Annotated in this window: 53 protein-coding genes (2 of these 53 cut by a window edge); 23 read left to right on the top strand and 30 right to left on the bottom strand. The window is 71.8% G+C overall.

Annotation, left to right across the window (positions count from 1 at the left end; translation table 11 throughout):
• Nucleotides 1–139 carry the beginning of a glycoside hydrolase family 13 protein gene (locus HUT19_RS18265; RefSeq protein WP_176181515.1) on the bottom strand. The gene continues 1,553 nt to the left of window position 1, outside the view, so 139 of the gene's 1,692 nt are visible here — the first part of the coding sequence; it begins with the start codon at nt 137–139; the stop codon falls past the left edge of the window.
• Between the two features lie 223 nt (nt 140–362).
• Nucleotides 363–1,643, bottom strand: coding sequence for an ABC transporter substrate-binding protein (locus HUT19_RS18260; protein WP_176181514.1), 1,281 nt, complete (start codon nt 1,641–1,643; stop codon nt 363–365).
• Between the two features lie 174 nt (nt 1,644–1,817).
• On the opposite strand from HUT19_RS18260, the gene HUT19_RS18255 reads away from it, so the two are divergent.
• From HUT19_RS18255 to HUT19_RS18245, 3 genes are read left to right on the top strand one after another with little or no spacing between them, the layout of a single operon-like run.
• Nucleotides 1,818–2,336 (top strand): PadR family transcriptional regulator, encoded by a 519-nt coding sequence (locus HUT19_RS18255; RefSeq protein ID WP_176181513.1) that lies wholly within the window; start codon nt 1,818–1,820, stop codon nt 2,334–2,336.
• Nucleotides 2,333–3,130 carry an ABC transporter ATP-binding protein gene (locus HUT19_RS18250; protein ID WP_176181512.1) on the top strand — a complete coding sequence of 266 codons (798 nt, stop codon included), beginning with the start codon at nt 2,333–2,335 and terminating at the stop codon, nt 3,128–3,130. Before HUT19_RS18255 ends, HUT19_RS18250 begins: the two co-directional genes overlap by 4 nt.
• 5 nt (nt 3,131–3,135) lie before the next feature.
• The gene (locus HUT19_RS18245) at nt 3,136–5,445 is read left to right on the top strand and encodes an ABC transporter permease (RefSeq protein WP_176181511.1); all 2,310 of its coding nucleotides are present in this window, start codon (nt 3,136–3,138) and stop codon (nt 5,443–5,445) included.
• A 115-nt stretch (nt 5,446–5,560) separates the two neighbouring features.
• Here HUT19_RS18245 and HUT19_RS18240 read toward each other — a convergent pair whose 3' ends face one another.
• Genes HUT19_RS18240 through HUT19_RS18230 form a run of 3 tightly spaced genes read right to left on the bottom strand, consistent with a single transcriptional unit; the run spans nt 5,561 to nt 7,616 of the window.
• Nucleotides 5,561–6,526, bottom strand: a complete 966-nt coding sequence (locus tag HUT19_RS18240) for a folate-binding protein YgfZ (protein ID WP_176181510.1) — start codon at nt 6,524–6,526, stop codon at nt 5,561–5,563.
• Between the two features lie 9 nt (nt 6,527–6,535).
• Nucleotides 6,536–7,021 carry a Fur family transcriptional regulator gene (locus tag HUT19_RS18235; protein WP_176181509.1) on the bottom strand — a complete coding sequence of 162 codons (486 nt, stop codon included), beginning with the start codon at nt 7,019–7,021 and terminating at the stop codon, nt 6,536–6,538.
• 31 nt (nt 7,022–7,052) lie between these two features.
• Nucleotides 7,053–7,616: an FABP family protein gene (locus HUT19_RS18230; RefSeq protein WP_176181508.1), complete on the bottom strand. Its 564-nt coding sequence runs from the start codon at nt 7,614–7,616 to the stop codon at nt 7,053–7,055.
• Between the two features lie 293 nt (nt 7,617–7,909).
• Between HUT19_RS18230 and HUT19_RS18225 the strand changes: the two genes are divergently transcribed.
• A complete protein-coding gene (locus HUT19_RS18225; RefSeq protein ID WP_176181507.1) occupies nt 7,910–8,272 on the top strand; it encodes a DsrE family protein in 363 nt (120 codons plus the stop codon).
• A 55-nt stretch (nt 8,273–8,327) separates the two neighbouring features.
• Here the strand turns inward: HUT19_RS18225 and HUT19_RS18220 are convergent, their stop codons facing one another.
• From HUT19_RS18220 to HUT19_RS18195, 7 genes are all read right to left on the bottom strand, one after another.
• A complete protein-coding gene (locus HUT19_RS18220) occupies nt 8,328–8,585 on the bottom strand; it encodes a DUF3099 domain-containing protein (protein ID WP_176181506.1) in 258 nt (85 codons plus the stop codon).
• Between the two features lie 161 nt (nt 8,586–8,746).
• Nucleotides 8,747–9,034, bottom strand: a complete 288-nt coding sequence (locus tag HUT19_RS18215; protein WP_176181505.1) for a DUF1416 domain-containing protein — start codon at nt 9,032–9,034, stop codon at nt 8,747–8,749.
• A gap of 34 nt (nt 9,035–9,068) precedes the next feature.
• Nucleotides 9,069–9,908, bottom strand: a complete 840-nt coding sequence (locus tag HUT19_RS18210; protein WP_176181504.1) for a sulfurtransferase — start codon at nt 9,906–9,908, stop codon at nt 9,069–9,071.
• Nucleotides 9,909–10,065: 157 nt separating this feature from the next.
• Nucleotides 10,066–10,146, bottom strand: coding sequence for a putative leader peptide (locus HUT19_RS44300; RefSeq protein WP_362448143.1), 81 nt, complete (start codon nt 10,144–10,146; stop codon nt 10,066–10,068).
• Nucleotides 10,147–10,363: 217 nt separating this feature from the next.
• Complete coding sequence (locus tag HUT19_RS18205; protein ID WP_176181503.1) at nt 10,364–11,050, bottom strand: DUF2993 domain-containing protein; 687 nt, start codon at nt 11,048–11,050, stop codon at nt 10,364–10,366.
• 79 nt (nt 11,051–11,129) lie between these two features.
• Nucleotides 11,130–12,488, bottom strand: a complete 1,359-nt coding sequence (locus HUT19_RS18200) for a hypothetical protein (RefSeq protein ID WP_176181502.1) — start codon at nt 12,486–12,488, stop codon at nt 11,130–11,132.
• Nucleotides 12,489–12,498: 10 nt separating this feature from the next.
• Nucleotides 12,499–12,774 (bottom strand): MoaD/ThiS family protein, encoded by a 276-nt coding sequence (locus tag HUT19_RS18195; protein ID WP_176181501.1) that lies wholly within the window; start codon nt 12,772–12,774, stop codon nt 12,499–12,501.
• A 120-nt stretch (nt 12,775–12,894) separates the two neighbouring features.
• Here HUT19_RS18195 and HUT19_RS18190 point away from each other — a divergent pair, with 120 nt between their 5' ends.
• Both HUT19_RS18190 and HUT19_RS18185 read left to right on the top strand, forming a co-directional pair.
• Nucleotides 12,895–14,637: an ABC transporter ATP-binding protein gene (locus tag HUT19_RS18190; RefSeq protein WP_176181500.1), complete on the top strand. Its 1,743-nt coding sequence runs from the start codon at nt 12,895–12,897 to the stop codon at nt 14,635–14,637.
• Between the two features lie 70 nt (nt 14,638–14,707).
• Nucleotides 14,708–16,687 (top strand): ABC transporter ATP-binding protein, encoded by a 1,980-nt coding sequence (locus HUT19_RS18185; RefSeq protein WP_176181499.1) that lies wholly within the window; start codon nt 14,708–14,710, stop codon nt 16,685–16,687.
• Between the two features lie 27 nt (nt 16,688–16,714).
• On the opposite strand, the gene HUT19_RS18180 is transcribed toward HUT19_RS18185, so the two are convergent.
• Nucleotides 16,715–17,605, bottom strand: coding sequence for an alpha/beta hydrolase (locus HUT19_RS18180; protein ID WP_176181498.1), 891 nt, complete (start codon nt 17,603–17,605; stop codon nt 16,715–16,717).
• 267 nt (nt 17,606–17,872) lie between these two features.
• On the opposite strand from HUT19_RS18180, the gene HUT19_RS18175 reads away from it, so the two are divergent.
• The 5 genes from HUT19_RS18175 (at nt 17,873) to HUT19_RS18155 (ending at nt 23,459) form a co-directional block, all read left to right on the top strand.
• A complete protein-coding gene (locus tag HUT19_RS18175) occupies nt 17,873–18,691 on the top strand; it encodes a response regulator transcription factor (protein WP_176181497.1) in 819 nt (272 codons plus the stop codon).
• A gap of 215 nt (nt 18,692–18,906) precedes the next feature.
• Complete coding sequence (locus HUT19_RS18170) at nt 18,907–19,926, top strand: LacI family DNA-binding transcriptional regulator (protein WP_176181496.1); 1,020 nt, start codon at nt 18,907–18,909, stop codon at nt 19,924–19,926.
• Between the two features lie 133 nt (nt 19,927–20,059).
• Entirely contained in the window at nt 20,060–21,157 is a 1,098-nt protein-coding gene (locus HUT19_RS18165) for a S1C family serine protease (protein ID WP_176181495.1), read from the top strand.
• A 119-nt stretch (nt 21,158–21,276) separates the two neighbouring features.
• The gene (locus tag HUT19_RS18160; RefSeq protein WP_176181494.1) at nt 21,277–22,017 is read left to right on the top strand and encodes a response regulator transcription factor; all 741 of its coding nucleotides are present in this window, start codon (nt 21,277–21,279) and stop codon (nt 22,015–22,017) included.
• Nucleotides 22,014–23,459, top strand: coding sequence for a HAMP domain-containing sensor histidine kinase (locus tag HUT19_RS18155; protein ID WP_254885637.1), 1,446 nt, complete (start codon nt 22,014–22,016; stop codon nt 23,457–23,459). The genes HUT19_RS18160 and HUT19_RS18155 overlap by 4 nt, the downstream gene beginning before the upstream one ends.
• Nucleotides 23,460–23,506: 47 nt before the next feature.
• Here HUT19_RS18155 and HUT19_RS18150 read toward each other — a convergent pair whose 3' ends face one another.
• Nucleotides 23,507–24,892, bottom strand: coding sequence for a DUF2993 domain-containing protein (locus HUT19_RS18150; protein WP_176181493.1), 1,386 nt, complete (start codon nt 24,890–24,892; stop codon nt 23,507–23,509).
• Between the two features lie 69 nt (nt 24,893–24,961).
• Nucleotides 24,962–25,222 (bottom strand): RNA-binding protein, encoded by a 261-nt coding sequence (locus HUT19_RS18145; protein ID WP_176181492.1) that lies wholly within the window; start codon nt 25,220–25,222, stop codon nt 24,962–24,964.
• A 527-nt stretch (nt 25,223–25,749) separates the two neighbouring features.
• Between HUT19_RS18145 and HUT19_RS18140 the strand changes: the two genes are divergently transcribed.
• On the top strand, nt 25,750–26,463 hold the full coding sequence (locus HUT19_RS18140) for a M23 family metallopeptidase (RefSeq protein WP_176181491.1): 714 nt from the start codon (nt 25,750–25,752) through the stop codon (nt 26,461–26,463).
• Here HUT19_RS18140 and HUT19_RS18135 read toward each other — a convergent pair.
• Nucleotides 26,457–27,047 carry a TetR/AcrR family transcriptional regulator gene (locus tag HUT19_RS18135; protein ID WP_176181490.1) on the bottom strand — a complete coding sequence of 197 codons (591 nt, stop codon included), beginning with the start codon at nt 27,045–27,047 and terminating at the stop codon, nt 26,457–26,459. The two genes, HUT19_RS18140 and HUT19_RS18135, sit on opposite strands and share 7 nt — an antisense overlap.
• A 254-nt stretch (nt 27,048–27,301) precedes the next feature.
• Between HUT19_RS18135 and HUT19_RS18130 the strand changes: the two genes are divergently transcribed.
• The 3 genes from HUT19_RS18130 to HUT19_RS18120 all read left to right on the top strand — a co-directional run bounded on the left by HUT19_RS18130 (nt 27,302) and on the right by HUT19_RS18120 (nt 29,955).
• Entirely contained in the window at nt 27,302–28,813 is a 1,512-nt protein-coding gene (locus tag HUT19_RS18130) for an MDR family MFS transporter (RefSeq protein WP_254886181.1), read from the top strand.
• A gap of 127 nt (nt 28,814–28,940) precedes the next feature.
• Nucleotides 28,941–29,414: a helix-turn-helix transcriptional regulator gene (locus HUT19_RS18125; RefSeq protein WP_303331913.1), complete on the top strand. Its 474-nt coding sequence runs from the start codon at nt 28,941–28,943 to the stop codon at nt 29,412–29,414.
• A gap of 82 nt (nt 29,415–29,496) precedes the next feature.
• Nucleotides 29,497–29,955 carry a VOC family protein gene (locus tag HUT19_RS18120; protein WP_176181488.1) on the top strand — a complete coding sequence of 153 codons (459 nt, stop codon included), beginning with the start codon at nt 29,497–29,499 and terminating at the stop codon, nt 29,953–29,955.
• A 37-nt stretch (nt 29,956–29,992) separates the two neighbouring features.
• On the opposite strand, the gene cseC is transcribed toward HUT19_RS18120, so the two are convergent.
• The 5 genes from cseC to HUT19_RS18095 form a co-directional block, all read right to left on the bottom strand.
• Entirely contained in the window at nt 29,993–31,291 is a 1,299-nt protein-coding gene (cseC, locus tag HUT19_RS18115) for a two-component system sensor histidine kinase CseC (protein ID WP_176181487.1), read from the bottom strand.
• A 4-nt stretch (nt 31,292–31,295) separates the two neighbouring features.
• The gene (cseB, locus tag HUT19_RS18110) at nt 31,296–32,003 is read right to left on the bottom strand and encodes a two-component system response regulator CseB (RefSeq protein ID WP_176181486.1); all 708 of its coding nucleotides are present in this window, start codon (nt 32,001–32,003) and stop codon (nt 31,296–31,298) included.
• A 9-nt stretch (nt 32,004–32,012) separates the two neighbouring features.
• Nucleotides 32,013–32,675 (bottom strand): hypothetical protein, encoded by a 663-nt coding sequence (locus tag HUT19_RS18105; protein ID WP_254885636.1) that lies wholly within the window; start codon nt 32,673–32,675, stop codon nt 32,013–32,015.
• A gap of 26 nt (nt 32,676–32,701) precedes the next feature.
• Nucleotides 32,702–33,313 carry a SigE family RNA polymerase sigma factor gene (locus HUT19_RS18100; protein ID WP_176181484.1) on the bottom strand — a complete coding sequence of 204 codons (612 nt, stop codon included), beginning with the start codon at nt 33,311–33,313 and terminating at the stop codon, nt 32,702–32,704.
• 226 nt (nt 33,314–33,539) lie between these two features.
• Nucleotides 33,540–34,463: an A/G-specific adenine glycosylase gene (locus HUT19_RS18095; RefSeq protein ID WP_254885635.1), complete on the bottom strand. Its 924-nt coding sequence runs from the start codon at nt 34,461–34,463 to the stop codon at nt 33,540–33,542.
• Between the two features lie 239 nt (nt 34,464–34,702).
• Between HUT19_RS18095 and HUT19_RS18090 the strand changes: the two genes are divergently transcribed.
• Nucleotides 34,703–35,548, top strand: coding sequence for a hypothetical protein (locus tag HUT19_RS18090; RefSeq protein WP_176181483.1), 846 nt, complete (start codon nt 34,703–34,705; stop codon nt 35,546–35,548).
• Nucleotides 35,549–35,639: 91 nt separating this feature from the next.
• Here HUT19_RS18090 and disA read toward each other — a convergent pair whose 3' ends face one another.
• Nucleotides 35,640–36,698, bottom strand: coding sequence for a DNA integrity scanning diadenylate cyclase DisA (gene disA / locus HUT19_RS18085; protein ID WP_176187005.1), 1,059 nt, complete (start codon nt 36,696–36,698; stop codon nt 35,640–35,642).
• A 245-nt stretch (nt 36,699–36,943) separates the two neighbouring features.
• The gene (gene radA, locus HUT19_RS18080; protein WP_176181482.1) at nt 36,944–38,377 is read right to left on the bottom strand and encodes a DNA repair protein RadA; all 1,434 of its coding nucleotides are present in this window, start codon (nt 38,375–38,377) and stop codon (nt 36,944–36,946) included.
• 181 nt (nt 38,378–38,558) lie between these two features.
• Here radA and HUT19_RS18075 point away from each other — a divergent pair, with 181 nt between their 5' ends.
• Nucleotides 38,559–40,370, top strand: coding sequence for a sigma-70 family RNA polymerase sigma factor (locus HUT19_RS18075; RefSeq protein ID WP_176181481.1), 1,812 nt, complete (start codon nt 38,559–38,561; stop codon nt 40,368–40,370).
• A 57-nt stretch (nt 40,371–40,427) separates the two neighbouring features.
• Here the strand turns inward: HUT19_RS18075 and HUT19_RS18070 are convergent, their stop codons facing one another.
• The gene (locus HUT19_RS18070) at nt 40,428–41,291 is read right to left on the bottom strand and encodes a hypothetical protein (RefSeq protein WP_176181480.1); all 864 of its coding nucleotides are present in this window, start codon (nt 41,289–41,291) and stop codon (nt 40,428–40,430) included.
• 83 nt (nt 41,292–41,374) lie between these two features.
• Between HUT19_RS18070 and HUT19_RS18065 the strand changes: the two genes are divergently transcribed.
• The 4 genes from HUT19_RS18065 (at nt 41,375) to ilvD (ending at nt 45,969) form a co-directional block, all read left to right on the top strand.
• Nucleotides 41,375–42,304, top strand: a complete 930-nt coding sequence (locus HUT19_RS18065; RefSeq protein ID WP_176181479.1) for a Ppx/GppA phosphatase family protein — start codon at nt 41,375–41,377, stop codon at nt 42,302–42,304.
• Nucleotides 42,305–42,466: 162 nt separating this feature from the next.
• Nucleotides 42,467–43,312, top strand: coding sequence for a sugar phosphate isomerase/epimerase (locus HUT19_RS18060; protein WP_176181478.1), 846 nt, complete (start codon nt 42,467–42,469; stop codon nt 43,310–43,312).
• A complete protein-coding gene (locus HUT19_RS18055) occupies nt 43,309–43,935 on the top strand; it encodes a TetR/AcrR family transcriptional regulator (RefSeq protein WP_176181477.1) in 627 nt (208 codons plus the stop codon). The genes HUT19_RS18060 and HUT19_RS18055 overlap by 4 nt, the downstream gene beginning before the upstream one ends.
• Before the next feature lie 183 nt (nt 43,936–44,118).
• On the top strand, nt 44,119–45,969 hold the full coding sequence (gene ilvD / locus HUT19_RS18050; RefSeq protein ID WP_176181476.1) for a dihydroxy-acid dehydratase: 1,851 nt from the start codon (nt 44,119–44,121) through the stop codon (nt 45,967–45,969).
• Between the two features lie 47 nt (nt 45,970–46,016).
• On the opposite strand, the gene HUT19_RS18045 is transcribed toward ilvD, so the two are convergent.
• From HUT19_RS18045 to HUT19_RS18035, 3 genes are all read right to left on the bottom strand, one after another.
• Entirely contained in the window at nt 46,017–46,394 is a 378-nt protein-coding gene (locus tag HUT19_RS18045; protein ID WP_176181475.1) for a PQQ-binding-like beta-propeller repeat protein, read from the bottom strand.
• Entirely contained in the window at nt 46,391–46,621 is a 231-nt protein-coding gene (locus tag HUT19_RS18040) for a hypothetical protein (RefSeq protein WP_176181474.1), read from the bottom strand. The genes HUT19_RS18045 and HUT19_RS18040 overlap by 4 nt, the downstream gene beginning before the upstream one ends.
• A gap of 105 nt (nt 46,622–46,726) precedes the next feature.
• Nucleotides 46,727–49,054: a serine/threonine-protein kinase gene (locus HUT19_RS18035; RefSeq protein ID WP_176187003.1), complete on the bottom strand. Its 2,328-nt coding sequence runs from the start codon at nt 49,052–49,054 to the stop codon at nt 46,727–46,729.
• 144 nt (nt 49,055–49,198) lie between these two features.
• On the opposite strand from HUT19_RS18035, the gene HUT19_RS18030 reads away from it, so the two are divergent.
• The gene (locus HUT19_RS18030) at nt 49,199–49,513 is read left to right on the top strand and encodes an SH3 domain-containing protein (protein WP_176181473.1); all 315 of its coding nucleotides are present in this window, start codon (nt 49,199–49,201) and stop codon (nt 49,511–49,513) included.
• A gap of 16 nt (nt 49,514–49,529) precedes the next feature.
• On the opposite strand, the gene HUT19_RS18025 is transcribed toward HUT19_RS18030, so the two are convergent.
• Together HUT19_RS18025 and HUT19_RS18020 are read right to left on the bottom strand one after the other, a co-directional pair.
• Nucleotides 49,530–51,755: a PQQ-binding-like beta-propeller repeat protein gene (locus tag HUT19_RS18025; protein ID WP_176181472.1), complete on the bottom strand. Its 2,226-nt coding sequence runs from the start codon at nt 51,753–51,755 to the stop codon at nt 49,530–49,532.
• 269 nt (nt 51,756–52,024) lie between these two features.
• Complete coding sequence (locus HUT19_RS18020; RefSeq protein ID WP_176181471.1) at nt 52,025–53,629, bottom strand: SulP family inorganic anion transporter; 1,605 nt, start codon at nt 53,627–53,629, stop codon at nt 52,025–52,027.
• 894 nt (nt 53,630–54,523) lie between these two features.
• On the opposite strand from HUT19_RS18020, the gene proC reads away from it, so the two are divergent.
• Nucleotides 54,524–55,333 (top strand): pyrroline-5-carboxylate reductase, encoded by an 810-nt coding sequence (proC, locus tag HUT19_RS18015; protein ID WP_176181470.1) that lies wholly within the window; start codon nt 54,524–54,526, stop codon nt 55,331–55,333.
• A 1-nt stretch (nt 55,334) separates the two neighbouring features.
• Here proC and trpS read toward each other — a convergent pair whose 3' ends face one another.
• Nucleotides 55,335–56,050: the 3' portion of a tryptophan--tRNA ligase gene (gene trpS, locus HUT19_RS18010; protein ID WP_176181469.1), read on the bottom strand. It continues 307 nt past the right edge of the window; 716 of the gene's 1,023 nt are visible here — the last part of the coding sequence; its start codon lies beyond the right edge, outside the window; it ends in the stop codon at nt 55,335–55,337.

Raw genomic sequence — 56,050 nt, 5'->3', positions numbered from 1 at the left:
GATCGCCTATTCCGTCGCCGGTGCTGTCCAGAAAGCTGCGGATGTACACCTGGTAGATCACCGCGTCGCGCCACCAGCGCCGCTGCGCGAGGTCCGCAGGGGAGGGCGAGGGGCCGTTCGCGGCCGTGGCTGTGAGCATCGTGCCGTTTACCCGTTCTCAGCGGGCGTGCGCCGCACGCCATCGTCGGCTGTTATGCATGCATGTTAAGTAAGCGTTGCGAACGGGTGTCAACGAAAATCCCAGAAGTAACGAAGAGCTGTCCGGTTTTGCGTTGTTTTATCCAGTGCCCTCCAATACCTAACACGTAAGTAGGGAGGGGTCTCCGGACGAGGGGAGAGCGGCGGCGGAGGTCGCCGAAGGGTCAGCCGTGCCGGATGACGTCACCGAGCTCGCGCCGGAGCCGGGCGACCGTCTGCTCGGTGGACTGCCGCTGCGCCAGGGCGTCGTGCACCACGGCCTGCACGGTCAGGCTCACCTGGTCGTACCGGGGGCTCTTGGGGCGCGGCTTGGCCGTGAGCACGCTCTTGCGGAGCGTCGGCAGATACGGGTACTTCCGCACCAGTGCGGGATCGGTGTACAGATCGGCCCACACCGGTGGCAGCGCCCCCTCGGTGAGGACCCGGCGCTGGACCGCCTCGCTGGTCAGATAGGCGATCAGATCGGTGGCCGACTTCTGGTGCCGGGAATGCGCGTTGACGGCGAGGTTGGAGCCGCCCAGAACGCTGGAGCCGGGGCCGTCCGGACCCGGCAGCGGAACCGCGCCGACCTTCCCGGCGACGGGTGAGGACGAGGCGTTGGCCAGGGAGTACACATAGGGCCAGTTGCGCAGGAACAGCAGCCGGCCGTTCTGGAACGCCCGCCGCGACTCCTCCTCCTTGTAGCGGAGGGCCTCCATGGGTATCCAGCCGTCCCGCACCCCGCCGGTCAGGAAGTCCAGAGCCCGGCGGGTGGCCGCGGAGTCCACGGTGACCTTGGCGCCCTCGTCGCCGAGGATCGTCCCGCCCGCGGACTGCACGGCTTCGGTGACATTGGTGGTCAGCCCCTCGTACGGCAGGAACTGCCCCGCGTAGCCGTCCAGGCCGTGGGCGGGGGCGGCCGTCTTGGCCAGCCGCTTCAGCTCCGCCCAGGTGCGGGGCGGTTTCTCGTGCTCCTGGGCGAGGATGTCCTTGCGGTAGTAGAGCAGCCCCGCGTTGGTCACGTAGGGCACCGCGCGCAGCCGCCCGCCGAAGGTGGCGGTGTTCACCACCGGCGGCAGGAAGCGGTCCAGCGGAAAGCGGTCGGCGTTCAGCGGGGAGATCCAGCCCGCCGCGGCGAACTCCGAGGTCCAGGCCACGTCGATGTTGAGTACATCGAAACGGTCGCTCCCGGAGCGCAGCCCGGTGACCATCTGCGCACGCACCTCGTCGGCGGCGTCCGGCAGCTCGATGAGCGTGGCCTTCTCCGCGGGGTGCGTGCGGTTCCAGCCGTCCAGCACCCCGCGCAGATAGCTGGTGAGGTCACCTCCGGTGACCAGGGTGATCGGACCGCGGCCGCCCCCGTCGGCGACCGCCGGATCCCCGTCCGGGCCCTGCGCGCCCGCCTGGCCCGCCAGCAGCAGGGCGGTGACGAGGAGGGCCCGCCCGGCGGCGTGTGTCCACCGCATCGGTCCCTCCTTGCGCGCGCATAGCCGGTCGGATCCGGCTACCGGCATCCGGCCACCTGTATACCTGTTAGGCATGCGGGATACTAGACGTTGCAGGAAGATACGAGGGCGATCCGGCACACAGTCGGAAATGGTCCCTAACGGACAGGTACGGCTCGGCGGAGGAGGGCAGGGGTGCGGCTCCCGCTGCTGGCGCTACTCGCGCGCGGCTCCGCCCACGGCTACGAGCTGAAGCAGGACCTTGAGAAGCTCCTGGGGTCGGCGTACCCTCAGCCCAACATCGGACAAATCTACGTCACTCTCAACCGGCTCCAGAAGTCCGGTCTGATCGAGGGCGAGGATGTTGCCCAGTCGACCCGGCCCAACAAGCGCATCTACCGGCTCACCGACGCCGGACGCGAAGCGTTGGCCCTATGGTTCGAGGAGCCGACGGATGAGCCGCGGGTACGGGACGAGTTCTTCATGAAGCTCGCCCTCGCCCCCCAGACCGGGGATGTCGACCAGATCGGCCTGATCAACAAGCAGCGCCGGCACTACCTGAATGCCATGCGCGACCTGTCCAAGCTGGCCGCGGCCGAGGAACGGGACAACCGGATTCCCCAGCTGCTCATAGAAGGGGCCATGCTGCACCTCCAGGCGGACCTCGACTGGCTGGAGCGCTGCCAGGAGGAGCTGGAGGAGGAGCAGAGATGAGCCGCGAGCAGTCGAGCCGCGAGGCGTCCCCTCGCGCCGCCGGGCCGTCCGCGGACTCGATCGTGCGGGCCGAGGGCCTGGTCAAGACCTACCGGACGGAGGGCGCGGCCCCGGTCGAGGCGGTCCGCGGGGTCGACCTCCATGTCGAGCGCGGTGAATTCGTCGCGGTCACCGGACCCTCCGGAGCGGGCAAGTCCACCCTGCTCCACCTGCTCGGCGGCCTCGACCGCCCCGACAGCGGCTCGCTGTGGCTGGACGGGAAGCAGGTCGACTCCTACAGCGAGGCCCGCTGGGCCGTGCTGCGCCGCAAGAAGATCGGCATCGTCTTCCAGTTCTTCAACCTGGTCTCCAACCTCACCGTCGCCGACAACGTGGAGCTGCCCGCGCTGCTGGCCGGGTCCACCCCGCGGCAGGCCAGGGCGAGCCGGGAGGAGCTGCTCGCCGAGCTGGGCCTGGCGGGCAAGGAGCGGAGCATGCCCGCCGAGCTGTCCGGCGGTGAGCAGCAGCGGGTCGCCCTGGCCCGGGCGCTGGTCAACACCCCGAGCGTGCTGCTGGCCGACGAGCCCGCGGGCAGCCTGGACAGCAAGGGCACCCGGGAGGTGCTGCGACTGCTGTCCCGCTTCCACCAGCGCGGCCAGACGATCGTGCTGATCACCCATGACGCCCGGATGGCCAGCGCGGCGGACCGCGTGATCAGCTTCTTCGACGGCCAGGTCGTCGACGACGTGGCGCTCCAGGGCGGCGGCGGACGCCGCGGCGGCGGAGTGGCCGACGTCCTCGAGCTGAAGGGCTGACCGGGGTGCGGGCCACCCTGCGCTGGGCACACGCCGATCTGCGGGCACACCGCGGCGCGGCCCTGTTCACCGTGCTCGCCACCGCCGGGATCATCGTCTCGCTGCTGTTGGCGAGCGCGTTCTTCGCCTACGCGGCCAACCCCTGGCAGCGGGTGTTCACCCAGTCCTCCGGCGCCCATGTGTGGATCCACACCCGGGCCGCCGCCGACGCCGGATCGCTGGCCAGGCTGGACGGGGTCGAGGCCGCCTCCGGGCCCTTCCGCACCGCCCGCGCCACCCTCGAGCACGGCGGCGCCCGCGCCTCCCTGGAGCTCCGTGCCACCGGGCCCGAGGAGCCGGAGACCGCGCGTCCGCTGATCACCGGCGGCCACTGGCTCTCCGCGGACACACGCGACGGCATCGTGCTGGAGAGCTCGGTCGCCCGCGCCCTGTGGGCCGAACCGGGCGACGCGCTCACCGTTCGCGCCCCCGGGGAGAAGGCCCGTACGCTGCGGGTCGCGGGCGTCGCGGAGACCGCCGAATCGCGCTTCGACCCGGGCGAGACCCCGGGCGTGGGCTGGGTGCTGCCCTCCGCGCTCGGCTCGGTCGAAACGCGTCCGGACCACCTCGGCCAGGCCATCGGACTGCGGTTGCAGGACCCGACGGACACCGACTTCGCGGTACAGCGGGTGGTCAACAAACTCGGCGCCGACCAGGTCACCGGAGTCTCGCTGTGGCAGCGGGCGCGGGCCGAGGCGGTGGGCGACGACCGGCTGCTGGGCCAGCTGCTCGGCCTGTTCGGGCTCGGCGCGCTGCTGGCCGCGGCGCTGGCGGTGGGCGGTGCGATCACCACCCGGGTCCGTGGCCATCTGCGGGACATCTCGGTACTCAAGGCGATCGGCTTCGCCCCCGGCCAGGTCGTCCGCATGTTCCTGGTCCAGCATCTGGGTCTTTCGCTGCTGGGGGTGGTCTGCGGCGCGGCCCTCGCCGAGGTGCTGGGCCCGCATCTGCCCGGCCGGATCGGGGAGGCGGTGGCGTTGTGGCAGGCGCTTCCGGAGCACCACTGGGCCCCGTTCGCCGTCGTGGGCGGCGCCGTCGTCTTCATCGCCGCGGCCACCTGCCTGGCCGCCTGGCGGGCGGGCCGGGTGCCTCCGGTGCCGGTCGCCCGCGCCGCCACCGACCCCGGCCGCCGGATGTCCGGCACCACCCGGCGGGCGCTCGGGATGCGGCTGCCGCCCGCGCTGGTGCTCGGCTGGCGCGGCGCCTTCCACCGGCCGGCGCGCTCGCTCGCGGCCATCGGGCGGCTCGCCCTGCCGCTGCTGCTGATCACGGTCGCGGTCGGCACCTGGACCACCCTGGACCGGTTCGAGAGCCACCCGGAGAAGATCGGTCTCGCCGCCCCGCTCGCCGCCCGCGCCGAGGGGCTCTCCGACGCCCGGATCCACACCCTGCTCACCAAGGACCGCGAGGTCACCGCCGTCTACCCGGGCACCGAGACCGAGGCGCTGGTCCCCGGGCAGACCGGGACGATCACCCTCCAGGGCCTGGGCACCGCCAAGCACCCCTATCCGTTCTCCGTCGCCGAAGGGCGTCCCGCCCACGGCGACGACGAGGCGGTGGCCGGACAGGGCCTGCTGGACCTGCTCGATGTGAAGGTCGGCGACTGGGTCCGGATGACGGTGGGCGGAAGCCCGCAGGTGCTCCACATCGTCGGGCGCAGCATAGAGACGGAGCAGGGCGGCCGGGTGATCTCCACCTCGATCGACACCCTCCGCGAACGCGACCCGAAGCTGGAGCCGGACTTCTACCACCTGGCCCTGCGCCCCGGCGCCCGCCCTGAGGCGGTCAGCGCGTCCCTGGCGGACGCCTCGCACGACCGCTTGGAGGTGCGGGAGATCGCCAATCCGGCCGACCGGCTCTCCGCCGTCCGCGGGGTGACCCTCGGACTGATCGCCGTGCTCGGGCTGATCGGTCTGGCCGAGCTGTCGACGACGATCGGTGCGGCGGTACGTGACCGGCGCCGCGATCTGCTCGCGCTCAAGGCGATCGGGCTGACCCCGCGCCAGATCGCCGCGGTGATCGTGGCCGGGACCGGGTTCACCGCGCTGGCCGCGGCCCTGGCCGGCACGGTGATCGGGACGTTCGCCTCCGGCTGGATGATCGATCTCCAGGGCCGCAGCAGTGGGATGGGCGCGGGGATCGCGGAGGCCCCGCCGCTCGGGGTGCTGGTGCTGATCGGCACCGCCGCGGTGGCCGGGGCGGTGGCCGCCGCGGCCCTGCCGGCCGCGCGGGCCGCCCGCAGCCGTCTCGCGGACACCGCCAGCGACGTGCTCTGATCGCCCCGGAGGGGCGCGGCGCGGGGAACTGCGGGATCAGCCATGACGCGCGCTCGCGGACGCAGGGACGGCATCGCGGGGCACCCGCGGTGCGCTCGGCACCCCGCGCGGAGCGCTACGGCTCGACCACCACTTCCTGCGCCGCGGCCGTGGTGTCCGCCAGCAGCTCCGCGTCCACCGGAACGTTCCGCTTCACCAGCGCCAGCGCGATCGGTCCCAGTTCGTGGTGGCGGGCGGATGAGGTGACGAAGCCCAGCTGACGGCCCTCCTCGCCGTCCGCGGCCAGACGCATGGGCGCACCGTGGCCGGGCAGCTTCACCTCGCTGCCGTCGAGGTGGAGGAAGACCAGCCGGCGCGGCGGCTTGCCCAGGTTCTGCACCCGGGCCACCGTCTCCTGGCCCCGGTAGCAGCCCTTCTGGAGATGGACCGCGCTGCCGATCCAGCCCAGCTCGTGCGGGATGGTGCGGTGGTCGGTCTCCAGCCCGAGCCGCGGCCGGTGCGCCTCGATCCGCAGCGCCTCGTACGCCAGCACCCCGATCGGCGGACCGTCGGTGCGGGCGAAGGACTCCAGCCGCTCGCGCGGCAGGAACAGGTCGCGGCCGTGCGCGGTCTCCCGTACCACGGTGTCCTCGGGGACCTCGGTGATGCTCCCGGCCGGGAGGTGGACCACCGCGTACTCCTCGGTGCGGTCGGCGATCTCGACCCGGTAGAAGAACTTCATGCTCTCCAGGTACGCGATCAGATCGCCTTGGCTCCCGGGCTCCACATGGGCCCAGGTGGTCTCACCGTCGTCGACGATGTAGAGCGCGTGTTCGATATGGCCGTGGGCGGAGAGGATCAGGGCCTCGGTGGCCTGTCCGGCGGGAAGCTCCTGGACGTGCTGGGTGAGCAGCAGATGCAGCCAGCTCAGCCGGTCGGCTCCGGTGACGGTGACCACTCCGCGGTGCGAGAGATCCACGAAGCCGGATCCGTCGGCGAGCGCGCGCTGCTCGCGGAACAGGTCGCCGTAGTGGGCGGCGACGCCTTCGTCGGGGCCCTCGCCGGGGACGGCGCCGGGCAGCGACAGCAAAGGGCTCTTCATGGGCTCAGCCTACGACTTGGCCGCTCGGCCCTTGGCGGAGTCGTCGGAGCCCTGCTCGGCGTTCCTCCCGGCACCCTGCTTGGCGGTGCAGTCGGCGCACCGGCCGAAGATCGCGAAGTGCTTCATATCGGTGTCGAAACCGAACTCGGCCCGCAGCCGACGGGTGAACGCCTGGGCCACCGACACATCGGCCTCGATCACATCCGTGCAGTCCCGGCACACCATGTGGATGTGGTGGTGCCGGTCGGCGAGGTGGTACGTGGGGGCGCCGTGGCCCAGATGGGCATGGCTGACCAGGCCCAGCTCCTCCAGCAGCTCCAGGGTGCGGTAGACCGTGGAGATGTTGACCCCGCTGGCGGTGCGGCGCACCTCGGTGAGGATCTCGTCCGGAGTGGCGTGCTCCAGACGGTCGACTGCTTCCAGGACAAGCTGACGCTGCGGGGTGAGCCGGTAGCCGCGCTCCCGCAGATCGGTCTTCCAGTCGGTGGTCGCCACGAAGCCAGTGTAGGTGGGGGCCCGTGGAGCCTCAGCGGAAGAAGGCGATCCCGTCGTCCGGCAGGTCCTTGAGATCCTTGGCCCATTCGCGCGGGTCGACGACCTTCTTCAGATGCGCCGACATGTACGGTCGCAGCTCCACCTCGGGGGTGGCCTTCTCGCCGACCCACATCAGATCGCTGTTGACGTAGCCGTAGAGCCGCTTGCCGCCCGAGTAGGGCCCGGCGGCGGCGGTGCGCGCCACGGCGTCGGTGGCCAGGTCGATCTGCGGCTTGCCCTCGGCCAGCTCGCCGTACCAGACCTCCACGACGCCCTGGTCGCGGCTCATCACCACCTCGACCTTGCGGTCCTTGTCGATCCGCCAGTAGCCGGACTCGGACTCCAGCGGGCGGACCTTCTTGCCCTCGCCGTCCAGCACCCAGGTGTGCGAGACGTACTCGATGAAGTCGCGCCCGTCGTGGGTGAAGGTCGCCTCCTGGCCGAAGTTGCACTTCTCGGCCCCGGGGAAGTCCGAGACACCGGCCCCTTCCCAGTTGCCCAGGAGGAAGGCGAGCGGCACCAGGGCCGGGTGGAGGTCGGAGGGAATCTCGATCATGGGCTCAGGCGATCTGTCGTGGCGGTCGGGCGGCGGCGGTGCGGGAGCGCGGGTCAGCGCTGGCCCTGGAACAGCTTCTTCCAGGTCAGTGCGCAGAAGCCAAGGGTGGCGACGGCGACCAGGATCATCAGCGTGGTGAAGACTGCCTCAAGCACGAGCGCGCTCCTCGAACGGAGTGTGTCCCCCGGGCTCCGCGGGCCGCGGAACGACGGTGGAACGGATGACGGACCGGTGCCGAGTCTAGTCGGCGGTCCGGCGGGGGCGTCGTGAGCCCCCGAGCCTAGGCTTGCCGCATGTCGAAGAAGCTGGTGATCAAGGTGACGGCGGGCGCGGACGCGCCCGAGCGGTGCTCTCAGGCGTTCACGGTGGCGGCGGTGGCCGTGGCGAGCGGGGTGCCGGTCTCGCTGTGGCTGACCGGTGAGTCCACGTGGTTCGCGCTCCCGGGGCGGGCGGCGGAGTTCGAGCTGCCGCACGCGGCACCGCTGCCGGAGCTGATCGAGGGGATCCTCGCGGGCGGCACGATCACGGTGTGCACCCAGTGCGCGGCCCGCCGGGACATCGAGGAGAAGGACCTGATCGAGGGGGCGCGGATCGCTGGCTCCCAGGTCTTCGTGAGCGAGATCATGCCGGACGGCGTGCAGGCGCTCGTCTACTGAGACGGGGGCGAGGCGGGTCCGTTGCTCGGACAGGGCGGACAGGCGACGGGCCGGGTCAGTGGCGGTGGTTGTGCTCGTCCAGCTCCCGCCACCACCGGTCGGACTCCTCGTCCCCCGACTCGTCCCACCAGCGGTCGTCCGGGCCGCGCCGGTTGGCGACGATGGCGGCGAACGGGGGGATCACCATGGCGACGATGCACATCACGACGGCCGCCGGGACCGACCACAGACGCACGAATGCCCACGCCGAGATGAAGAGCGTCAGACACGCGCCCATCAGGAAGAAATATGCGTGGCGGCGTCGCGCGTACATATCCTCAGGATACGTCCGGGGGCGCGGCTCGGACAGCTCGTGCGCCGCATCCGCGGGAGTATGACGGGACGCCCATGGACGGACGGGAGGGCCGTACCCCGCCGAGGTGTCCAACCCCGGGGTACGGCCCTCCCGCCGTGCGTACGACGCGCGGTGTGGCGTCAGACGGTGATGGCGACCTCCGCCAGACCGCCCTTCTGGGCGACGACCGTGCGGTCCGCGGTGCCGCCGGGGACCAGGGCGCGCAGCGTCCAGGTGCCCTCGGCGGCGTAGAAGCGGAACTGTCCGGTCGCGGAGGTGGGGACCTCGGCGGTGAACTCGCCGGTGCTGTCCAGGAGGCGGACGTAACCGGTCACCGGCTCGCCGTCGCGGGTCACCGACCCCTGGATCGTGGTCTCACCGGGCTTGATCGTCGAGGCGTCGGGACCGCCGGCCTGGGCTCCACACATGGATGTCTGTCCTTACGTCGGGGAGGGGAGGGGATCAGCTGTTGGCGCCGAGCTCGATCGGTACGCCGACGAGGGAGCCGTACTCGGTCCAGGAGCCGTCGTAGTTCTTGACGTTGCTCTGGCCGAGCAGCTCGTGCAGGACGAACCAGGTGTGAGCGGAACGCTCACCGATGCGGCAGTACGCGATGGTGTCCTTGGCCAGGTCGACGCCCTCGCCCTCGTAGAGCTCCTTGAGCTCCGCGTCGGACTTGAACGTGCCGTCGTCGTTGGCCGACTTGGACCACGGGATGTTCCGCGCGGTGGGGACGTGGCCCGGGCGCTGCGACTGCTCCTGCGGCAGGTGGGCCGGGGCGAGCAGCTTGCCCGAGAACTCGTCGGGGGAGCGGACGTCCACCAGGTTCAGCGAGCCGATGGCCTTGACGACGTCGTCGCGGAACGCGCGGATCGAGGCGTCCTGCGGCTTGGCCTTGTACTGGGTGGCCGCGCGGGTCGGGACCTCGGCGACCAGGTCGCGGGAGTCCAGCTCCCACTTCTTGCGGCCGCCGTCGAGCAGCTTCACGTCCTGGTGGCCGTAGAGCTTGAAGTACCAGTAGGCGTAGGACGCGAACCAGTTGTTGTTGCCGCCGTAGAGGACGACCGTGTCGTCGTTGGCGATGCCCTTCTTGGACAGCAGCTCCTCGAACCCGGCCTGGTCGACGAAGTCACGGCGCACCGGGTCCTGGAGGTCCTGCTTCCAGTCGATCCGGATGGCGTTCTTGATGTGGTTCTTGTCGTAGGCCGAGGTGTCCTCGTCGACCTCGACGATGACCGTCTTGGGGTCATCGATGCGGGCCTGTACCCAGTCGGCGTCCACCAGGACGTCACTGCGGCTCATGTGTCTCTCCTCCGGGGCAGTTGCGGCGGTAGTCGTACGCTCGGACGGCGCGAGGCGGGCTCGGTTGCGAGCGTACGAGCGGAGTGCGGGAAGATCCGGCTGACGGGCCGAGGAGGGCGGGCCGGGGGCATCTCGTCGGCGGCCACGCGTCCTCGTCTCAGACGGCGTGACAGAGCATGGCGGCGACGCGGCACAGGTCGACTGCCCGCCGCTTCGTGAGATCCGCCTGTCGCTTCATGCGTCCGATCGTAGGGACGGACGGGTGGGCGTGTCACCGGCGTGTCGGATGATGAGACGTGATTGTCCACCATGTGGGATGCGATGCGGAGAGTGCCCCGGAGGGGCCGCCGCGGAGCCCCGCGGCGGCCATGGGTGTGCGTTGTCGCGGACGTGATCGTCTCACTGCATGGGACCCGGGGTCCGCGGACGGGTGTCCGGGCGGCCGGAGGTGCGGCTCAGCCCGTCAGTTCGACGTTGTTCCCCGCGACCGAGACGTCCATGCCGTCCTTGTCGGTCTTCACCGTGTCCAGCCGCATCCCGGTCGGCAGCCCCTCGACCTTGCGCTCCATGTCGGTGCGCTCACGGACCTTCTCCTCCCAGCGCGGGACGGAGCCGCCGGGGATGGACTCGGCGTGCAGCTTGATGGTGTCCCCGTTCACCACGGTGATGGTGGAGCGCGCGGTGAGGGTGAAGCCCAGCAGACTGCCGGTGATCTTGACCCGGTTCCTGCCCGACGGGTCGTAGGCGACCGTGATCCCCGGGCCCGCGGCGCGCGAGAGGTCCGCGTAGCTGATGTGGGCCGAGCCGGTGGCGCGGTCCGCGGTGGCCGACGAGAAGTCGCCCGAGATGCCCACCGTGTGCAACTGGGCGTCGAGTTCGGAGACCCGGACGCTGCGCCCGTTGCCCGCGTCCGTCGTCAGCCCCTCCATGCTGATGTCGACCTCGTCCAGCTCCTTGCCCACGACCTGGGTGAGGAACGGAAAGCCCTTGATCGAGACATCGGGTGTGCCGGTCAGCCCCTGAGAGCTCTTGATCTTGTCCGCGGCCTTGGACTCGGCGATGCTGACCGCGATCCGGTCCGCGGCGACGAAGAGGCCGCCGAGTATCACGACGACGATCAGTGTGATGCGTAGTGCGCGCATGTGCTGTGGGTCCCCCTGGCTCTCGCTCAGACGCTCGCCTGAGAGCCTATCCGGAGCGATGCGCCGGGGGTCCGGAACGTCAGACCAGTGCGCGGCCGATCACATAGACGACGGGGGCGGCGGCCGCGAGCGGCAGCGCCACCCCGGCGGTCAGGTGCACAAAGCGGGAGGGGTAGTCGTAAGCGGCCACCCGGTGGCCGACCAGCGCGCACACCCCGGCCGCCAGACCCAGCACCGCGGCGTCCGTGCCGCCGGTGCCGGTGAGCTGTCCGGCCCCGGCGCCCGCGCCCGCTGCGGCGAGCAACGCCACGACCACGGACACGGCGATCGGCAGCGGCACCGCGCGCACCAGCACGGCCACCGCCACTCCGGCCGCGCCCACCACCACGGCGTCGGTCGCCACGGCGGCCGTGGCCAGGTACCCGGCCGCGATCACGGCGAGGGCGGTGGAGGCCACGGTGGCGGTCAGGCCGTACAGCCGCTCGTCCGGCGCGCCGTGGCTGCGCAGCTGGAGGACGAGCACCAGCAGCAGCCAGACCCCGAGCGTGCCGATGATCACCGTCGGGGCGTGCACCCGCTCGGTGGCGAGCAGCCCGGCGGTGGCTGCCAGCCCGCCCGCGAAGGCGAGCGCGATGCCCTGCCGCGCGGGCCACATGCCGTTCAGCCGGAACCAGCCGGCCGCCGTGACCGCCTGGAGCAGCACCACCACGACGGCGACCGCCGGGCGGCCCAGCGGCGCGGCCCCCGCGAGCAGCGCGGCGATGGCGGTGGTGAGGGCGGCCGGGACGAGGCCCGGGTGGAGGATCTGGGGGCGGCCCTCGGCACGGGCCTTCTCGGCGGCGGTGAGCGGCCGGGACTCCTCCTCGGACGCGGCGGGTGCCCCGGCGGCCGGACGCTCCGGACCGGTCGGGTCCGCCGTGGCCGCGGGGGCCGCGGTGGCGGGCGCGGGACCCTGGGGGCCGTGCGCCGCGAACGCGGCGGCGGGCTGAGGGTGGTGGTGCGGGTGCCGCTGCTGGTGTTGCTGCTGGTCCCAGCCGGGGGTGTACGACTGCTGCGGATAACCCTGCGGGTGCCCCTGCTGGTGGTGGTGCGGGTGCTGCGGGTGCTGCGGGGCGGTGTAGGGGTCCGGGTACGCCTGCGGGTGCTGCCCCGGTCGGCCGTACGCCTGCTGCTGGGCATAGCCCGGGTGCTGGGCGTGCTGGGCGTGGGCCTGGATGTCGGGGTGCCGGCTCTGGTCGTGCTGTCCGCCGTACCCCTGTCGCGGCTGCCCGTTCTGGTCGTACCCGTTCTGGTCGTACCCGTTCTGGTCGTACCCGCCCTGTCCGTAGCCGCCGTACGGATCGGCGGGCGGCTGCTGTCCCCCGTACGGCGTCTCCGGGGACCCGTACGGACCATAGGGCTCGTACGGGTTCTGCGGGTTGTGCGGCTGGTTGCTCATGACCTCGGGGTCACCCTCCTGCGAACGGCGGGAGCACCTCGACCGTGCCGCCCTCGGCCAGTTGGATCGTCTTGTGGTCGCGGGTACCGACGGGCGTGCCGTCGACCAGGAACGCACAGCGCATCAGCACCCGGGCGAACTCCGGGCGCGCGATGTGCCGCCGCCGGGCCGCGTCGAGCGCCTCGGCCAGCGTCACCGCGCTGTACGGTTCCTCCGACGTACCGGCCGCCGCGCGGGCCGCGGCCCAGTACCGGATGGTGCCGGTGGGCGCGTTCTTCATCGCCATCGCGATCCCTTCCCGTCTTCTGCCGCCTCCATGATGACGGGTGCGGGCACCGGTCCGGGACCAACGGCGGCCCCGAGAAATAAGAGGCCCGGTGTCGGTGCCCTCGCTTAATGTTCTGGTGTGCTGGTCCGACTTATGCGGGGATATCTCCGACCCCACACCCGAACGATCGCGCTGATCGTGCTGTTGCAGCTGGTGCAGACGCTGGCAACGCTCTATCTGCCCACCCTCAACGCCGACATCATCGACGGCGGGGTGGTGAAGGGGGACACCGGCTACATCCTGCGCATCGGCGGTTTCATGATCGCGGTGACGGTGGTGCAGATCGTGTGCTCCATCGGCGCCGTCTACTTCAGCGCCCGCACCGCCATGGCGCTCGGCCGCGATGTACGGGCCGCGGTCTTCGACCGGGTGCAGTCCTTCTCCGCCCGTGAGATGGGGCACTTCGGGGCGCCCTCGCTGATCACCCGGACCACCAATGACGTCCAGCAGGTGCAGATGCTGTGCCTGATGGCCTTCACCCTGATGGTCTCGGCGCCGATCATGTGCATCGGCGGCGTGATCATGGCGCTCAACCAGGACGTTCCGCTCTCCGCACTGCTGCTGCTGATCGTCCCGGTGCTCGGGGTCATCGTCACCCTGATCGTCCGCAGGATGCGCCCGCTGTTCCGCGGCGTCCAGGAGCGCATCGACACCGTCAACCGGGTGCTGCGCGAGCAGATCACCGGGATCCGGGTGATCCGGGCCTTCGTCCGTGACACCCATGAGCGCGACCGCTTCACCGGGGCCAACAGCGACCTGATGGACGTCTCGCTGCGCGCCGGGCGGCTGATGGCGCTGATGTTCCCCGCGGTGATGCTGGTGGTGAACCTCTCCAGCGTGGCCGTGGTCTGGTTCGGCGGACACCGCATCGACAGCGGCGGAATGCAGATCGGCGCGCTGACCGCCTTCCTCAGTTACCTGATGCAGATTCTGATGGCGGTCATGATGGCCACCTTCATGTTCATGATGGTGCCGCGCGCCGAGGTGTGCGCCGAGCGCGTCCAGGAGGTGCTGGACACCCGGACCAGCGTGGCTCCCCCGCTGGTGCCCGTCGTGCCCGCGCCTTCCGGCGGCGGGCGCGGTCTCCTGGAGCTGCGGGGCGTGGAGTTCCGCTACCCCGGCGCCGAGGAGCCCGTGCTCCGCGAGATCTCGCTGATCGCCCGGCCCGGCCGGACCACCGCCGTGATCGGCTCGACCGGCAGCGGCAAGTCCACCCTCCTCGGTCTGGTGCCCCGGCTGTTCGACGCGACCGACGGCAGCGTCCACATCGACGGCGTGGACGTACGCGACCTCGACACCGAGGTGATGTCGCGGGCCATCGGGCTCGTCCCGCAGAAGCCGTACCTCTTCTCCGGCACCGTCGCCTCCAATCTGCGCTACGGAAAGCCGGACGCCACCGACGAGGAGCTGTGGCGGGCCCTGGAGACCGCCCAGGCCCGGGACTTCGTGGAGGCCATGGAGGGCGGGCTCGACGCCGCCGTCGCCCAGGGCGGCTCCAATGTCTCCGGCGGCCAGCGGCAGCGGCTGGCCATCGCCCGCGCCCTGGTCCGCAAGCCCTCGGTCTACCTCTTCGACGACTCCTTCTCGGCGCTCGACTACGCCACCGACGCCCGGCTGCGGGCGGCGCTCGCGGGCGAGACGCAGGACGCGACCGTCGTCATCGTCGCCCAGCGGGTGTCCACCATCCGCGGCGCCGACCAGATCGTGGTCCTCGACGCCGGGCGCGTCGTGGGCACCGGCACCCACACCGAACTGATGGCCGGCAACCAGACCTACCGCGAGATCGTGCTCTCCCAGCTCACCGAGCAGGAAGCCGCATGAGCGGCCCGTCGCGCCACCGCCGCCGCTTCCGCCGTCCGTCGTTCCCGTACGCGTTCCCGAAGGGCCGCCCATGAGTACCCCGGCGCCTCGCAGGGGCCCGGCACCCGCCGCCGGCCCCGCCCGCTTCATGGGCGGCCAGCCCACCGAGCGGTCCATGGACTTCCGCGGCTCCGGCCGCCGGCTGCTGGGCAGGCTGCGCCCCGAGCGCGGCATCGTGCTGGCCGTGCTCGCCCTGTGCGCGGTCAGCGTCGCGCTGTCGGTGCTGGGCCCGCTGATCCTCGGCCGGGCGACCGACCTGATCTTCGCGGGCATCATCGGGCGCCGGCTGCCCGACGGCGTCACCAAGGAGCAGGCCGTCGAGCGGCTGCGCCGGGACGGCCAGGACACGGTGGCCGACATGGTCGCGTCCATGGACGTCCACCCCGGCCAGGGCATCGACTTCGGCGCGGTCGGCGATGTGCTGCTGTGGGTGCTGGCGATCTATGTGTTCGCCTCGCTGCTCGGCCTGATCCAGGCGCGGGTGGCCATGGTGGTGGTCCAGCGTGTGGTCTTCCGGCTGCGCGAGGACGTCGAACACAAGCTGGCCCGGCTGCCGTTGTCGTACTTCGACCGGCAGCCGCGCGGTGAGGTGCTCTCCCGCGCCACCAACGACATCGACAACGTCCAGCAGACGCTTCAGCAGACCCTCAGCCAGATCATGACCTCGCTGCTGACGATCGTCGGTGTGCTGGCGATGATGTTCTGGATCTCGCCGCTGCTGGCGCTGGTGGCGCTGGTGACCGTCCCGGTGTCGGTGCTGGTCGCCACCAAGGTCGGCAAGCGGGCCCAGCCGCAGTTCGTCAGCCAGTGGAAGACCACGGGCAGGCTCAACGCCCATATCGAGGAGATGTACACCGGCCACTCGCTGGTGAAGGTCTTCGGGCGGGAGAAGGAGTCCGCGGAGCTGTTCCGCGAGCAGAACGAGAAGCTGTACGAGGCGGGCTTCAGGGCCCAGTTCATCTCCGGGCTCATCCAGCCCGCGATGATGTTCATCGGCAACATCAACTATGTGCTGGTGGCGGTGGTCGGCGGGCTCCGGGTGGCCAGTGGCGCGCTGTCGATCGGTGACGTCCAGGCGTTTGTGCAGTACTCCCGGCAGTTCAGCCAGCCGCTGACCCAGGTGGCTTCGATGGCGAACCTGGTGCAGTCCGGGGTGGCGTCGGCCGAGCGCGTCTTCGAGTTGCTGGACGCCGACGAGCAGAGCCCGGACCCGGAGCGGGCGCCGCGGCCGGAGACCGTGGGCGATTCGGTGCGCGATTCGCTGCGCGGACAGGTCGAGTTCGAGGAGGTCTCCTTCCGCTACCAGCCGGACAAGCCGCTGATCGACGGGCTGTCGCTGTCGGTGCGGCCCGGCCAGACCGTGGCCATCGTCGGACCGACCGGCGCCGGAAAGACCACCCTGGTCAATCTGCTGATGCGGTTCTACGAGGTCAGCGACGGGCGGATCACCCTGGACGGGATGGACATCGCCACGATGTCGCGCGAGGACCTGCGCTCCCACATCGGCATGGTGCTCCAGGACACCTGGCTGTTCGGCGGCACCATCGCGGAGAACATCGCGTACGGCGCGCAGGGCGCGAGTTTCGAGCGGATCGTGGAGGCGGCGAAGGCCACCTATGTGGACCGCTTCGTCCGGACCCTGCCGGACGGCTACGACACCGTGATAGACGAGGAGGGCTCCAACGTCAGCGCCGGTGAGAAGCAGCTGATCACGATCGCCCGCGCGTTCCTCTCGGAGCCGTCGATCCTGGTGCTGGACGAGGCGACCAGTTCGGTGGACACCCGCACCGAGGTGCTGATCCAGAAGGCGATGGCCTCCCTGCGGACCGGCCGGACCAGCTTTGTGATCGCGCACCGGCTGTCCACCATCCGCGACGCCGACGTCATCCTGGTGATGGAGGACGGGCACATCGTGGAGCAGGGCACCCATGACACGCTGCTGGCGGCGCGGGGTGCGTACGCCCGGCTGTACAGGGCGCAGTTCGCGGAGGCGGCGGTCGAGGCGGAGTAAGGGGCCCGGGCCCCTCCGGCGCGGTCCTCAGGCGTGGGCCAGCGCCCAGCCCGCCACCCGCTCCAGCAGACCGTCCGGTGCCGCCGTCTCCGCGTGGCCGAACCCCGGCTCGATCCACAGCTGTGTGGACGACGGATCGGCCGCAGCCGCCAGCATCCGCGGATGGTCCAGCGGGAAGTACGGATCCCGGTCGCCGTGCACGATCAGCAGCGGGGTCGGCGCGATCAGCGCTGCCGCGGCCACCGGCGGCAGCGGTTCGGGGTCCCAGCCGCTGCCGTCGATCCGGGTGCGCAGCCCGTACCGGGAGACCAGCCGTCCGGCCGGGCGGGTGATCGCCCAGTGCACCCGTCGCATCGGCGCGGTCCCTCGGTAGTACCAGCGCGCGGGAGCACTCACAGAGATCACCGCATCGGCGCGCGCCCCCGTGCGCCCCTCACGCTCCCCGCTACCGATTCCGTCGGGCGGCTGATTTTCGCCACCCGGTCCGTACAGCGCGGCATGCCGGAGTACCACCGAGCCGCCCATCGAGAAACCGACAGTGGCGACCCGCCGATGGCCGAGCCGCCGGGCCCAGCGCACCGCGGCGGCGAGGTCCAGCACCTCCCGGTCGCCCACTGTGGACCGGCCGCCGGACCGGCCATGGCCCCGGAACGAGAACGTGATCACGGCCGTGTGCTGGGCAAATGCCTGAGCCACCCGCCGCAGCGCCGGGCGCTTAAGAGCGCCGGTGAAACCGTGCGCGACCACCAGCGCGAGGGCGGCTGATGGCGCGGGGGGTGCGGCGGCAGGCGCCGGGGACGGCTCGTAGCGGGCCTCGATCGGGACCCCGTCCGCCGTCAGCAGAGTGGCCCTGTGATCGCGCGCAGTGACCGACGGCACGGAACGTCGAGCAGATTGAGCCTCTCCACTGGGTGTCATGTGGGTTATTCTGCTGTGAAGAGGATCCGGGCAGCGTTGCCCCCGGGTCCTTTTGTGCTTTCAGGGGCACGGTGCGCGTATGAGCGGGCACACGCTCCAAGGGCGCGGAGCAGACCGTACGACGAAGTAGCCGAAGAAGTAGCCGCAGACTCCCCCAGGCGCTGCCTGGGAGGTGCCCCCTCTCGCAAGGGACCGAGGAGGAACCGAGGTAATGGGCGAGCGAAGCGTGCTCAATGTCAGAACCACGACCGAGGCGGGTGGTGGACGATGAGTTCCCTCCTGCTGCTGACCAACGCACTCCAGCCCTCGACGGAGGTGCTCCCCGCCCTCGGCCTGCTGCTGCACAGCGTGCGGGTCGCCCCGGCGGAGGGCCCGGCCCTGGTGGACACCCCGGGCGCCGACGTCATCCTGATCGACGGCCGCCGCGATCTGCCGCAGGTGCGCAGCCTGTGCCAGCTGCTGCGGTCCACCGGTCCCGGCTGCCCGCTGGTCCTGGTGGTGACCGAGGGCGGCCTCGCCGCCGTCACCGCCGACTGGGGCATCGACGACGTACTGCTGGACACCGCGGGTCCGGCCGAGGTGGAGGCCCGGCTGCGGCTGGCCATGGGCCGCCAGCAGATCACCACCGACGACAGCCCGATGGAGATCCGCAACGGCGATCTCTCGGTCGACGAGGCCACCTACAGCGCCAAGCTCAAGGGCCGTGTGCTCGATCTCACATTCAAGGAGTTCGAGCTGCTGAAGTACCTCGCCCAGCACCCCGGCCGGGTCTTCACCCGCGCGCAGCTGCTCCAGGAGGTCTGGGGCTACGACTACTTCGGCGGCACCCGCACGGTCGACGTCCACGTCCGGCGGCTGCGCGCCAAGCTGGGCCCGGAGCACGAGTCCCTGATCGGGACCGTACGGAACGTGGGCTATCGGTTCGTCGTGCCCGAGAAGGTCGAGCGCGCCGCCGAGGAGGCGAGAGCCAAGGCGTCGGCCCGGGACGCCGCCCGCGGCGACGGTCCGGACCGCACCGCCGGAGCCGCCGAGGACACCGCGCGGTCCGCGCCGAAAGCGGGTACCGCAGGAGCCGCCAATACCTAGTGCCGCGTCAGCCGAGGTTCGCCCCGCTCGCCGCCCTGGCACGCTCCCCCCAGCTACCGCTGGGAGGTGCCCCCTCTCGCCGCGCTGGCCGAAAGCCCGGGCAGGCCCCCTGCGAGGGCTTCCGGCCGCCTTGCGATCGCACGCGCCAGGACGCCTCGCCGCCGGGCAAACCTTGACTGACGCGGCACTAGCTGGACCCGCGTAGACTGCCGCGCGTGGCCAAGGTGACGCGGGATGATGTGGCAAGACTGGCGGGGACCTCGACCGCGGTCGTCAGCTACGTCATCAATAACGGACCAAGGCCGGTCGCCCCGGCCACGCGCGAGCGGGTGCTTGCCGCGATCAAGGAGCTCGGCTACCGGCCGGACCGCGTCGCGCAGGCGATGGCGAGCCGGCGGACCGACCTGATAGGGCTGATCGTCCCGGACGCCCGGCAGCCGTTCTTCGCGGAGATGGCGCACGCCGTCGAGCAGGCGGCCGCCGAGCGCGGAAAGATGGTGCTCGTCGGCAACTCCGACTACCTCGACGACCGCGAAGTGCACTATCTGCGCGCCTTCCTGGGGATGCGGGTGTCCGGGCTGATCCTCATCAGCCAGGGCCCCAGCGAGAACGCCGCCGCCGAGATCGAGGCGTGGGACGCCCGGGTGGTGCTGCTCCACGAGCGCCCCGAGGCGATCGACGACGTGGCCGTGGTGCTGGACGACGTCGGCGGTGCCCAACTGGCCGTACGTCATCTGCTGGAACACGGCCATGAGTACGTGGCCTGCCTCGGCGGCACCGAGATAACCCCCACCGTCGGCGACCCGGTGACCGACCACGTCGAGGGCTGGCGCCGGGCCATGAAGGAGGCCGGGCGGTCCACCGAAGGACGGCTCTTCCAGGCCCCGTACAACCGCTACGACGCCTATCAGGTCGCCCTCGGGCTGCTCGCCGGTCCCGACCGGCCCCCGGCCATCTTCTGCGCCACCGACGACCAGGCGTTCGGTGTCCTGCGGGCGGCGCGTGAACTGCGCATCGACGTCCCCGGACAGCTGGCGGTCGCGGGCTTCGACGATGTGAAGGAAGCCGGGCTCACCGATCCGCCGCTGACCACGGTCGGCTCCGACCGCCCGGCGATGGCGCGGGCCGCGGTGGACCTGGTGCTGGACGACGGCGTACGGAACGGCTCGCGCCGCGAGCGGGTCAAGCAGTTCCCGTCGGCGCTGGTGGTCCGGCGCTCCTGCGGCTGCGGCTGAGGCTGAGCGCCGTCCGGCCCGGAGCCCGCGGATCCGGGTGAGAGGGTCTTCCTTATCCCGGACATACCGGTTTCTGCCGGGCTTCTCAGTAGTTCCTCACGCTGCTCTCATACTGCCGCGACACCGTCGAACCATGACGGACAGCACGCGGCACAGCCGCGATGACGAGCCTCAGCCCTTCTCCTACGGCGGTACGCCCGGCCACCCGGCGCCGGCGCCGCCTCCGTACCAGCCCCAGCAGCCGGTCATCACCCCCTCCGGGGCCACCGTGTGGCCGGGCGGGTCGGGTGGTGCGGGCGGCGGTGCGGACACCGCCGCCTTCGCGGACGGGCCGCGGCCCGGCGGCCGCCGCGGCAGGCGGCGCGCGCCGCGCTCCATGGCGCTGATCGCGGCGGTGGCGGCGGTCTCCGCGCTGGTCGGCGGCGGGGCGTCGGCCCTGGCCGTACGGGCCATGGACAAGCCCGGTACCGAAATCTCCACCCCGGTCGTCAACGCCGACTCCCGCAGCGACAGCGGGGTCGCGGCGGTGGCGACGGCGGTGAGCCCGAGCATCGTCGAGATCAGCGCCTCCTCGGCGAACGGCAAGGCCACCGGCTCCGGAGTGGTCCTCACCCGCGACGGCGAGATCATCACCAACAACCATGTGATCTCCGGCGCCGCCTCGATCAAGGTGTCCTTCCACGACGGCAGCACCCGGAGCGCGTCGGTCGTCGGCACCGACAGCGGCAAGGACCTCGCGCTGATCAAGGTGAAGGGCGCGAGCGGACTCAAGCCCGCGACCCTCGGCGACTCCAGCCGGGTCCAGGTGGGCGACCAGGTGGTGGCCATCGGCTCCCCCGAGGGGCTGACCGGCACCGTCACCAGCGGGATCGTCTCCGCGCTCGACCGCAAGGTCACCGTCTCCACGGGCGAGGACCAGGGGCAGGGGCGGGACGGCGGGCGGTGGCCCTTCGAGTTCGGCGGCGGCCAGTACAACGGCGACGTCGGACCCTCCACCACGTCCTACAAGGCCATCCAGACCGATGCCTCGCTCAACCCCGGCAACTCCGGCGGTGCCCTGATCAATATGAAGGGCCAGGTCATCGGCATCAACTCGGCCATGTACTCCACGGCTTCCGGCGGCTCCGGCGGCTCCGGCAGCCAGGGCAGCGTCGGCCTCGGCTTCTCCATCCCGGTCAACACCCTCAAGGCCGATCTGGACACCCTGCGCGACGGCGGCACCCGCTCCTGACCCATCGCCTCCGCGGCGTGCGAGGCTGGCAGCGGCGCCCGCCACCGTCCGGCGCGGCGCCCCGCCATCCACCGGCGCGGAGACCACCGCCCCACCGTCATCTGTGAGGAAACCGGCCCATGACCCCCGCCGACCACGGCGAGCAGTCCGCCCGCATCCTGATCGTCGACGACGAGCCGGCCGTCCGCGAAGCCCTGCGGCGCAGCCTGGTCTTCGAGGGCTATACGACCGAGACCGCCGTCGACGGTCTGGACGCGCTGGAGAAGGCCGGCAGCTGGGGCCCCGAGCTGATCGTGCTCGATGTGCTGATGCCCCGCATGGACGGGCTGACCGCCGCCCGGCGGCTGCGCGCGACCGGAGTGACCGTACCGGTACTGATGCTCACTGCCCGGGACACCGTCGGCGACCGGGTCACCGGGCTGGACGCGGGCGCCGACGACTACCTGGTCAAACCCTTCGAACTCGATGAGCTGCTGGCCCGTATCCGCGCCCTGCTGCGCCGCAGCTCCTACGCCGCCGCCGCGCACGAGGCGGTCGCCGAGGACGACGTGCTCACCTTCGGCGATCTGCGGATGGACCTGGCGACCCGCGAGGTGAAGCGCGGCGCGCGCCGGGTGGAGCTGACCCGGACCGAGTTCACCCTGCTGGAGATGTTCCTCGCCCATCCCCGCCAGGTGCTCACCCGGGAGCAGATCCTCAAGGCGGTGTGGGGCTTCGACTTCGAGCCCTCGTCCAACTCGCTCGATGTGTACGTCATGTATCTGCGCCGCAAGACGGAGGCGGGCGGGGAACCGCGGCTGGTGCACACCGTCCGCGGAGTGGGCTACGTCCTGCGGCCGGCGGACGGCGATCCCTCGTGACCAGGCGCGGTCCGCTGCGCTCGCGGCTGCCGCTGCGCTCCCGGCTGGCGCTGCTGACCGCGGTCGCGGTGGCAGTCGCGGTGGCGGTGTCCGCGTTCGCCTGCTGGTTCGTCACCCGGGAGCAGCTGACGAGCGCACTGGACAACAAGCTCCACGATGTCTCCGGGGTCTATGTCCGCGATCTGGTGGAGGCGCAGAACACCTGCTCGCCCCAGTCCCAGCCGGGCGCCGGATCCCGGCCCGGCGCCTCCGATGTGCAGCTGGTGCTGCCCGACGGCGACCGGTGCGTCGCCCGCGGCTCCCGGGCGGTCAAGGTGACCGGGGACGACATCGCCGTGGCCCGGGGGCGGCTGAACGACGTCACCCACGACAGCACGGCGGCGGACGGCACCCGGATGCGGGTGTACACCTTCGTCACCTCCCCGCAGGACGGCATCCCCTCGATGGCCGTCTCCGTCTCCCGCCCCCTGAACGAGGTCACCGAACCGCTGAACACCCTCGCCCTGGTGATGCTGGTGGTCGCGGGCGTCGGGGTGCTCGGCGCCGGGGTGGCGGGCCTGTGGATCGCACGGACCGGGCTCAGACCGGTGGACCGGCTGGCCGAGGCGGTCGGGCATGTGGCCCGCACCGAGGACCTGGCCGTACGGATCCCCGCCCACGGCGACGACGAGATCGCCCGGCTGTCCCGGTCCTTCAACTCCATGGCGGCCGCCCTCGCTTCCTCCCGCGACCGTCAGCAGCAGCTGATCGCGGACGCCGGTCACGAGCTGCGCACCCCGCTCACCTCGCTGCGCACCAATGTGGAGCTGCTGGTGCGCAGCGAGCAGACCGGCCGCGCACTGCCGCCCGCCGACCGCGACGCGCTGATGGCCAGCGTCAAGGCCCAGGTGACCGAACTGGCCGCGCTGATCGGCGATCTCCAGGAGCTGGCCCGGCCGGACGCGCTGCCCGGCAGCGGGCCGCTCCAGGTGGTCGCCCTGCACGAGGTGGCGATGACCGCGGTGGAGCGGGCGCGGCTGCGTGGTGTGGGACTGACCGTCGACGCCGCGCTGGACCCCTGGTACGTCCGCGGGGAACCGGCGGCCCTGGAACGGGCGCTGGTCAACCTGCTCGACAACGCCGTGAAGTTCAGCCCTTCGGGTGGTGTGGTCGATGTCGCGCTCAGAAGGGGAGAGCTGACGGTGCGGGACCGTGGGCCCGGTATCGCGAAGGATGAACTGCCGCATGTCTTCGAGCGGTTCTGGCGCTCCCCGTCCGCCCGCAGCCTCCCCGGCTCCGGGCTGGGGCTGTCGATCGTGGCCCGCGCCGTCCAGCGGTCCGGCGGCGAGGTGGGTCTGCGGCCCGCGGAGGGCGGCGGCACCGTCGCCTGGGTCCGGCTCCCGGGCGCGCCCACGGCCCCGCCCGGGGAGGCGGGGCCGGTGGGGCCGGTGGGCTGGGACTGAGGCCCGCGGACGGATGGCGGTACCTCGCGGCAGTTCCCGTGGAGCGGTCAGCGGGTCTTGCCCAGATGCAGTTCGGTGCCGACCAGGTCGGCCACGATGCCGTCCGGCCGCACCCGGATGTTCTGGATGTGGACGCCCTTGGCCTTCTTCGGCAGCTGGAACGAGAGCGACAGCTTCTCCGACAGCTCCGGCACCTTCAGCTTGGTCAGCGCGGAGGCCACCGCCGGGTTGATCCCCAGCCTCTTGACCAGCTGGGGGTGTTCGGCCACCAGGTCGACGAAGTTGACCTTCATGAGCGCCGGGACGAACTTCGGGGACGTGGTGATCCGGTCCACCCGCTCGTCACCACCCGGCACCGACCGGCCCGCGGACTCCGGCTCCACCCCGAGCTGCCGCGCCACCGATCCCACGGTCAGCAGCGCTTTGGCCTTCTCGGCGTCCCGGCTGATCCGCTCCGCGGTCTTGCGGTGCAGCCGCAGTCCCTCGTGACGGCCGGGCCGGTAGGTGGCGACTCCGGGCATGTCCAGCCGCATCCCGCTGACACTGGTGGAGATTCCCCGGTCCCCGTCGCGTCGGATCCGCGCCATGGCGTGCATCGTCACCTCCTGCCCGGCGACCGGCAGTTTGCCGTCGGCGCGCACCGACTCGGGGCCGGTCGCCCTGAACCGCAGCTGGGACGCGCCCAGTTCGCGGTTGAGGTCCTCGAACGCCAGCAGCACATCGCCCTTCATCTGGCCCGCCACGGCGCCGTGGATGGAGCTGGGCAGATCGCCGGTGAGCCGGATGTCCCTGGCCTTGGCGCTCACTTCGGCGAGCGAGACCCGGTTGGCCGCCACATCGGGCACCGTGACATCGACCTCGTCCAGGCGCTTGTCCCACACCTGGGTGAGGAACGGGAATCCATGGATCGTCACATTCGGTGCGGTGGCCAGGCTCATCTTCTTCTGGAGCTGTTCCTCGGCCTTCTTCTCCGCGTACATCACGGCACAGCGGTCGGCCAGCAGCAGCAGCGCGGTGGCCACCAGGGCGCCGATGACCAGCTTGGCGGCGATCGGCACGGCCGCGAAGCGGCTGCGCCCGCGCCGGGAGCGGCGGCGGTGGTTGGGCGGCGACCACGGCTCGTCGTCGGCGCTCTCGCCGTCGGGGTCGTCCTCGTCATCCGCCTTGAGCCCGAGACCGAGCGGGTCGTCCGGGTCGTACGGATCGGCCAACTCGGCCAGTTCCTCATACGGGTTGGAGTACGCGGCGGGGCCGGGGCCGCTGTGCGCAGTGCCGGGGGCCGGGTCGTACGAGCCTGTCTGCGGCGGGTCGTGCACGCCGTCGTACGAGGTGTCGTACGCGGCGGGGTACGCCGTGTCGTTCGGATCCGTGCTGGTTACATCGGTGTGAGAGTTTCGCGGACGGGGTGGAGATATGCGTGTGGGGGATCGCATCGGGACATCCCACCACGGCACACTGCCCCCCTTGCAAGTCGAATCGGCGATACGTGGCGAACGGCACCCTCAGCGGCCGCCGCGCGGGACGGCGCGCGCCTCGGTCACCGTCACCGCCCGCCCGTTCATCACCTGCCCGTCGAGTTGGGCCATCGCCTTTTCGGCGGCCATGTCCTCCATCTCCACGAACCCGAACCCGCGGGAACGGCCGCTCTCCCGGTCGGTGATGACGGTGGCGTCCAGCACCTCGCCGATCTGCCCGAACACGGTCGCCAGGTCATCCTTCGTCACCTGGTAGCTCAGGTTGCCCACATGCAGTCGCTTCGACATGACCGGCTCTCCTCGTTCTGGGTGAAGCGAATCGGGTCAATGCTCTCAATGCTCAACACGCCAGGCATTACGGGTGAGCCGAACCGGTCATGTGCGGTCGCCGGCGCGAGCGGCCGCGTGCGCCCGACGGGGCGGCCACCGCATTTCCGGGCGCCCTTTCCGGGTCGGGGCCTTGGTCCTGAAACGGACGGCCGAAAGTCCCGCCGGAACGGGAGTCGATCTTACGCCTCGGTGATATGCCGCACAGCCCGCTACGGGCCTACTACGGGAATTAGAGGCACGGCTCCATAGTCGGAGGCCAAGTTTTTACCCACGGTCAGAATGGCCACATACTCCCAGCTCAGCACGCATTTTGCGTCCTCTTTAACTGTCTGTGGAGGTGTCGGACAAAGGAATCCCGCGCCTTTCAGGACTACTGGTCTCCTTAGTAGAAACGTATCTTGGCGGAACCGCGGTGACGGGATAACAAGGAGCGTCTCTTCCGGCCCCCAGCCGGTACCCCCTGACGTTCTGGAGGTCGTTTCTCGATGTCGCCGCGTGCCATATTCAGCCGCTCTTCCCTCCGCTCCGTCCGGCGCGCCCGCGTCGCCGTCGTCGCCGCGGGCGTGGGCGCCTCGGTCGCGCTCGGTGCCGGGGTGGCGCTCGCCGCCGAAGCCACGAAGAGCACCGACACCCTGACGGTCGCCTCCGCCGGTTCCCTCGGCAACTCGGTAAAGGCCCAGGCCGCCGCCGTGGAGAAGGCCGTCATCGCCGAGAAGGCGGCGGCCGCGAAGGCCGCGAAGATCGCCGCGGCAAAGGCCGCGGCTGCCAAGGCCGCCGAGGACGCGTGGGTGACCCCGGTCGCCAAGTACACGCTCGGCGCCCCGTTCGGCCGCGCGGGCAACCTGTGGACGAACAAGCACAGCGGCCAGGACTTCGTCGTGCCGACCGGCACCTCGGTGCGCGCCGTCCACGACGGTGTGGTCGTCAAGGCGGGCCCCAACGGCGGTGGCGACGGTCCGGCCTACGGCAACGCCATCGTGATCAAGCACGATGACGGCAGCTACACCCAGTACGCGCACCTGTCGGAGATCCGGGCCTGGATCGGCGAGACCGTGAAGACCGGCGAGGAGATCGCCCTGTCCGGCTCCACCGGCAACTCCACCGGTCCGCACCTGCACTTCGAGGGCCGCAGCACTCCCGACTACGGTTCGGCCTACGACACCGGCCGGTACATGAAGGACCGCGGGATCCGCTACTGACCCATGTGGGCCTGAGCCAGCAGGTCGAGGGCGACTTCGAGGGCAGCCTTGCGCTTGTCCTCGGGGTCGCCCTCGATCGTGTGGAGCGCGAACAGCGCGGCGTGCATGCTGAAGAGCGCCGTCACACAGCGGACCTGGTCCGACAGGGGTGCGTCGCTCTCCCGGATCAGATCGGACACGGCGAACATCCGGTCCTTGAAGATCTGGCCGATGCTCAGCTCGCGCACCGTCGCCTGGTTCTCCTGCATGAAGCGGAACAGCGGGGCGGCATTGGTCAGGGCGGCGCTGTAGCGGCGCAGCAGCTCCTGCTTGGTCTCCAGGGTGCGGGGCTGCTCCGCGCCCCAGGCGATCAGCTCGTCCAGCGGCTGCCCCAGGTCCTGGAAGAGGCTGAGGAGGATGTCCTCCTTGGTCTTGAAGTGGTAGTAGAGCGCGGCCTTGGTGACCTCCAGATGCTCGGCGATCTCCCGCAGTGAGGTCTTTTCGTAACCGCGCTCGGCGAAGAGTTCCAGGGCGACGTCCTGAATGCGCTGGCGGGTGTCGCCCCGGCGCGCCTTCGGCTCGCCTCCGCGCGCTGTGCTGCCCATGGTCGCTCTCCTGTGTCCGTGTGCGGCCCCGACGGGCCGCACTCCTACTTACTTGACGCCCGGCTAGTTGACGTCCTACCGTCTCCACTGTACGCAACTAGCCGGTCGGCAAGTAAGTGGCGAGTTGCGGTCTCATGTCATAACCAGGGGGAGTGGAGATCATGTCCCGGATTGAGTCGAAAGGTGAAGCGCCGCCCGCCTCGGTGCCACCTCAGGGGAAGGCGGAACGGAAGCCGCGCAGCACCGGTGTGGTGATGCTGGCACTGATGATCACGATGCTGCTCGCGATGCTCGACAACATGATCGTCGGCACCGCGATGCCCACGATCGTGGGAGACCTCGGCGGGCTCAACCACCTCTCCTGGGTGGTCACGGCCTATACGCTCGCGACCGCCGCCTCGACCCCCATCTGGGGCAAGCTCGGCGACATGTACGGCCGCAAGGGCATCTTCCTCACCTCGATCGTGATCTTCCTGGTGGGTTCGGTCCTCTCCGGCCTGGCCCAGTCCATGGGGCAGCTGATCGGCTTCCGGGCGCTCCAGGGCCTGGGCGCCGGTGGTCTGGTGGTCGGAGTGATGGCGATCATCGGTGATCTGGTGCCGCCGCGGGAGCGCGGCAAGTACCAGGGGATGATGGCCGCCGTGATGGGCGTCGCCATGATCGGCGGCCCGCTGGCCGGCGGTACCCTCACCGACCACCTCGGCTGGCGCTGGATCTTCTACATCAACGTGCCGCTCGGCGCGATCGCCCTGACCGCCGTCACCGCGGTGCTGCACCTGCCGAAGAAGCGGACCGAGGCGCGGATCGACTACACCGGCGCCGGACTGCTGACCGTCGGGATCACCGCGCTGGTGCTCATCACCACCTGGGGCGGCACCGAGTACGACTGGGCCTCGGCCCAGATCCTCGGACTCGGCGCGCTCGCCGTCGCCGCCCTCGTCGCCTTCCTGTACGTCGAGCGGCGGGCGGCCGAACCGGTGCTTCCGCTGCACATCTTCCGCAGCCGCAACTTCTCGGTCATCACCTTCGTCGGCTTCCTGGTCGGCTTCGTGATGTTCGGCGCGCTCACCTTCCTGCCGCTGTACCAGCAGACCGTGCAGGGTGCCTCAGCCACCAACTCCGGGCTGCTGCTGCTCCCGATGCTGCTGACCATGCTGCTGGTCTCGCTGGTCGTGGGCCGGATCACCACCGACACCGGCAAGTACCGGATGTTCCCGATCGTGGGCGGGGTGCTGCTCACCGCCGGAATGGTGCTGCTGGGCACGATGGACACCGGCACCAGCCGGCTGACCACCGGTGTCCACATGGCGGTGCTCGGCGCGGGCATGGGCTTCCTGATGCAGCTCACCATGCTGATCGCGCAGAACAGCGTGGAGATGAAGGACATGGGCGTCGGCTCCTCCTCGGCCACGCTCTTCCGCACCCTCGGCGGCTCCTTCGGTGTCGCGATCCTCGGCGCCCTCTTCACCCACCAGGTCCACGACACCATGGTCGAACGGGCCGGGAACAAGGGGAAGGCGATCACCTCCGGCGGCGCCCAGCTGGAGCCGTCCCAGCTCGGCAAGCTGCCCCCGGCGGTCAGGGACGCCTATGCCCACGCCGTCTCCGACGGCACCCACCAGGTCTTCCTGTGGGGTTCGCTGGCCGCCGTGGGCGCCTTCGTGGCCTCCTGGTTCATCAAGGAGCTGCCGCTGCGCGGCGCGGAGCCCAAGCCGGCGGACGGCCCCGCCCCGGCCGACGCCGCGCCGGTGGCCGAGACCGTCTGAGCCGGACGCACTTCCCCAGCCGGGCTGCCCGGCGCCCACCCCGTGCCCGTACTCCGGGCCGGGGGACGGCGCCGGGCAGCCCGCTGTCATTGGGGCGTGTGTCGGTGGGGCGTGCGAGCATCGGACCATGGCGACCACACCGGGCGACGCCCGGCTGGCGCATATGCGTCGGCTGCGGCTCGCCAAGGACGTGATGGACCGCGACTGGGCCGAGCCGCTCGACCTGGACGCGGTCGCCGCGCACGCCGGGTACTCCCGCTATCACTTCCTCCGCGCCTTCAAGGCGGTCTACGGCTCCACACCCGGGCAGTACCTGAGCTGCCGCCGGATCGAGCGGGCCGAGGAGCTGCTGCGTTCGGCCAATCTCTCCGTCACCGAGATCTGCTCCCTCGTCGGCTTCAGCAGCCTGGGCACCTTCTCGGCGAGCTTCAAGAAGCAGACCGGGCTGACCCCCAGCGCCTACCGGGAGAAGCATGTCGGCCGGGGCGCGGCGCTGATCCCGGGGTGCTACGCGATGCTCTGGAGCGGCGGCTTCAAGGGCGGCCCCCAGAGCGACGCCCAGGGCGAAGCCGGGAGCGGCGCCGAGGACAGCAACTCTTGAGAAGCCCGGCCGGCGCCCCGCGGCCTACCGTGGCGATGACGCGCAAGCGTCCATCGATTCGGCGTCGCGTGCGGAGGCAGCAATGATCAAGGGAATATCGATCGTCACCGTCTGGGTTCTCGACCAGGACCAGGCGAAGGAGTTCTACACCGAGAAGCTGGGCTTCGAAGTCCGCACCGATATGCGGATCGGCGGGGACGACGGCATGCGCTGGCTCACCGTCGGAGCCAAGAACCAGCCCGAGGTGGAGCTGACCCTGATGGTGCCCGGCACCCCGGGGCTGGACCCGGAGTCGGCCGAGGCCCTGAAGAAGCTGGTCGCCAAGGGCGTGCTCGGCGCCGGGGTGCTCACCACCGACGACATCCACGCGGACTACGCGGCGCTCAAGGCCAGGGGAGTGGAGTTCCTCCAGGAGCCGCAGGAGCGCCCCTACGGCACCGAGGCGCTCTTCCGCGACGACTCCGGCAACTGGTTCTCCTTCACCCAGCGCCGGGAGCAGCTGGACCTCGGCGTGCCCTGGGACGGCAGCGCCGCGGAGTGAGCCCCGGGCGGCCCGTCCGGCGCCGCGGCGGCCCGGCTCAGTCCGGGACCTCGATGACGGGGAAGCTGCCGGTGTTGGTGGGCGCGGACTCCGGCAGCCACAGCACCGCCACCGCGCCGTCCTTGCCCTCCGCCGTCGGCTCCGCGTTCCGGAAGGTCAGCCGGGCGCCCAGCACCCGCGCCTGGCCCGCGGCGATGGTCAGCCCCAGCCCGTGGCCCTTGCCCGCCCGGTCCTTGCTGCCGGTGCGGAAGCGGCTCGGCCCGTCCTTGAGCAGCGCCTCCGGGAAGCCGGGGCCGTGGTCGCGTACGCGCAGCACCCGCCCTTCGACGGTCACCTCGAAGGGCGGTCTGCCGTGCCGGGCGGCGTTGGCGAGGAGATTGCCGAGGATCCGCTCCAGCCTGCGCGGATCGGTCGAGACATGGGCGTCGCGCAACAGCGTGACCACCGCGTCCGGGGCCACCACCCGCACCCGGCGGGTGATGAATTCGCCCAGCTCGATCTCCTGGAGTTCGGCGCGCTCGGCGAAGCCGTCCAGCCGCGCCACCTCGAGGACGTCCTCGACCAGGGTGCGCATCGCCTGCGCCCGGTCCCGGACCAGTTCGGTCGGACGCCCCGGGGGCAGCAGCTCGGCGGCGGTGAGCAGACCGGTGACCGGGGTGCGCAGCTCATGGGCGATATCGGCGGTGACCCGGCGCTCCGCCTCGAGCCGCTGCTGCAGCGCCTCGGCCATGCCGTCGACGGCGCGGGCGAGGTCGTCGGTCTCGTCGCGCACCCGGCCGCCGATCGCGTCCCGCACCCGCACCTCGGAGTCGCCCTCGGCCAGTTTGCGGGCCGCGGTGGCGGCCTTGCGCAGCCGCCGCGAGAGCTGGTCGCCGATGAGCACCCCGAGCGCGATCCCGCCCAGCACCACCGACACCGAGCCCAGGATCAGCACCCGGTCCAGATCGTCGAGGACGGCGAAGCGGTCCTTGAACTGGGTGTGCACGGACAGCACCTTGCCGTTCCGCAGCGGGACCGAGGCCCACACCTCGGGGGTGCCGGTGCCGGAGTCCTCCAGGTAGGTGGCGCGCTGTCCGCGCCACGCCTCCTTCTTCAGCAGCTCGGGCAGTTCGGGGTCGTCCAGTTTGGCGCCGAATCCCAGCACCCGGGACTGCTCGTACCAGCGCTGGGCGACCTTCACCCGCTCGTCCATCACATTGCGGCTGTTGTCGAGCATCGAGACGCGGGCCGCGTTGTGCACGACCAGGCTCAGCGCGACCGCGACCAGCGCGCTCACGGCGGCGATCGCCAGGCTGACCTTCCAGCGCAGACCGGAGCGCAGAGCGAGCTTGACCACCGGGTCAGCCCTTGAGCTTGTAGCCGAAGCCGCGGACCGTCTCGATACGGTCCTGGCCTATCTTGCCGCGCAGCCGCTGCACATGGACGTCCACCACCCGGGTGTCCCCGCCCCAGCCGTACTCCCAGACCCGCTCCAGCAGTTTGTCTCGGGAGAGCACGGTGCCCGGCGCGGAGGAGAACTCCAGCAGCAGCCGCATCTCGGTCGGGGTCAGGGCGACCTGCTCACCGCCCTTGCGGACCTCCATGCCCTCCGGGTCGACCTCCAGATCGCCGAACCGCAGCACTCCGCAGTCCGGCTCCTCCGGGGCGTCCTCCCCGCCCCGGCCACCGGGGCCGCTGGCGTGGCCGAAGCGGCGCAGGACCGCCCGGATCCGGGCGACCAGCACCGCGCCTTCGAAGGGCTTGGTGACGTAGTCGTCGGCACCGGCCTCCAGGCCGAGCACCACGTCGATCGCGTCGGCGCGGGCCGACAGCATGATCACGGGAACGGTGGACTCATCGCGGATCCGGCGGCACAGGCTCACCCCGTCCAGTCCGGGGACCATCACATCGAGCAGCGCGATATCGGGCCGGTGGGCCCGGAACTTCTCCAGTCCGGTCAGCCCGTCGGGCGCGGCGGTCACCAGGAAACCGTCGCGCTCCAGGGCGAGCTGGGTGGCCTCGCGAATGACGTCGTCGTCCTCGACGAAGAGCACATGGGTTTCGGCCACAGCCTGGGGTCAGCCTTCCGTTCCGTCGGCACTCGGGGTCTGTCCGTCGTTGGGCGTGCTGTAATCCGTGTGCGTGCGGGTGATTTCCGCGAACGCGTGGCGCTGCCCGGACCAACGGTAGGTGATGACGTCCTCGCGCGAGGGACAGCAGACGGGGTCCCCGGAGGTGTAGGAGAGCCTGGTGACCTCGAGCGAGTCCTTGGCGACGACGGAGTAGACGGGGGGCTGCTCGTCCTGGAAGACGTTCTCGTACTTCTGGCCCACCTTGCGGTACACATACGACCCGATGCCGAAGCCGTCGGTGCAGGCCATGACGTTGATGACCAGATCGGTGGAGGCGGATCCGGTCAGTTTGCCCTTGGTGACGTCCAGCGGATAGCCGTTGATCAGCGGTGTGCTCCTGGTGGTCTTCCGGCAGGGCTTGAGGTTCTGCTTCAGGTCATCGCTGACCTGGGGGTCTTCTTTGACCAGCCGTATGGGATCGACCTTCTCGGGCGTGGGTTTCGGCGGGGCCGAGGCACCGCCCGCCTGCTTGCCGGAGTCCTCGGCGGTCGACGCCCAATCGGTCTGCGCCGGGCCCTCCTTGCGCACCCCCTGGCTGGTGGATCCGCAGCCGGCCAGCATCCAGCCGCCGGCGGCCGCGAGTCCTACGATCGCGCCGCCGGTGATCATTGCGCTCCTGACGGGAGAGGCCCTGGTCAGGCCGCGCACCGTTCCTGCCCCCGCTCGTTGCGGCCGCGCCGGAGCCGGGTGGGCTTCCGCACCGGGGCGGCGGCCCCGTCCTCCACGCCGCGGCGACCGAGCGCACGGGCGTCCAGGTCGCGGCTCTCCAGCTCCTGCCGCAGCCGGGCCAGTGCCCGGTGCAGCGTGCTCTTGACCGTGCCGGTCGACATACCCAGTGCCTCCGCCGTCTCCTCCGTCGTCATCTGCTCCCAGTGTCGCAGCACGACGACGCTGCGCTGCTTGGGAGCCAGAACTCCGAGGATGTCGATCAACAGGGCGCGGTCGGCGTGCTGCTCGGTGCCGTCCTCGACACTGGCCTCCGGAAGCTGCTCGGTGGGCACCTCGTCCAGCTTGCGGGCACGCCACCACTCGGTACGGGTGTTGATCATGACGCGCCGGAGGTAGGCGTCGGCGAGCGACTTGTCCGCTATGCCGTCCCAGCGCCCGTAGGTGCGCACCAGGGCGGTCTGGAGGAGGTCCTGCGCCTCGACGGGGTCGGGGACCAGCCGGCGGGCGCTGCGCAGCAGGGCGTCCTGCCGGTTCCGCACGTACTCTTCAAAATCCTGAACCTTGCCGCTGCCGGACATGCGCAGCCTCCATCCCGCTGTGTTCCCCATTCGATTGCTGGCGGTCGTCCAGCACGGGAAGGACGCTACGGAGGGGCTGTTGCGGCACCATGTGCATCAGCACCTCGGCCAATGCACAGCTACCCATAGGTTGTGTAACAGCGGAACCCGGTGCGACGGAGTGTCAGAACCGGGTCCGCGACGTGTCACAGCTCTGTCACAGACAGGCTGTTGGGAGTGGGGCGGATCACGTCAGCGGCAGCCGGTAGTACCCGCCCGGGAGCGGTTCGACGAGACCGTCGGCCACCAGACCGTCCAGCGCCCTGGCCCGCTGCACCGGTTCGTTCCACACCTGGTCCAGCGACGCCTGCGGAACCGGCGCGATCGCCTCCCGCAACACCGCCAGCAGCTTGCCGCGCACCTGCCGGTCGGTCCCGGCGTAGGTCTGGCCGCGCCGCGGCGGGCCGTCGTGCTCCGGCGCCCCGGCCCCGTGCCAGGCGCAGTGCGCCACGATCGGGCAGCGCACACAGGCGGGCGTACGGGCCGTGCACACCAATGCGCCCAGCTCCATGGTGGCGGCCGCCCAACGGGCCGCGACGCCCTCGTCGTCGGGCAGCAGGGTGCGGGCCAGCTTGCGTTCGGCGGCGGTGGTGGCGTTCGGCGGGTACTGGGTACCGCCGATGGCCCGCGCGAACACCCGCCGCACATTGGTGTCCAGGACCGCGTGGCGCTGTCCGTACGCGAAGGACGCCACCGCCGCGGCCGTGTACTCGCCCACGCCCGGGAGCGCCAGCAGTTGGGCGTGGTCGCTCGGTACGTCGCCGCCGTGGCGCTCCCTTATCGCGGCCGCGGCGCCGTGCAGCCGCAGCGCGCGGCGCGGATAGCCGAGCCGCCCCCAGGCGCGGACCGCCTCACCGGGCGGCTCGGCGGCCAGGTCGGCGGGGCGCGGCCAGCGGGCGAGCCACTGCTCGTACACCGGCAGCACCCGGCTCACCGGGGTCTGCTGGAGCATGAACTCGCTCACCATCACACCCCAGGCCCCCGCCTCCGGGCGGCGCCAGGGCAGATCGCGGGCGTGGGCGTCGAACCAGTCGATGACGGGCCGGTGGAGGGTGGCACCGTCGGAGGGGGTCGGGCTTACGGCGGCCGGGAGGGCGGAATTGGCAGTCATCACCGACGATCCTGGCATGCCGGGGCCCCTTGCGGTGGCCGAGGGCGCGGGCGTTCGGGTCGAGCCGCGCCCCGCTGGTAAAAAAACGTGCAATCCGGACGCCGTGGCGGGAACGGATGGCCGCTTGCCGTCCCGGGGTGCGGCCTCGGCTGGCGGATCCTGTCCGATGATGAGAAAAGTAGGGGTCGGAGCGGTGATTATTGGCGGGTCGCGCTCCGGATCTCTCGTAGAGTTTCCGCGTGGGATCTCTGCGCAATCCGATCGGGCCGCTTCCGTCCTCCATCTACTGGCGGCGGAGGGCCGTTGCGCTGGCCCTTCTCGGGCTCTTGGTGCTCCTTGTCATCTGGGCCTCCGGCTGGGGCGGTTCGGGCGGCGGCCACGACGACGGCAAGGGGCCGGGCGGTGGCGGACCCGCGTCCACCATCACCCCAGGACCCTCCTCCACCACCCCGGTCAACAGCGAACGGCCGGGCGGGCGCGACGAGTCGGACGGCGGCGGCGGATCCGATGACCCCGGCTCCGGCTCCGGCTCCGGCGACGAGGGCACGGACAGCGGTGGTGCGGGCACCGGATCCGGTGGCGCCGGCGGCAGCGGATCCGGCGGTACCGGCGGCGACGGCATCGGCTCCGGCGACGGCCGGACCCTCCCGGTCGGGTCCAGCCTGCCCGACTGCCGTCGCGCGGACATCGACCTGACGGTGCGCAGCGTCAAGGACGAGAAGGTCAAGAACTCCTACGGGCCGGGTGAGAAGCCCACGTTCGAGATCGTCGTGAAGAACACCTCGAACAGCTCCTGCAAGGTCGACTTCGGCCGCGCGGCCGCCACGTTGACCATCACCGACGCGGACAACGAGCACATCTGGGCCTCAGGCGACTGTCCGGAGGGCAGCGCCGCCTCCGCCCTGGTCGAGGTGCCGGGCTCCGGCGAGACCAAGCGCACCGTGGAGTGGGACCGCAAGCGCAGCGCCGAGCACTGCGCCACCCCGTCGGGGCCGGCCGCGGCCAAGTCCGGTACGTATCTGGTGGAGGCGAAGCTGGACGGACTCGGCACCGCGCAGGTGTCGTTCGTCCTGAAGAAGGACTGACGCGAGAAGGACCGACGCGAGAAGGACCGACGGGCCCGACGGCTGACGGTCGGCTCCCGGGTTCCCTCGAGGCCCCGACGGAACCCTCGGATCAGACGTAGCGCTCCAGGATCGAGGACTCGGCCAGCCGGGAGAGCCCCTCGCGTACCGAGCGCGCCCGCGCCTCGCCCACGCCGTCCACCATCTGGAGGTCGTCCACGCTGGCGGCCAGCAGCTTCTGCAGTCCGCCGAAGTGCTCCACCAGCCGCTCGATGATGGCGCCCGGGAGCCGCGGCACCTTCGCCAGCAGCCGGAAGCCGCGCGGCGAAACCGCCGCGTCCAGCGTCTCGGGCGAGCCGCTGTAGCCCAGTGCCCGCGCCACGATCGGCAGTTCGACCAGCTCGGCATGGGTCAGCCGGTCCAGCTCGGCGAGCGCGTCGGCGACGGTGCGGGTGCGCTTGGCGGTCGGCTCGGGGACGTAGTCCCGCACCACGAGCTCGCGCTCCGGCTCCACACCCGCGATCAGCTCGTCGAGCTGGAGGGAGAGCAGCCGCCCGTCGGTGCCCAGCTCGACCACGTACTCGGCGATCTCGGTGGCGATGCGCCGGACCATCTCGAGACGCTGCGCGACCGCGCTCACGTCCCGGACCGTGACCAGGTCCTCGATCTCCAGGGCGGAGAGGGTGCCCGCGACCTCGTCCAGCCGGAGCTTGTAGCGCTCCAGGGTGGCCAGCGCCTGGTTGGCGCGGGAGAGGATCGCCGCGGAGTCCTCCAGGACCCGCCGCTGCCCGTCCACGTACAGCGCGATCAGCCGCATCGACTGGCTGACGGAGACCACCGGGAAGCCGGTCTGGATCGAGACGCGCTGCGCGGTGCGGTGGCGGGTGCCGGTCTCCTCGGTGGGGATCGACGCGTCCGGGACGAGCTGCACCCCCGCCCGCACGATCTTGGTGATGTCCTTGTCGAGGATCAGCGCGCCGTCCAGCTTGCACAGCTCGCGCAGCCGGGTCGCGGTGAACTCGACGTCGAGGACGAAGCCGCCGGTGCACAGCGACTCCATGGTCCGGTCCGTGCCGAGCACGATCAGCCCGCCCGTATTGCCCCGGAGCACCCGCTCCAGGCCGTCGCGCAGTGCCGTGCCGGGCGCGACGGCGCTCAGGGAGGCGCGCATCAGACCGTCGGCTTTGCCGGGAGCCGAAGCCCGGTCGCCTGCTGCCACTGCACTCCTCCGTCGCCAGGTCTGTCGGTGCCGCGATCGCCCCTCCGCGCCGGTGTGCGAGGCCACGGACGGGCGAGACCAGGGCAAAGTCTACCGGCGGTCACCGGCCTCCCGTGGGGTCTCCCGGCGTACGCCCGTGGGCGGGAACCGGAGCGCGGCCCTCAGCCCCCGGCCCCTGCGCACCGTAACCGACCGGCTCAGCCGCGGTCCTCCGCGGCCGCCCGGGTCCGCTCACCCCGCTCACCCCGGTCCCGGCGCCGGGGCAGCACCCGCAGCGCGTCCCCGATGTCCGCCACCTCCAGCACCCGCATCCCGTCGGGGATCCGGCCCGCGTCGGACGGGACGAGGGCGTGCGTGAAGCCGAGCCGGGCGGCCTCGGCCAGCCGCCGCTGCACCCCCGTGACCCGGCGGACCTCGCCCGCGAGCCCCACCTCGCCGATGGCCACCAGGTTCTTCGGCAGCGGGGTGTCGCTGGCGGCGCTGGCCAGCGCCAGGGCCACGGCGAGGTCCGCGGCGGGCTCGGTCAGCTTCACCCCGCCCACCGTCGCGCTGTAGATGTCGCGCTTGCCGAGCGCGTTGATCCGGCCGCGCTGCTCCAGCACGGCGAGCATCATCGACACCCGCGAGGTCTCGAGCCCCGAGGTGGTGCGGCGGGGGGAGGGGATCTGGGTGTCCACGGTGAGCGCCTGGACCTCGGCCACCAGCGGCCTGCGCCCCTCCAGGGTGACGGTCAGACAGGTGCCCGGCACCGGCTCGTCGCGGCGGGTGAGGAACAGCCCGGAGGGGTCGGCGAGCCCGGTGATGCCCTCGTCGTGCAGCTCGAAGCAGCCGACCTCGTCGGTGGCCCCGTAGCGGTTCTTCACCCCGCGCACCAGCCGCAGCCGGGCGTGCCGGTCGCCCTCGAAGTGCAGCACCACGTCGACCAGATGCTCCAGCAGCCGGGGACCCGCGATCGCGCCGTCCTTGGTCACATGGCCCACCAGCAGGGTGGACATACCGCGCTCCTTGGAGACGCGGATCAGGGCCCCGGCCACCTCGCGGACCTGCGCCATACCGCCGGGAGCGCCGTCGATCTCGGGGGAGGCGACGGTCTGCACGGAGTCCAGCACCAGCAGGGACGGCTTGACCGAGTCGAGATGGCCGAGGACGGCGGAGAGATCGGTCTCCGCGGCGAGGTACAGCTGCTCGCTGAGAGCGCCGATGCGGTCGGCGCGCAGCCGCACCTGGCTCGCCGACTCCTCCCCGGTGATGTACAGGGTGCGGTGGTCGTCGCCGGCGGCCTTGGCGGCGACGTCGAGCAGCAGCGTGGACTTGCCCACCCCCGGCTCCCCGGCGAGCAGCACCACGGCACCGGGCACCAGCCCGCCGCCGAGCACCCGGTCCAGCTCGGCCACCCCGGTGGACCGGGCGGTGGCCTGACGGCCGTCGACCTGGCCGATGGGCAGCGCGGCCGAGGTGACCCGGCCGGGCGCGGTGGTCCGCACCGCGGGTGCGCCGAACTCCTCGACCGTGCCCCATGCCTGGCACTCCGGGCAGCGGCCGAGCCACTTGGCGGTGGTCCAGCCGCATTCGGTGCAGCGGTAGGAGGGCCGGTCCTTGGCGGATGAGCGGGAGGAGCTACGGGCAGCCATGCCGTAACGCTAGCGTCGGCCGCCGACAACGGGGGCCCGGACCCGTGCGGAAGCGCATAGCAGGTTGCGCCCGGCGGAGTGGGACACCTGTCCCCTTATGAGGGAGATGGTCACCCGTAAGGGTTAAAACTGTGCAAGTGGCGCGAGGAAGTCTGCATCATCCGCCTACCGTCACCGAGTGATGAGCAGCAGGTCCGAGCACTCGACACAGGCCACCGGCGCACACCGGGCGCATCGGCGTGCGCCCCGCTCCGGCGATACGCGCCCCCAGCGGCCGCCGGCGCGCTACGAGCCGTACCTCGACGGCCTGTTCACGTACTGCCTGTCGGTCCTGTGCGAGCACGACGCGGCAGCCGCCACCCTCGGCGATGTGCTGGCGGTGGCCGAGCGCCGGCGCGGCCGGGGGCGCGGACGCGCCCCCGCCGAGGGCGATCTGTGCCGCCCCTGGCTCTACGCGGTCGCCCGCTGGGCCTGTCTGCGCACCCTGGCCGAGCTGAGGGAGCGGCGCGAGTACCGGGGGTTCAGGGACTGGCGCGCGGTCCGTGCGCGCCACGGCGACCAGGGGCCGGACACCCCGCCGGGCGCCGCGGACCACCCCACCGCCGCCGTCGGCGCTTTCGCCGCCGACGCGGAGCTGCCCGAGCCGCTCGCCGCCCAGCGCCGCCGTGAACTGGCCGCGCTCGCCTGGCCGGAGGCCGCCGGGACCACCGCCGAGCAGCGCGAGGCGCTCGAGCTCGCCGTGCGCCACCAGCTCACCCCGGCCGAGGTGGCCGCAGCGCTCGGCAAGGAGCCGGACGAGACCCGCGCCCTGCTCTCCAGCGCCGCCTGCGAGGTGGAGCGGACCCGTGCCGCGCTCGCCGTCGTCGAACTGGGCCACTGCCCGGTGGTCGCCCGGCTCGCGGGCGACACCCAAGTGCTGCTCTCCGCCGCCCTCCGCCGTGAGCTGGTGCGGCATGTGGACGACTGCCGCGCATGCCGCCGGATGGCCGAGCGGGCCACCGCGGACGGCCCCTGGCCCGGCACGGCCGCCGCCCCCGCGGCCCTGCCGCTGGTGGAGGCGCCGCGGGCGGCCGTGCAGGCCGCGATGATGTGCGCGCTCAGCGGGCGCCCCGCGCGCGCCGTTCCAGGGCCCCGCTTCGACCGGCGCGGCTTCCCGCTGGACCCCCAGGACCGGGCGGCGCGGCGCAGCCGGATGCGCAGCCGCGCCCTCACCACCACGGTGGTCGCCACGGTCGTGGCGGCCCCGGTGCTCGCGCTGTGGGCGGCCTACCGGGGCGCCCCGCTCGCCGGTGACGAGCACGACACGGACTCGGTGGCCGCCGCCAACGCGGACGGTGTCGAGGAGTTCCCGACCGGCCGCAAGCGGCTGGACGGAAACTCCTTCGAGCGCACCGGCAGCGCGCAGGACCGTTCCGGCGCCCGGCTCGGCTCCGGCCGCGGCACCGAGGGCGGGAAACGGTCCGCGGATGTCTCGGTCGAGGTCATCAGCCCGGACGGCACGGACAAGCACCACGGGAGACACGGCGGGAAGAACGGCGACCGGCGGCCGGGCCCCTCGGGCTCCGCCGACCGCGCCGACCGCCCCGGCGGCGGCTCCGGCCCCGCCCGTCCCGCGCCCGGCCCGGGGCGGCTGACCGTCGAGGCCCAGCCCCGGGGCGATACCACCGTCATCACCCTCACGGCCTCCGGTGGCTCCCCGGTCCGCTGGTCCGCCTCCGCTGGCGCGTCCTGGCTCCGGCTGCACCACACGGCCGGGGTGCTCCGGCCCGGTGAGTCCACGACGGTCACGGTCTCGGTGGACCGGGAGCGCGAGCCGTCCGGTCACTGGAGCGCCCGGGTCGGCATCGCGCCCTCGGGCGCGATCGTGGTGATCGAGGGCCATGGCGCGCCCCCCGGGCCCACGCCCGGGCCCAGCGAGCCGTCCGGCAGCCCGAGCCCCTCCCCGGACGATCCGGACCCCGCCCCGTCCGGCTCGGCCACCCCGAAGTACTAGGCCCCGTCCGGTGGAAGGCGGCGGCGGACGGGCCCGAAGGACCCGCCTGGGCTCAGGTCAGTGACCCGAACAGCCCGGGGCTGCTCCCTCGGCCGGGTCGGCCGGATGCGGGGCCAGCAGCGGCAGCGTGGACGCGAGGCGGGCCTCGCAGAGCTCGGCCAGCCGGTCGTATCCGGCCTTGCCCATCAGCTCCGTGAGCTCCGGCCGGTAGGAGACGTACACCGGTTCACCGGCCCCGTGCGCCGAGGCCGCCGAGGTGCACCACCAGTTCAGATCGTGGCCGCCCGGACCCCAGCCCCGACGGTCGTACTCACCGATGGTGACCTGGAGCACCCGGGTGTCGTCGGGCCGGTCGATCCACTCGTACGACCGGCGGACCGGCAGCTGCCAGCACACGTCCGGCTTGGTCTCCAGCGGTTCGCGCCCCTCGCGCAGCGCCAGGATGTGCAGCGCACAGCCCGCGCCGCCCGCGAACCCGGGGCGGTTCTGGAAGATGCACGAGCCCTGGTGGCGGCGGGTCTGGCGGTCACCGTCCTCGTCCTCCTGCACCCAGCCGCGGGCATGCCCCTCGTCGTGGAACTGCCAGATCTCCGGGGTGAGCCGGGCCATATGGCGCCCGACGCGCTCCTCGTCCTCCTCGTCCGAGAAGTGCGCGCCCAGCGTGCAGCAGCCGTCGCTCGCGCGACCCGGCTGGATGCCCTGGCAGCCCTGGCCGAAAATGCAGGTCCAGCGGGAGGTCAGCCATGTGAGATCACACCGGAAGACCTGTTCGTCGTCGGCCGGATCGGGAAATTCGACCCACGCGCGGGCGAAGTCGAGGCCGACCTCGTCCCCGGCCGGGGACGAGATCTGCTCCTCGGCCCTCCGCTCCGGGGCGCCCTTCTGGCCTTTGTCCTGCTTCGCCTTTTTCGTCTTTGCCACGGAGCAAGGGTATGCCCCTCGGCGAAAAGCGGAGGGCGGGGACCCGTGCATGAGTACGCACTCCGCGCAGTAGCGTTCTGGCCATGAGACTCGGTGTCCTCGATGTGGGTTCGAATACCGTCCACCTGCTGGTGGTGGACGCGCATCCCGGCGCGCGCCCGCTGCCCGCGCACTCGCACAAGGCGGAGCTGCGGCTGGCCGAACTCCTCGACGGTGACGGAGCCATCGGCCCCGAGGGGGTGGAACGCCTGGTCACGGTGGTCCAGGAGGCCCTGGAGGCGGCCGAGGACAAGGGTGTGGAGGATGTGCTGCCGTTCGCCACCTCCGCCGTCCGCGAGGCGGCCAACGCCGATGACGTCCTCGCCCGGGTCGCCGAGGAGACCGGGGTGCGGCTCCAGGTGCTCAGCGGTGCGGACGAGGCGCGCCTCACCTTTCTGGCGGCCCGCCGCTGGTTCGGCTGGTCGGCGGGGAAGCTGCTGGTCCTGGACATCGGCGGCGGTTCGCTGGAGATCGCGTACGGGATCGACGAGGAGCCCGACGCGGCCGTCTCGCTGCCACTGGGCGCGGGCCGGCTGACCGCCTCCTGGCTGCCCGGCGACCCGCCCGATCCGGCCGACGTACGGGCCCTGCGGCGCCATGTGCGGACCGAGATCGCCCGCACCGTCGGAGACTTCAGCCGGCACGGCGCCCCGGACCATGTGGTGGCCACCTCCAAGACCTTCAGGCAGCTGGCCAGGATCGCGGGCGCGGCCCGCTCCACCGAGGGCCTGTACGTCCAGCGTCAGCTGACCCGCAAGGCGCTGGAGGAGTGGGTGCCGAAACTGGCCGCCATGCCCGCGGCGGACCGCGCCGGGCTGCCCGGGGTGTCCGAGGGGCGGGCGGCGCAGCTGCTGGCCGGGGCGCTGGTCGCGGAGGGCGCCATGGACCTCTTCGGCGTCGAGGAACTGGAGATCTGCCCCTGGGCGCTGCGCGAGGGCGTCATCCTGCGTCGGCTGGACCATCTGCCGACGTGACGCTCGCCACGGTCGGGATTGGCCGGGAGGGCGCCGGGCGTCTCGCCGACCCCGCTGCGATGTCGCCATGGTCCGGCCATGACCTGTTTGTGAGCACGCCATGACGACGTGCTTCCGACCCGTTCTGCTCGCCGCCCGACCGGTCGCCGTACGCTGTCCCTCGTGACAGAGCCAGTGGTGCGCATCCCGGATGCGAAGGTCGCGCTGTCCACAGCATCGGTCTATCCGGAGTCGACGGCGACGGCGTTCGAGATCGCCGCCCGCCTGGGCTACGACGGTGTCGAGGTCATGGTGTGGACCGATCCGGTCAGCCAGGACATAGAGGCCCTGCGTCGGCTCTCGGACTACCACCGGGTGCCGATCCTCGCCGTGCACGCGCCGTGCCTGCTGATCACCCAGCGGGTGTGGTCCACCGATCCCTGGGTCAAGCTCCAGCGGGCGAGATCGGCGGCCGAGAAACTGGGCGCCTCCACGGTCGTCGTCCACCCGCCCTTCCGGTGGCAGCGTTCCTACGCCCGCGAGTTCGTCCGCGGAATCTGGCGGATGGCGGACGAGACCGATGTGCGGTTCGCGGTCGAGAACATGTACCCCTGGCGCTACCGCGACCGCGAGATGCTCGCCTACGCCCCGGACTGGGACGTCACCAAGGACGACTACCGCCACTTCACGATCGACCTGTCGCACACCGCCACCGCCCGCGCCGACGCGCTCGGCATGGTGGACCGCATGGGCGACCGGCTGGGCCATGTCCACCTCGCGGACGGTCAGGGCTCCAACAAGGACGAGCACCTGGTCCCGGGGCGCGGCTCCCAGCCCTGTGCCGAGCTGCTGGAACGTCTCGCCGCGCAGGGGTTCGACGGCCATGTGGTGGTCGAGGTCAACACCCGGCGTGCGATGTCCACCACCGAGCGCGAGGCCGATCTCGCCGAAGCGCTGGCCTTCACCCGGCTCCATCTGGCCTCCCCGGCCCCGAAGTCCCGCTCCAGCAGGGCGGTGCCCGGCTCATGACCTCCGCCGCGCCCCCGCCCGCCGGTCCGCGCAAGCGCGGCCGCCCGGCCCGCACCGGCGCCGCCGACGGGCCCGCCGCCCGGGACCGGATCCTGACCGCCGCGCGCAACGAGTTCGCCGAGCGCGGCTACGACAAGACCTCCATCCGCGGTATCGCCAAGGCGGCCGAGGTGGACCCCGCGCTGGTGCACCACTACTTCGGCACCAAGGAGCAGGTCTTCGGCGCGGCCATCGAGCTGATCCTGGCCCCCGCGATGGCCGTACCCGAGGTCGTCCAGGGCAGCCGGGAGGCCGCGGGCGAGCGGATGGCCCGCTATATCCTCGGCATCTGGGAGAACCCGGTCACCCGGCTTCCGCTGCTGGCCGTGATGCGCTCGGCACTGACCAACGAGGCCGCCGCCGCGGTGCTGCGCGAGCTGATCGGGCGCCGGGTGCTGCTGCGAATGGCGGGCGAGCTGGATGTACCGGATCCCGCGTTCCGGACCCAGCTGGCGGCGGGACACATGATCGGGATCGCGATGCTTCGCTATCTGATCAAGATGGAGCCGCTGGCCTCCGCCGAGGCGGAGGACATCATCGCCATGGTCGCGCCGACCCTCCAGCGCTATCTCACCGAGGGCTGAGCCGCGGCAAGGGCCGGTCGGCAAGCATCGCGGCACCGGCCGGACCCTTCCGAGGAGTGGGCAGGCCGTCCCGCGATCCGGACGCACTGTCCGGATCGCGGATGTGAGGCGTAGGCTCAGAAGACTCCGATCCACGCGATCCGCACCACGATCGCCATCCGCATGACGAGGGAGCCGAGTACCGTGCCCGAGCTGAGGTCCCGCACCGTCACCCACGGCCGCAACATGGCGGGCGCCCGCGCCCTTATGCAGGCGTCCGGCGTAGCGCGCGAGGACTTCGGCAAGCCCATTGTGGCCGTGGCCAACAGCTTCACCGAGTTCGTGCCCGGTCACACCCACCTCCAGCCGGTCGGCCGGATCGTCAGCGAGGCGATCCACGCGGCGGGCGGCATCCCCCGCGAGTTCAACACCATCGCGGTGGACGACGGCATCGCCATGGGCCACGGCGGGATGCTCTACTCGCTGCCCTCCCGCGACCTGATCGCCGACTCCGTCGAGTACATGGTCGAGGCCCACTGCGCGGACGCGCTGATCTGCATCTCCAACTGCGACAAGATCACGCCCGGGATGCTGATGGCCGCGATGCGGCTCAACATCCCGACCGTCTTCGTCTCCGGCGGCCCCATGGAGGCGGGCCGGGCCACGCTGGTCGACGGCACCGTCCGCAAGCTGGACCTGATCAACGCGATCTCCGACGCGGTCAACGAGAACGTCTCGGACGAGGACATCCTCCGCATCGAGCAGAACGCCTGCCCGACCTGCGGCTCCTGTTCCGGCATGTTCACCGCCAACTCGATGAACTGCCTGACCGAGGCGATGGGCCTCGCCCTCCCCGGCAACGGTTCGGTGCTGGCCACCCACACCGCCCGCAAGGCGCTGTACGAGACCGCGGGCCGCACCGTCGTGGAGATCACCAAGCGCCACTACGAGCAGGACGACCACACCGTGCTGCCGCGCTCCATCGGCTCCCGCGCCGCGTTCGAGAACGCCATGGCGCTCGACATCGCCATGGGCGGCTCGACCAACACGATCCTGCATCTGCTGGCCGCCGCCCAGGAGGCCGGCCTCGACTACGACCTGCGGGACATCGACGAGGTCTCCCGCCGGGTGCCCTGCCTGGCCAAGGTCGCCCCGAACGTCGCCCCCGGCGGTACGTACTACATGGAGGACGTGCACCGAGCGGGCGGTATCCCGGCGATCCTCGGCGAGCTGTTCCGCGGCGGGCTGCTGAACGAGGACGTCCACTCCGTGCACAGCTCCTCGCTCGCCGACTGGCTCAAGACCTGGGACGTGCGCGGCGGTTCTCCGTCGGCCGAGGCCGTCGAGCTGTGGCACGCGGCCCCCGGCTGCCGGCGCTCCGCCACCGCCTTCTCGCAGTCCGAGCGCTGGGACAGCCTGGACACGGACGCCGCGGGCGGCTGCATCCGCGACCTGGAGCACGCCTACTCCAAGGACGGCGGGCTCGCGGTCCTCAAGGGCAATCTGGCCGTCGACGGCTGTGTGGTGAAGACCGCGGGCGTCGACGAGTCGATCTGGACCTTCGAAGGCCCGGCCGTGGTCTGCGAGTCGCAGGAAGAGGCCGTCGACAAGATCCTGAAGAAGCAGGTCACCGAGGGCGACGTGGTGGTCATCCGCTACGAGGGTCCCAAGGGCGGCCCCGGGATGCAGGAGATGCTCTACCCGACCTCCTTCCTCAAGGGCCGCGGTCTGGGCAAGGCATGTGCGCTGATCACCGACGGCCGCTTCTCCGGCGGTACATCGGGTCTGTCCATCGGCCACGCCTCGCCCGAGGCGGCGTCCGGCGGCACCATCGCGCTGGTCCGGGACGGCGACCGGATCCGGATCGACATCCCGGCCCGGTCCATCGAACTCCTGGTGAGCGATGAGGAGCTGGCGGCCCGTCGGGAGGAGCTCGGCGGCGTCTACGCCCCGAAGGACCGCGAGCGCAAGGTGTCCACCGCACTGCGCGCCTATGCGGCGATGGCCACCAGCGCCGACAAGGGCGCCGTGCGCGACATCAGCCAGCTGGGCTGACGGCGCGACATCGGCCGCCTGGGCGGACGGCCGGAAGCCCGGGCGCGTCAGCCCTTCCGGCCGACGTCCGTGCTCGCCACCTCCACCCGTGCGTATCCGTACACCATGGAGAGCGCGTGACGCATCAGCAGCGTCTGCGCCGGGGCGCCGCCCGGGTCGGTACGGGGCTTGCCCCGCCACCGCGCCCGGCCGTCGCCCCCGTCCAGCGCCACCAACCGGCCCGCGGCGGTGGCCAGATGGAGGGTGTCGCGGCGCTCGGAGAAAGCGGGTGAGCCCAGGAACTCCACCTGGGTCGCACGGTGCCACAGCCGCTTGCCGTCCAGCGTGACGGCGACGACCTCGCCGTTCTCCCGGACGAAAGAGAGGGTGCTGTCCACCAGGGCCGGGGTGAGCTGGTCCCCGCTGAGCCCCGGCGGCAGCCTCACCCGGCGCGACGCCCCGCCGTCCGGGTCGAGGGACCGACGAGGACGAGCGCCGCGGTGGCCGCCGCGGCCACCAGCGGCGGCCTCCGGCGCCGCGGACGGCCGACGACCGTGGGTCCCGTGTCCGCGCCCGCTCCGTCACCGCCCGCTCCGTCACCGCCCTCGCCATCGCCCTCATCCGCGGTGACATTGCCGGTGTTGCCGGCGGGCAGGGCGCGCAGCCGCGCCAACAGCACCTCCAGCGCGAGCCGTTCGGCCGCCCTTCCCCTGCCGACCCACGATGCAGCGTCACTGTAGTGCGGCCGGTGGCGGGGCCGGTCAGCGCACCCGGGGGCTCACCAGCCCGCCGGGTTCCGCTCGTCCACCCCGAAGACCGTGCCGTCCGGGGCCGCCGCGAACACCTTGCCGTCCGCCGCCACCGGCGCGGGCACCAGCTCCAGATAGCTCTGCCCGGCACCGCCCGCACGCGGCTCGGTCTGGCCGATCAGCGTGCCCCGCTCGGCGTCCACCGCCAGCAGCCTGCCGTCCGCCGCCGAGAAGTACAGCCGTCCGTCGGTGGCCACCAGCGGTGAGGCATTGGCCACCGAGGTCTCCAGCCGCCAGCCCCGTTCGCCCCGCCCGGTGTCCACGGCCACCAGCCCGCCGTCCGCGCACAGCAGATACACCGCCCCGCCCCGGGTGACCGCGCTGGTCGCGGACACCGGTGTGGTCAGCGCGGACCGCCGTACGGCGCGCCGCCCCGGTTCGTAGCGCACCACGGCGGTGGTACGGGTCCGGCTGTCGGTCTCGGTCATCAGCAGGGCCCCGCGCGGCCCGGCCCCGGCCGGGGTGAGCTGCCCGGTGAAGGCATGCCGCCACCGCGTCGTCCCGCGCACCGTGTCCACCGCGGTGACCAAGGTGCGTGACCCGTCGGGGGAGGTGGTGACGGCGTACCCGGTGCGGCCGTCGCCGTACGCGAAGAAGCTGGGCCGGGCGTGGCCGGGCAGCCGGTGGCGCCAGCGCTCCCGGTTGGTGGCGCCATTGACCGCCCGGACCGTGCCGTCCGCCGCGACCAGCAGCACCGTGTCGCCCGCGGGGTAGACCCGGCCGCCGAACCCGGACACATCACGGCGCCAGCGGACCCGGTGGGTTGCCGGGTCCAGCGCCTCCAGCCGCGCCCCGTCCGGCGACACCACCCGCAGCAGACCGCCGGAGAGCACCGGGGTGCTGGGCACCCCGTCGTCCGAACCGCTCGCCTCGGCCGGACGCGACCACACCACCCGGCCGTCGGCCGGATCCAGCCGCGCGGCCCCGACGGCCCGTCCGGCGCAGTACAGCGCCCCGTCCCCGTACGAGCAGAACGCGGGCCGCGCCGTGCCGGTGCCCGCCGCCCGGCCGCCGCCGAGCGTGGCCCGCCACGGCCGCCACGGTGTGGTGGTGGCCGCGCTGTTCTGCGGATCGCGCCCCGCGTCCGTGTGCGGGCGCGGGCGCGGCTCGTCGAACTGGCGCAGCGCCACGACCGTGCCCGCGGCGAACAGCACGGCGGCCGTGAGCCCGGCCGTCACCCAGCGGCGTACCCTCCGGCGCCGCACCGGGCCGGGGCCGGGAGCCGCCTCCTTGACATGGGTGTCGGTGTCCCCGGCCGCCGTATCGGGGTCCCCGGCGCCGGAGTTGCGGCCGGTGCCCGCGCTGATGCCGGTGCCGGTGCCGTCCTCGCCGGTCGCTCCGGGGCCCGCCCCGCCGTCGGCCGCCCGCTCCCGCACGGCGCCCGCGCCCCCGCCCGGCAGCGACACCGGGTCCGGTGTCCGCTGCGCCGGTACCAGCGGCACCGCGGCGCGCGCCAGCGGCGGCAGCGGCCCGCCCACCGCACGCAACACCGTCATCAGCGCGTCCGGAGTGGGGCGCTCGCGGGGGTCCTTGGCCAGACAGCGCTGGACCAGCGGCAGCAACTCGCCCGGCACCCCGGCGAGATCGGCCTCGTCGTGCACCACCTGGTACGCCACGAGATAGGGGCTCTCGGACTCGAACGGCCCGCGCCCGGTGGCCGCGTGCACCAGCACCGACCCCAGCGCGAACACATCCGCGGCCGGGCCCACCGTACGCGGCCGCTGGAACTGCTCGGGCGCCATGAACGGCGGGGTGCCGATCAACTGCCCCGTCTCGGTGCGAAGTTCACTGTCGGCGGGCCGGGAGATGCCGAAGTCGATGACCTTCGGGCCGTCCGCCGCGAGCAGGACGTTGCTCGGCTTGAGGTCGCGGTGCACCACTCCGGCCCGGTGGATGTCGCGCAGCGCCTCCGCGAGCCCCGCGGCCAGCCGCGCCACCTCGCCCGCCGCCAGCGGGCCGTTCCGCTTGACCTCTTCGGCAAGGGTGGGGGCGGGGATGTACTGGGTGGCCATCCAGGGCCGCGGATCCTCCGGATCGGCGTCCACGACGGGGGCGGTGAAGGCGCCGCTGACCCGACGCGCGGCCGCCACCTCCTGCCGGAACCGCGCCCGGAACTCGGGGTCCTGGGCATAGTCGGCATGCACGACCTTGACCGCGAGCCGCCGCCCCGACGTCGAGCGCGCCAGATGCACCACACCCATGCCGCCCGAGCCGAGGCGTGCCTCGAGCCGATACTGCCCGGCGAACTCCGGATCCTCCGCTTCCGGGTCCGACCCGGGTCTGCGCACCGGCGGCATGCCCACCCCCGTGAAATTCGGCCCCAGTTGCGACTCGGCGAGCCTAGTCGATGACCTGTACGAGCCTTGCTAGCCTCCGCATGTCGTGGCAGGTCACACGACATCCACACAACTCGGAAAAGCAGTTCAACGGGGGAGGGCCCAATGGCCATCGACGACGCCGCCATGGATGAGACCGCTGTCGAGGAGAGCGCGGGGAGCGCCGCGGGGGCGGTGACCTATCCGACCGCACCCGGCCACCAGGTCAATGTCCGCAGCGGTCCCGGCACCCACCACCGACTGATCAAGGTGCTGCCGTACAACACCCGGGTCCCGATCCGCTGTCAGCGGCACGGCCAGAAGGTCTCGGGACCGTACGGCACCACGGACATCTGGGACTGCATCGCGCCCGGTCAGTACGTGTCCGACGCGTATGTGAAGACCGGCAGCGACGGCTTCGTCACCGTGCCCTGCGGCTGACCCGCCGTGCCGTGATCTAGTCGCGCGGGGTGGCGCTCCTGGTGGGTTTCCCGTCCGGCTTCGCGGGTTTCGCGTCCGGCCGCAGCGGGTCCACCGAGAACAGCGTCCCGTCACCGGCCAGCGCCGCCACCGCGCCCCGCACCCGCAGCACCTGCGCCGACCCCGTGCCGCTGGACGGGCTGCGTGCCGCGCCCTGCCAGCGCTCCTTGCCGGTGCGCTGGTCGAGTGCGAGCAACCGGCCGCTGGAGCTGGCCAGATAGACGGTGTTCTCGCGCTCCGACAGCACCGGCGGCCCCAGCCGCTCCACGGTCGTCGCCTCGCTCCACAGCTGCTTTCCGTTCTTCGCGTCGACCGCGGTGACCCTGCCGCTCTCCTGGACGAAGTAGACGCGGTCGTCGAGCAGGGTGGCATCGCCCCGCGCGTTGTCCGGGAACGCCGTCCTGCGGATGGCGCCGGTACGCAGGTCGACCAGGGTCGCGGAGACGTACCTGGTCGGCCCGAAGTCGTCCCCCAGGCGCGGTATCAGCAGCTCATGACCGACCACCCCCAGCGGGTTGTCGACGTCCTTCAGCCGGACCAGCCGCTTCGGGGTACCGTCGCGCGGGTCGAGACGCAGCACGCTGTACCGGACGTGGTCGCCTTCGCCCGTGACATTCTCCGAGCACAGCGCGTACGGCACCTCGTCGTACGCCACGGCCGAGCAGATCTGCCCCCGGGGCACGGGCATCGTCCACAGCCGCTCCCCGGTGGTCGCCTTCCACGCGGTCAGCGAACGGTCACCCGGGTCGCTGACCAGCACTCCGTGGCCGAACACGGCCGTGTCGGTGTTGTCGCTGGTCCGCCGTGACCACTTCTTCCGGCCCGTCTCCGTGTCCAGGCCGACGACCTGGGGGGTGTCGCTCGGGCCGTCGTGCACGATGACGCGTCCGTCCCGCACTCCGATGGGCTGGCTGCCGATGCTCGAATCCTCGGCGTCCGACGACAGGTCCTCGGTACGCCACTCGACGTGCCCCGTCGCTCCGTCCACCCGGACCGCCGAGAAGCCGTAGCCCCCGCAGTACAGGTCGGTGCCGACGCGCTCGCAGCGCCCGAACACCTCGTCGTCGGCGACGGCCGCGCCCTCGGCCCCGGCGTCCCCCGCCACCTCGAACAGCGACAGCTGCCACGGCCGCCAGCCCGCCGGAAGTGCGATCACCCGCTCCGCGCGGGACGGCTGTCCGGCCTCTTCGGCCGCACCACCGGTACGGACCCCGCCGCTGGGGGAGTTCACCAGCGCGACCGTGCCACCGACGAGGGCGAGCGCCGCGGCGCCCGTCACCGCGGCGAGGACCGGCCGGCGCCTGCGGAACCCGTTGAGCGTCGTGGCCCAGGTGCGCTCCGCGCCGCCCCGGCCGCGCCTGCCGCCCTGGGCACCACCGTTCACCCGGACCGGGCCGCTGCCCGGCAGCGCGTCCAGCAGCCGCTCCAGCTCGGCGAGTCCGGGGCGGTCGTCGGGAGCCTTGGCCAGACAGCGCCGGACGACACCGTGCAGCGGCTCGGCCACCTCCTCCAGCGACGGCGGCTCGTACACCACCTGGTACGCCGTCATATACGGGCTTTCGGCGTCGAAGGGGCTGCCCCCGGTCGCCGCGTACACCAGCAGCGCGCCCAGCGAGAACACGTCCGAGGCGGCGGTCACCTCCCGCGGACGGCTCAGCTGCTCGGGCGACATGAACGGCGGAGTGCCCATCACCCGGCCGGTCTCCGTCAGCGCCTGGTTGTCCCCGGCCCGGGATATCCCGAAGTCGATCACGCGCGGACCGTCGGGGGCGATCAGCACATTGGCGGGTTTGAGATCGCGGTGCACCACCCCCACCCGGTGGATGTCGCTCAGCGCTTCGACCAGTCCCAGCGCCAACCGCCGCAGCTCCGCGGCGTCGAGCGGACCGCCGTCGGTCAACCGCTCGGAGAGGGTGGGCCCGGGCACGTAGAGGGTGGCCATCCAGGGGCGTTCGGCCTCCGGGTCGGCGTCCACGACGGGGGCGGTGAAGGCGCCGCTGACCCGCCGCGCGGCCGCCACCTCCTGCCGGAAGCGGGTGCGGAACTCGTCGTTCTCGGCGAACTGCTGGTGTACGACCTTGACCGCGACCTGACGGCCAGAGGCGGAGCGCGCGAGGTAGACGACTCCCATCCCGCCGGAGCCGAGCCGGTCCTCCAGCGCGTAGTCCCCGATCCTCTCCGGATCCCCGGCGCTGAGCGGCATGGTCATCCCTCCCCTCGAGTGCCTGTGCGTCCGTGCGTAGGCGTGGTCGTCCGGGTCCCACTGGCCCCATCGGACCCACCGGCCCCCGGACACCTCAGACTAGAGGGCGCGTCAGGCGGGCGGCAGGGCGATGGCGATCCCCGTCCCCGCGCGGGCGCCGGGCGGCTCCCGGGACACGGCCGTGCCGGTACGGACACCCGGCCGGGGCGGTACGCACGAGGGCCCCCGGCGCACCAGGCACCGGGGGCCGTCAGAAGAGTGCGGCGGTGCTACGCCAGGATCTTGCGCTCCTCGGGGGCCTCGGGGGCCTCGGGAGCGTCGGGGGACCCGGGCGTCTCGGAGCCGCGCGCGGCCGTGGCCCCCGCCTCATGGCTGACCACCGCGTTGTGCCGTTCGGTCCAGGTGGCCAGCGCCATACCGCAGGCGTGGTCCACATGGCGCAGCCCGCTCAGGTCCAGCTCCACCACTCGCTCCCGCGGCAGCGCCTCCAGTTCGTCGACCAGCTTGGGCAGCCGCAGGAAGGTGGCGTTGCCCAGCACCCGGACGCGGACCGGCGTGCTGTCCTCGTCGTCGAGCCCGCGGACCTCCACATGGACGTGCGAGGTCTCCCAGGCCGTCTTGGCCACGGCCATCAGCAGACCGATGACAACGCCCTCGAACATGTTCGTGATCACGATCGACCCCGCGGTCACCATGAGCACCACCGCCTCACCGCGGTGTTCCTTCCACAGCGGAACCAGGTCCTTGACCGGGATCAGCTTCCAGCCCGCGTGCACCAGCACACCCGCCAGCGCCGCCACCGGGATGACGCCGAGCGCCGAGGGGAAGAGCACCGCGAAGACCAGCAGCCACACACCGTGCAGCACCCGCGACACCTTCGTCTTCGCGCCGGCCCGCACATTGGCCGCGCTGCGCACGATCACCGCGGTCATCGGCAGCGCGCCCAGGGCACCGCACAGCGCGTTGCCCGCGCCCTGCGCCATGAGCTCCTTGTCGTAGTCCGTCCGCGGACCGTCGTGCAGCCGGTCGACGGCGGCGGCGCTGAAGAGGCTCTCGGCCGAGGCGATCAGCGTGAAGGCCAGGATGGTCCCGATGACGCCGACCTCGGCCAGCGCCGCGAACTCACTGCCACCGGGCGGCTGCACCGCCTCCAGCAGTCCCTGGACCTCGACCTTGGCCACGGGCAGGTCGAGCGCCACGGTCGCGGTCGTCATGAGGGCCACCGCCGCCAGCGGAGCGGGGAGGACCTTGGCCCCCCGGTGGAAGCGCGGCCACAGGATCAGCACCGCGATCGTCCCGGCGCCCACGGCCACCGCCTTCAGCGCGGTGCCGGAACCGGCCGCATCGGCGATCAGCTCGGGAATGCCGCCGATCTTGCCGAGACCGCTGCTCGGGGCCTTGGCGTCGGCGAGCGCGTACAGCTGTCCGGCGATCAGCACCAGGCCGATGCCCGCGAGCATGCCCTGCACCACCGCGACCGAGATCGCGCGGAACCAGCGGCCCAGGCGCAGCGCGCCCATCGCCAGCTGGAGCAGCCCGGCCGCCAGGACGAGGACGCCCAGGGCGGCGAGGCCGTATTTCTCGACCGCCTCGTAGACGAGGACGGTCAGCCCGGCGGCGGGGCCGCTGACCTGAAGGCTGCTGCCCGGCAGGAAGCCGGTCACCAGCCCGCCGACGATGCCGGTGATCAGGCCGAGTTCGGCCGGTACACCGGAGGCCACGGCCACGCCCACGCACAGGGGCACTGCGACGAGGAAGACGACGAGGGATGCGGTGAAGTCGGCACGGAGTGTTCCGGTGGGTGTTCCGGTGCCGGGTCCGGAGCCGGGTGAGGAGCCTCCGGCAGCACGAAAACGATCAAGGATCTTTCGCATGAGGGTTGCCTCCAGAGCGCCCCGTCGACCTGCGCACAGGCAGCCGGGGGCGCGGCATAGCGCCACGTCAGTGGGATCGATGGAATCGGTCGCTGGCGGTTGGATCGCTTGCTGAAGAGAAAGCGTGAGAGCTGTGTGTCGTTGAGCGGCACCGCCGGGCTACGACGGCGTAGCTCTCAGCAGCGGAAGATCTGAAGGAGAACGGGCAGCTCGCCCGATCTCACCAGGGGAACGGTCCGGCGTCCGGTGAGGGCTGTGGTGACGGCGGTACGGGGTGCCGACGGCACCGCATCGCATCCGCACACACATCCGTATTTGCCGCTCGGCGTGGGAGCGGTGAACGGGGCCCGTCCGCCACGGAGCCCGTGGCAGTCCTCTGCCCCGGTGTCATGGTGAGAGGAGATGGTCCCGACGGCCGGCCGGATATCGGCGGACACGGTCGTATGGATGGTCTCGGGGTGGGTGACCTGCGCGGAGGCGCAGTCTGCCGCGATGAAGAGGGCGACTAAGACGGAAACGACGGCAAGCAGTCCGCGTGCGGCGTTCCGAATCGTCCTCACCATCGCCCCCCTCCCGCACGTATCGACACCGACTCCCATTGTCCCCAGAAGGGCGTGACCATTTGCAAGTCGATATGTAACTGAATTGTGAACGCGGGATTATCGAACAGGAGGATCGGACTCCGTTCACCCCGGCGAGCGCTGGCGCGATCCGGCCACCCCCGTGCGCCGGACGGCAAGGTAAAAATTAATTCATCGAACAGTGAATAAATCGTCGGCGAGCCCCACGGACCATGGGAGGATGGCGGAGTACGCCCTGATGGACGCGACACGCCCAGCTGCGTTCCTTCGCTCCATACCGCTGCCCACCGCAAGGCATGAGGAGAGCCGCACCATGACGGAGAAGGTCGCCGTGCTCGGCACGGGAAAGATCGGCGAAGCCCTTCTCAGCGGAATGATCCGGGGCGGCTGGTCGCCGTCCGATCTGCTGGTCACCGCCCGCCGACCGGAGCGCGCCGAAGAGCTGCGATCCCGCCACGGCGTCGAGGCCGTCTCGAACGCCGAGGCTGCCAAGTACGCCGACACCCTCATCCTCACCGTCAAGCCGCAGGACATGGGGACCCTTCTGGACGAGCTGGCCCCGCACGTCCCCGTCGACCGGCTGGTCATCTCCGGCGCCGCGGGCATCCCCACCTCCTTCTTCGAGGAGCGGCTGGCCGCGGGCACCCCGGTCGTCCGGGTCATGACCAACACCCCCGCCCTGGTGGACGAGGCCATGTCGGTGATCTCGGCCGGCAGCCACGCCACGGAGGAGCACCTCGCCCACGCCGAGGCGATCTTCGGCGGCGTCGGCAAGACCCTCCGCGTCCCCGAGTCCCAGCAGGACGCCGCCACCGCCCTGTCCGGCTCCGGCCCCGCCTACTTCTACTTCCTCGTCGAGGCCATGACCGACGCGGGCATCCTGCTCGGCCTGCCCCGCGACAAGGCCCATGACCTCATCGTCCAGGCGGCCATCGGCGCGGCGGTGATGCTCCGCGACAGCGGTGAGCACCCGGTCAAGCTGCGCGAAGCCGTGACCTCCCCGGCGGGCACCACCATCAACGCCATCCGTGAACTGGAGAGCCACGGCGTGCGTGCCGCCCTCATCGCCGCCCTGGAGGCGGCCCGCGACCGCAGCCGCGAGCTCGCCTCCGGCAACGGCTGACTCACGCGGGCGGCAGCAGCCCCACCGCCGCGTACGCCGCGTCCACCCGTGGCCGCGCCAGTCCCCGCGCCCGCTCCGCCCCGGCCCGCAGCACCCCGTCCACATAAGAGGTGTCGGCACACAGCTCCGCGTGCCGGGCGCGGATCGGCCGCAGCAGCTCCACCACCGCCTCGGCCACCGCACCCTTCAGAGCCCCGTACGAGGTGAACTGCTCGGCCAGCACCCCCGGCTTGTCACCGGTGCACGAGGCGAGCACATCCAGCAGATTGGCCACCCCCGGCCGCTCCACCGGGTCGTACACCACGTCGGTCCCGCTGTCCGTCACGGCACGCATGATCTTCTTGCGGACCACATCCGTCTCGTCGAGCAGATAGACGATCCCCGCCGTCTCGGCGTGCGACTTCCCCATCTTCGACAGCGGGTCCTGGAGGTCCATCACCCGCGCGGCCACCGAGGGGCGCGTTGCCCGCGGCACGGTGAAGACGGTCCCGTACCGCTGGTTGAACCGCTGCGCCAGGTCCCGGGCCAGTTCCACGTGCTGCACCTGGTCGTCGCCGACCGGTACCTCGTCCGTGCCGAACGCCAGGATGTCGGCCGCCATCAGCGCCGGGTAGGTGAGCAGCGACAGCCGTACGCTACCGCCCCGGGCCCGCTCCCGCGCGGTCTTCTCCTTGTACTGGATCATCCGCCGCATCTCGCCGTCGGCCGCGGTGCACT

The organism is Streptomyces sp. NA02950, assembly GCF_013364155.1.
Lineage (GTDB): Bacteria > Actinomycetota > Actinomycetes > Streptomycetales > Streptomycetaceae > Streptomyces.
The sequence above is the reverse complement of the archived record's forward strand: the minus strand, read 5'-3'. Positions and strand labels throughout refer to the sequence as shown.

Coding starts and splice junctions, on each gene's coding strand:
- HUT19_RS18260 (WP_176181514.1), bottom strand. CDS start 1,643: ATGCGGTGGACACACGCCGCCGGGCGGGCCCTCCTCGTCACCGCCCTG.
- HUT19_RS18250 (WP_176181512.1), top strand. CDS start 2,333: ATGAGCCGCGAGCAGTCGAGCCGCGAGGCGTCCCCTCGCGCCGCCGGG.
- HUT19_RS18240 (WP_176181510.1), bottom strand. CDS start 6,526: ATGAAGAGCCCTTTGCTGTCGCTGCCCGGCGCCGTCCCCGGCGAGGGC.
- HUT19_RS18230 (WP_176181508.1), bottom strand. CDS start 7,616: ATGATCGAGATTCCCTCCGACCTCCACCCGGCCCTGGTGCCGCTCGCC.
- HUT19_RS18225 (WP_176181507.1), top strand. CDS start 7,910: ATGTCGAAGAAGCTGGTGATCAAGGTGACGGCGGGCGCGGACGCGCCC.
- HUT19_RS18220 (WP_176181506.1), bottom strand. CDS start 8,585: ATGTACGCGCGACGCCGCCACGCATATTTCTTCCTGATGGGCGCGTGT.
- HUT19_RS18215 (WP_176181505.1), bottom strand. CDS start 9,034: ATGTGTGGAGCCCAGGCCGGCGGTCCCGACGCCTCGACGATCAAGCCC.
- HUT19_RS18210 (WP_176181504.1), bottom strand. CDS start 9,908: ATGAGCCGCAGTGACGTCCTGGTGGACGCCGACTGGGTACAGGCCCGC.
- HUT19_RS44300 (WP_362448143.1), bottom strand. CDS start 10,146: ATGAAGCGACAGGCGGATCTCACGAAGCGGCGGGCAGTCGACCTGTGC.
- HUT19_RS18205 (WP_176181503.1), bottom strand. CDS start 11,050: ATGCGCGCACTACGCATCACACTGATCGTCGTCGTGATACTCGGCGGC.
- HUT19_RS18200 (WP_176181502.1), bottom strand. CDS start 12,488: ATGAGCAACCAGCCGCACAACCCGCAGAACCCGTACGAGCCCTATGGT.
- HUT19_RS18195 (WP_176181501.1), bottom strand. CDS start 12,774: ATGGCGATGAAGAACGCGCCCACCGGCACCATCCGGTACTGGGCCGCG.
- HUT19_RS18185 (WP_176181499.1), top strand. CDS start 14,708: ATGAGTACCCCGGCGCCTCGCAGGGGCCCGGCACCCGCCGCCGGCCCC.
- HUT19_RS18180 (WP_176181498.1), bottom strand. CDS start 17,605: ATGACACCCAGTGGAGAGGCTCAATCTGCTCGACGTTCCGTGCCGTCG.
- HUT19_RS18175 (WP_176181497.1), top strand. CDS start 17,873: ATGAGTTCCCTCCTGCTGCTGACCAACGCACTCCAGCCCTCGACGGAG.
- HUT19_RS18165 (WP_176181495.1), top strand. CDS start 20,060: ATGACGGACAGCACGCGGCACAGCCGCGATGACGAGCCTCAGCCCTTC.
- HUT19_RS18160 (WP_176181494.1), top strand. CDS start 21,277: ATGACCCCCGCCGACCACGGCGAGCAGTCCGCCCGCATCCTGATCGTC.
- HUT19_RS18150 (WP_176181493.1), bottom strand. CDS start 24,892: ATGCGATCCCCCACACGCATATCTCCACCCCGTCCGCGAAACTCTCAC.
- HUT19_RS18145 (WP_176181492.1), bottom strand. CDS start 25,222: ATGTCGAAGCGACTGCATGTGGGCAACCTGAGCTACCAGGTGACGAAG.
- HUT19_RS18140 (WP_176181491.1), top strand. CDS start 25,750: ATGTCGCCGCGTGCCATATTCAGCCGCTCTTCCCTCCGCTCCGTCCGG.
- HUT19_RS18135 (WP_176181490.1), bottom strand. CDS start 27,047: ATGGGCAGCACAGCGCGCGGAGGCGAGCCGAAGGCGCGCCGGGGCGAC.
- HUT19_RS18130 (WP_254886181.1), top strand. CDS start 27,302: ATGCTGGCACTGATGATCACGATGCTGCTCGCGATGCTCGACAACATG.
- HUT19_RS18125 (WP_303331913.1), top strand. CDS start 28,941: ATGGCGACCACACCGGGCGACGCCCGGCTGGCGCATATGCGTCGGCTG.
- HUT19_RS18120 (WP_176181488.1), top strand. CDS start 29,497: ATGATCAAGGGAATATCGATCGTCACCGTCTGGGTTCTCGACCAGGAC.
- HUT19_RS18105 (WP_254885636.1), bottom strand. CDS start 32,675: ATGATCACCGGCGGCGCGATCGTAGGACTCGCGGCCGCCGGCGGCTGG.
- HUT19_RS18100 (WP_176181484.1), bottom strand. CDS start 33,313: ATGTCCGGCAGCGGCAAGGTTCAGGATTTTGAAGAGTACGTGCGGAAC.
- HUT19_RS18095 (WP_254885635.1), bottom strand. CDS start 34,463: ATGACTGCCAATTCCGCCCTCCCGGCCGCCGTAAGCCCGACCCCCTCC.
- disA (WP_176187005.1), bottom strand. CDS start 36,698: ATGCGCGCCTCCCTGAGCGCCGTCGCGCCCGGCACGGCACTGCGCGAC.
- radA (WP_176181482.1), bottom strand. CDS start 38,377: ATGGCTGCCCGTAGCTCCTCCCGCTCATCCGCCAAGGACCGGCCCTCC.
- HUT19_RS18075 (WP_176181481.1), top strand. CDS start 38,559: ATGAGCAGCAGGTCCGAGCACTCGACACAGGCCACCGGCGCACACCGG.
- HUT19_RS18065 (WP_176181479.1), top strand. CDS start 41,375: ATGAGACTCGGTGTCCTCGATGTGGGTTCGAATACCGTCCACCTGCTG.
- HUT19_RS18055 (WP_176181477.1), top strand. CDS start 43,309: ATGACCTCCGCCGCGCCCCCGCCCGCCGGTCCGCGCAAGCGCGGCCGC.
- HUT19_RS18035 (WP_176187003.1), bottom strand. CDS start 49,054: ATGCCGCCGGTGCGCAGACCCGGGTCGGACCCGGAAGCGGAGGATCCG.
- HUT19_RS18030 (WP_176181473.1), top strand. CDS start 49,199: ATGGCCATCGACGACGCCGCCATGGATGAGACCGCTGTCGAGGAGAGC.
- HUT19_RS18025 (WP_176181472.1), bottom strand. CDS start 51,755: ATGCCGCTCAGCGCCGGGGATCCGGAGAGGATCGGGGACTACGCGCTG.
- HUT19_RS18020 (WP_176181471.1), bottom strand. CDS start 53,629: ATGCGAAAGATCCTTGATCGTTTTCGTGCTGCCGGAGGCTCCTCACCC.
- proC (WP_176181470.1), top strand. CDS start 54,524: ATGACGGAGAAGGTCGCCGTGCTCGGCACGGGAAAGATCGGCGAAGCC.